At 46.9% G+C, this 52,173-nt stretch carries 53 protein-coding genes, 5 tRNA genes and 1 riboswitch; of the genes, 10 read left to right on the plus strand and 48 right to left on the minus strand.

What is annotated here, in order from left to right; translation table 11 throughout:
* Nucleotides 1–48 precede the first annotated feature (48 nt).
* From D5S11_RS17720 to D5S11_RS17735, 4 genes are all read right to left on the minus strand, one after another.
* A complete protein-coding gene (locus D5S11_RS17720) occupies nt 49–1,587 on the minus strand; it encodes a bifunctional GNAT family N-acetyltransferase/carbon-nitrogen hydrolase family protein (RefSeq protein WP_007408451.1) in 1,539 nt (512 codons plus the stop codon).
* Entirely contained in the window at nt 1,580–2,269 is a 690-nt protein-coding gene (locus D5S11_RS17725) for an HAD family hydrolase (protein ID WP_007408450.1), read from the minus strand. Before D5S11_RS17725 ends, D5S11_RS17720 begins: the two co-directional genes overlap by 8 nt.
* Before the next feature lie 127 nt (nt 2,270–2,396).
* On the minus strand, nt 2,397–2,819 hold the full coding sequence (locus tag D5S11_RS17730) for a CBS domain-containing protein (RefSeq protein WP_007408449.1): 423 nt from the start codon (nt 2,817–2,819) through the stop codon (nt 2,397–2,399).
* A gap of 130 nt (nt 2,820–2,949) precedes the next feature.
* Entirely contained in the window at nt 2,950–3,345 is a 396-nt protein-coding gene (locus D5S11_RS17735; protein ID WP_032868282.1) for a DUF5365 family protein, read from the minus strand.
* 109 nt (nt 3,346–3,454) lie between these two features.
* On the opposite strand from D5S11_RS17735, the gene D5S11_RS17740 reads away from it, so the two are divergent.
* On the plus strand, nt 3,455–4,363 hold the full coding sequence (locus D5S11_RS17740) for an RluA family pseudouridine synthase (protein ID WP_108725079.1): 909 nt from the start codon (nt 3,455–3,457) through the stop codon (nt 4,361–4,363).
* On the opposite strand, the gene D5S11_RS17745 is transcribed toward D5S11_RS17740, so the two are convergent.
* On the minus strand, nt 4,360–4,956 hold the full coding sequence (locus D5S11_RS17745) for a class D sortase (protein ID WP_031378431.1): 597 nt from the start codon (nt 4,954–4,956) through the stop codon (nt 4,360–4,362). The two genes, D5S11_RS17740 and D5S11_RS17745, sit on opposite strands and share 4 nt — an antisense overlap.
* Nucleotides 4,953–6,995, minus strand: a complete 2,043-nt coding sequence (locus D5S11_RS17750; RefSeq protein WP_108725080.1) for a 5'-nucleotidase C-terminal domain-containing protein — start codon at nt 6,993–6,995, stop codon at nt 4,953–4,955. The genes D5S11_RS17745 and D5S11_RS17750 overlap by 4 nt, the downstream gene beginning before the upstream one ends.
* 192 nt (nt 6,996–7,187) lie before the next feature.
* Between D5S11_RS17750 and D5S11_RS17755 the strand changes: the two genes are divergently transcribed.
* Nucleotides 7,188–7,850, plus strand: a complete 663-nt coding sequence (locus D5S11_RS17755; RefSeq protein ID WP_020955559.1) for a spore coat protein — start codon at nt 7,188–7,190, stop codon at nt 7,848–7,850.
* Here the strand turns inward: D5S11_RS17755 and D5S11_RS17760 are convergent, their stop codons facing one another.
* Nucleotides 7,851–8,753, minus strand: a complete 903-nt coding sequence (locus D5S11_RS17760) for a hypothetical protein (protein WP_047936396.1) — start codon at nt 8,751–8,753, stop codon at nt 7,851–7,853.
* 120 nt (nt 8,754–8,873) lie between these two features.
* Nucleotides 8,874–9,413 (minus strand): YhcN/YlaJ family sporulation lipoprotein, encoded by a 540-nt coding sequence (locus tag D5S11_RS17765; RefSeq protein WP_047935520.1) that lies wholly within the window; start codon nt 9,411–9,413, stop codon nt 8,874–8,876.
* Between the two features lie 144 nt (nt 9,414–9,557).
* On the opposite strand from D5S11_RS17765, the gene D5S11_RS17770 reads away from it, so the two are divergent.
* Nucleotides 9,558–10,136: a hypothetical protein gene (locus D5S11_RS17770; protein WP_039062840.1), complete on the plus strand. Its 579-nt coding sequence runs from the start codon at nt 9,558–9,560 to the stop codon at nt 10,134–10,136.
* A 103-nt stretch (nt 10,137–10,239) separates the two neighbouring features.
* Here D5S11_RS17770 and D5S11_RS17775 read toward each other — a convergent pair whose 3' ends face one another.
* The gene (locus tag D5S11_RS17775) at nt 10,240–11,631 is read right to left on the minus strand and encodes an L-cystine transporter (protein ID WP_007408442.1); all 1,392 of its coding nucleotides are present in this window, start codon (nt 11,629–11,631) and stop codon (nt 10,240–10,242) included.
* 151 nt (nt 11,632–11,782) lie between these two features.
* Between D5S11_RS17775 and D5S11_RS17780 the strand changes: the two genes are divergently transcribed.
* Nucleotides 11,783–12,862, plus strand: a complete 1,080-nt coding sequence (locus D5S11_RS17780; protein WP_015239460.1) for a GGDEF domain-containing protein — start codon at nt 11,783–11,785, stop codon at nt 12,860–12,862.
* Between the two features lie 16 nt (nt 12,863–12,878).
* Here the strand turns inward: D5S11_RS17780 and D5S11_RS17785 are convergent, their stop codons facing one another.
* Nucleotides 12,879–13,709, minus strand: a complete 831-nt coding sequence (locus D5S11_RS17785; RefSeq protein WP_020955557.1) for a MetQ/NlpA family ABC transporter substrate-binding protein — start codon at nt 13,707–13,709, stop codon at nt 12,879–12,881.
* Between the two features lie 382 nt (nt 13,710–14,091).
* On the opposite strand from D5S11_RS17785, the gene cspB reads away from it, so the two are divergent.
* Nucleotides 14,092–14,292 carry a cold shock-like protein CspB gene (cspB, locus tag D5S11_RS17795; protein WP_003155376.1) on the plus strand — a complete coding sequence of 67 codons (201 nt, stop codon included), beginning with the start codon at nt 14,092–14,094 and terminating at the stop codon, nt 14,290–14,292.
* A 91-nt stretch (nt 14,293–14,383) separates the two neighbouring features.
* Here cspB and D5S11_RS17800 read toward each other — a convergent pair whose 3' ends face one another.
* The 18 genes from D5S11_RS17800 to queG form a co-directional block, all read right to left on the minus strand.
* Entirely contained in the window at nt 14,384–15,331 is a 948-nt protein-coding gene (locus D5S11_RS17800; protein WP_020955556.1) for an ABC transporter permease, read from the minus strand.
* Nucleotides 15,324–16,241 carry an ABC transporter ATP-binding protein gene (locus tag D5S11_RS17805; RefSeq protein ID WP_020955555.1) on the minus strand — a complete coding sequence of 306 codons (918 nt, stop codon included), beginning with the start codon at nt 16,239–16,241 and terminating at the stop codon, nt 15,324–15,326. Before D5S11_RS17805 ends, D5S11_RS17800 begins: the two co-directional genes overlap by 8 nt.
* Nucleotides 16,242–16,958 carry an ATP-binding cassette domain-containing protein gene (locus D5S11_RS17810; protein ID WP_032868270.1) on the minus strand — a complete coding sequence of 239 codons (717 nt, stop codon included), beginning with the start codon at nt 16,956–16,958 and terminating at the stop codon, nt 16,242–16,244. It lies immediately after the preceding gene.
* Nucleotides 16,948–17,325, minus strand: coding sequence for a GntR family transcriptional regulator (locus D5S11_RS17815; RefSeq protein WP_007408436.1), 378 nt, complete (start codon nt 17,323–17,325; stop codon nt 16,948–16,950). Before D5S11_RS17815 ends, D5S11_RS17810 begins: the two co-directional genes overlap by 11 nt.
* Nucleotides 17,326–17,327: 2 nt before the next feature.
* On the minus strand, nt 17,328–18,095 hold the full coding sequence (locus D5S11_RS17820) for a hypothetical protein (protein ID WP_012117148.1): 768 nt from the start codon (nt 18,093–18,095) through the stop codon (nt 17,328–17,330).
* 119 nt (nt 18,096–18,214) lie between these two features.
* Nucleotides 18,215–18,586, minus strand: a complete 372-nt coding sequence (locus D5S11_RS17825; protein ID WP_003155385.1) for a hypothetical protein — start codon at nt 18,584–18,586, stop codon at nt 18,215–18,217.
* Nucleotides 18,587–18,598: 12 nt separating this feature from the next.
* Nucleotides 18,599–19,132: an NAD(P)H-dependent oxidoreductase gene (locus tag D5S11_RS17830; RefSeq protein WP_003155386.1), complete on the minus strand. Its 534-nt coding sequence runs from the start codon at nt 19,130–19,132 to the stop codon at nt 18,599–18,601.
* A gap of 24 nt (nt 19,133–19,156) precedes the next feature.
* A complete protein-coding gene (locus D5S11_RS17835) occupies nt 19,157–20,752 on the minus strand; it encodes an MFS transporter (RefSeq protein WP_003155387.1) in 1,596 nt (531 codons plus the stop codon).
* 40 nt (nt 20,753–20,792) lie between these two features.
* Nucleotides 20,793–21,458, minus strand: a complete 666-nt coding sequence (locus D5S11_RS17840; RefSeq protein ID WP_007610259.1) for an HlyD family secretion protein — start codon at nt 21,456–21,458, stop codon at nt 20,793–20,795.
* A gap of 36 nt (nt 21,459–21,494) precedes the next feature.
* Entirely contained in the window at nt 21,495–21,959 is a 465-nt protein-coding gene (locus tag D5S11_RS17845; RefSeq protein ID WP_003155389.1) for a MarR family transcriptional regulator, read from the minus strand.
* A 180-nt stretch (nt 21,960–22,139) separates the two neighbouring features.
* Nucleotides 22,140–23,324, minus strand: a complete 1,185-nt coding sequence (yhbH, locus tag D5S11_RS17850; RefSeq protein WP_007408433.1) for a sporulation protein YhbH — start codon at nt 23,322–23,324, stop codon at nt 22,140–22,142.
* A 190-nt stretch (nt 23,325–23,514) separates the two neighbouring features.
* On the minus strand, nt 23,515–25,410 hold the full coding sequence (gene prkA, locus D5S11_RS17860) for a serine/threonine protein kinase PrkA (protein ID WP_003155391.1): 1,896 nt from the start codon (nt 25,408–25,410) through the stop codon (nt 23,515–23,517).
* Between the two features lie 358 nt (nt 25,411–25,768).
* Nucleotides 25,769–26,479: a hypothetical protein gene (locus D5S11_RS17865; protein ID WP_020953952.1), complete on the minus strand. Its 711-nt coding sequence runs from the start codon at nt 26,477–26,479 to the stop codon at nt 25,769–25,771.
* A gap of 11 nt (nt 26,480–26,490) precedes the next feature.
* A complete protein-coding gene (locus D5S11_RS17870; protein WP_047935515.1) occupies nt 26,491–27,204 on the minus strand; it encodes a polymer-forming cytoskeletal protein in 714 nt (237 codons plus the stop codon).
* Nucleotides 27,195–27,827 carry a YhbD family protein gene (locus tag D5S11_RS17875; RefSeq protein WP_007408428.1) on the minus strand — a complete coding sequence of 211 codons (633 nt, stop codon included), beginning with the start codon at nt 27,825–27,827 and terminating at the stop codon, nt 27,195–27,197. Before D5S11_RS17875 ends, D5S11_RS17870 begins: the two co-directional genes overlap by 10 nt.
* 136 nt (nt 27,828–27,963) lie before the next feature.
* A complete protein-coding gene (gene trmL / locus D5S11_RS17880; protein WP_007610253.1) occupies nt 27,964–28,446 on the minus strand; it encodes a tRNA (uridine(34)/cytosine(34)/5-carboxymethylaminomethyluridine(34)-2'-O)-methyltransferase TrmL in 483 nt (160 codons plus the stop codon).
* Nucleotides 28,447–28,482: 36 nt separating this feature from the next.
* Entirely contained in the window at nt 28,483–29,394 is a 912-nt protein-coding gene (locus D5S11_RS17885) for an amidase domain-containing protein (protein WP_032868267.1), read from the minus strand.
* 75 nt (nt 29,395–29,469) lie between these two features.
* Complete coding sequence (queG, locus tag D5S11_RS17890) at nt 29,470–30,630, minus strand: tRNA epoxyqueuosine(34) reductase QueG (RefSeq protein WP_015239452.1); 1,161 nt, start codon at nt 30,628–30,630, stop codon at nt 29,470–29,472.
* A gap of 84 nt (nt 30,631–30,714) precedes the next feature.
* Here queG and D5S11_RS17895 point away from each other — a divergent pair, with 84 nt between their 5' ends.
* Nucleotides 30,715–31,338, plus strand: a complete 624-nt coding sequence (locus tag D5S11_RS17895) for a hypothetical protein (protein WP_032868261.1) — start codon at nt 30,715–30,717, stop codon at nt 31,336–31,338.
* An 89-nt stretch (nt 31,339–31,427) separates the two neighbouring features.
* Here the strand turns inward: D5S11_RS17895 and D5S11_RS17900 are convergent.
* A tRNA-Gly gene (locus tag D5S11_RS17900) sits at nt 31,428–31,501 on the minus strand.
* A 190-nt stretch (nt 31,502–31,691) separates the two neighbouring features.
* On the opposite strand from D5S11_RS17900, the gene D5S11_RS17905 reads away from it, so the two are divergent.
* A complete protein-coding gene (locus tag D5S11_RS17905; RefSeq protein WP_003155407.1) occupies nt 31,692–31,895 on the plus strand; it encodes a helix-turn-helix transcriptional regulator in 204 nt (67 codons plus the stop codon).
* The gene (locus D5S11_RS17910; RefSeq protein WP_007408423.1) at nt 31,892–32,359 is read left to right on the plus strand and encodes a hypothetical protein; all 468 of its coding nucleotides are present in this window, start codon (nt 31,892–31,894) and stop codon (nt 32,357–32,359) included. Before D5S11_RS17905 ends, D5S11_RS17910 begins: the two co-directional genes overlap by 4 nt.
* Nucleotides 32,360–32,379: 20 nt before the next feature.
* Here the strand turns inward: D5S11_RS17910 and rpsN are convergent, their stop codons facing one another.
* The 6 genes from rpsN to D5S11_RS17945 all read right to left on the minus strand — a co-directional run bounded on the left by rpsN (nt 32,380) and on the right by D5S11_RS17945 (nt 37,748).
* Nucleotides 32,380–32,649 (minus strand): 30S ribosomal protein S14, encoded by a 270-nt coding sequence (gene rpsN, locus D5S11_RS17915; protein WP_025284463.1) that lies wholly within the window; start codon nt 32,647–32,649, stop codon nt 32,380–32,382.
* Nucleotides 32,650–32,823: 174 nt separating this feature from the next.
* Nucleotides 32,824–33,960 (minus strand): FMNH2-dependent alkanesulfonate monooxygenase, encoded by a 1,137-nt coding sequence (gene ssuD, locus D5S11_RS17920; protein WP_108725081.1) that lies wholly within the window; start codon nt 33,958–33,960, stop codon nt 32,824–32,826.
* Nucleotides 33,961–33,984: 24 nt separating this feature from the next.
* Complete coding sequence (locus tag D5S11_RS17925) at nt 33,985–34,818, minus strand: ABC transporter permease (RefSeq protein ID WP_108725082.1); 834 nt, start codon at nt 34,816–34,818, stop codon at nt 33,985–33,987.
* Nucleotides 34,818–35,807, minus strand: a complete 990-nt coding sequence (locus D5S11_RS17930) for an aliphatic sulfonate ABC transporter substrate-binding protein (protein ID WP_020955546.1) — start codon at nt 35,805–35,807, stop codon at nt 34,818–34,820. Before D5S11_RS17930 ends, D5S11_RS17925 begins: the two co-directional genes overlap by 1 nt.
* Before the next feature lie 15 nt (nt 35,808–35,822).
* The gene (locus D5S11_RS17935) at nt 35,823–36,590 is read right to left on the minus strand and encodes an ABC transporter ATP-binding protein (protein ID WP_108725083.1); all 768 of its coding nucleotides are present in this window, start codon (nt 36,588–36,590) and stop codon (nt 35,823–35,825) included.
* 222 nt (nt 36,591–36,812) lie between these two features.
* Nucleotides 36,813–37,748 (minus strand): amidohydrolase family protein, encoded by a 936-nt coding sequence (locus D5S11_RS17945; protein ID WP_039062853.1) that lies wholly within the window; start codon nt 37,746–37,748, stop codon nt 36,813–36,815.
* Between the two features lie 256 nt (nt 37,749–38,004).
* Here D5S11_RS17945 and katA point away from each other — a divergent pair, with 256 nt between their 5' ends.
* A complete protein-coding gene (gene katA, locus D5S11_RS17950) occupies nt 38,005–39,450 on the plus strand; it encodes a catalase KatA (RefSeq protein WP_003155420.1) in 1,446 nt (481 codons plus the stop codon).
* A gap of 71 nt (nt 39,451–39,521) precedes the next feature.
* On the opposite strand, the gene D5S11_RS17955 is transcribed toward katA, so the two are convergent.
* The 6 genes from D5S11_RS17955 to D5S11_RS17980 form a co-directional block, all read right to left on the minus strand.
* On the minus strand, nt 39,522–40,487 hold the full coding sequence (locus D5S11_RS17955) for an ABC transporter ATP-binding protein (RefSeq protein WP_020955543.1): 966 nt from the start codon (nt 40,485–40,487) through the stop codon (nt 39,522–39,524).
* A complete protein-coding gene (locus tag D5S11_RS17960) occupies nt 40,480–41,466 on the minus strand; it encodes an ABC transporter ATP-binding protein (RefSeq protein ID WP_108725084.1) in 987 nt (328 codons plus the stop codon). The genes D5S11_RS17955 and D5S11_RS17960 overlap by 8 nt, the downstream gene beginning before the upstream one ends.
* The gene (gene opp4C / locus D5S11_RS17965; protein WP_014417251.1) at nt 41,463–42,368 is read right to left on the minus strand and encodes an oligopeptide ABC transporter permease; all 906 of its coding nucleotides are present in this window, start codon (nt 42,366–42,368) and stop codon (nt 41,463–41,465) included. Before opp4C ends, D5S11_RS17960 begins: the two co-directional genes overlap by 4 nt.
* A gap of 12 nt (nt 42,369–42,380) precedes the next feature.
* Entirely contained in the window at nt 42,381–43,337 is a 957-nt protein-coding gene (locus D5S11_RS17970) for an ABC transporter permease (protein WP_007408412.1), read from the minus strand.
* Nucleotides 43,338–43,405: 68 nt separating this feature from the next.
* A complete protein-coding gene (locus D5S11_RS17975) occupies nt 43,406–45,127 on the minus strand; it encodes an ABC transporter substrate-binding protein (protein WP_032868246.1) in 1,722 nt (573 codons plus the stop codon).
* A gap of 2 nt (nt 45,128–45,129) precedes the next feature.
* Entirely contained in the window at nt 45,130–45,309 is a 180-nt protein-coding gene (locus tag D5S11_RS17980; protein ID WP_003155431.1) for an FbpB family small basic protein, read from the minus strand.
* A gap of 259 nt (nt 45,310–45,568) precedes the next feature.
* Here D5S11_RS17980 and D5S11_RS17985 point away from each other — a divergent pair, with 259 nt between their 5' ends.
* Nucleotides 45,569–46,924 carry an FAD-binding oxidoreductase gene (locus D5S11_RS17985; protein WP_032868286.1) on the plus strand — a complete coding sequence of 452 codons (1,356 nt, stop codon included), beginning with the start codon at nt 45,569–45,571 and terminating at the stop codon, nt 46,922–46,924.
* Between the two features lie 40 nt (nt 46,925–46,964).
* Here the strand turns inward: D5S11_RS17985 and thiC are convergent, their stop codons facing one another.
* From thiC to D5S11_RS18020, 7 genes are all read right to left on the minus strand, one after another.
* Nucleotides 46,965–48,737, minus strand: coding sequence for a phosphomethylpyrimidine synthase ThiC (gene thiC, locus D5S11_RS17990; protein ID WP_032868244.1), 1,773 nt, complete (start codon nt 48,735–48,737; stop codon nt 46,965–46,967).
* A gap of 121 nt (nt 48,738–48,858) precedes the next feature.
* A riboswitch (TPP riboswitch) is annotated at nt 48,859–48,969 on the minus strand.
* A gap of 49 nt (nt 48,970–49,018) precedes the next feature.
* Nucleotides 49,019–49,717 carry a Type 1 glutamine amidotransferase-like domain-containing protein gene (locus D5S11_RS17995; protein WP_032868284.1) on the minus strand — a complete coding sequence of 233 codons (699 nt, stop codon included), beginning with the start codon at nt 49,715–49,717 and terminating at the stop codon, nt 49,019–49,021.
* An 85-nt stretch (nt 49,718–49,802) separates the two neighbouring features.
* A complete protein-coding gene (locus D5S11_RS18000; protein WP_108725085.1) occupies nt 49,803–51,374 on the minus strand; it encodes a Na+/H+ antiporter NhaC family protein in 1,572 nt (523 codons plus the stop codon).
* A 147-nt stretch (nt 51,375–51,521) separates the two neighbouring features.
* Nucleotides 51,522–51,603 (minus strand) — tRNA-Leu (locus D5S11_RS18005).
* 245 nt (nt 51,604–51,848) lie between these two features.
* A tRNA-Leu gene (locus D5S11_RS18010) sits at nt 51,849–51,937 on the minus strand.
* Nucleotides 51,938–51,944: 7 nt separating this feature from the next.
* A tRNA-Cys gene (locus D5S11_RS18015) sits at nt 51,945–52,015 on the minus strand.
* Between the two features lie 6 nt (nt 52,016–52,021).
* Nucleotides 52,022–52,096 (minus strand) — tRNA-Gly (locus tag D5S11_RS18020).
* Nucleotides 52,097–52,173 lie beyond the last annotated feature (77 nt).

Raw genomic sequence — 52,173 nt, forward strand, 5'->3', positions numbered from 1 at the left:
TGTCTCATCTTATGGGGTCAGTCCCCTTAAGCGGAGCGGGCGTTTTTTTTATTTCAGATGCGTAATCCGGTAAATGTCTTTGCGCCGGTCTTTCAGCTGGCGCACGGTTCCGTTTTCACGCTGCCTTCTTAAGATTTCAAGGTCCACGTCCCCGATCACGACCATTTCGATATTCGGATTCGTTTCACCGACGATTCCGTCTCTGGCAAATTCAAAATCAGACGGAGCAAAAATGGCTGACTGCGCGTATTGAATATCCATATTTTCTGTTTGCGGCAGGTTTCCGACCGTACCTGAGATGACGGTGTAAATTTGGTTTTCAACCGCTCGCGCCTGAGAGCAGTACCTTACGCGCAAGTAGCCTTGGCGGTCTTCAGTGCAGAACGGCGTAAAGATAATTTTCGCCCCTTGATCCGCGGCAATTCTCGCAAGCTCCGGAAATTCGATATCGTAACAGATCTGAATGGCGATCTTTCCGCAGTCCGTATCAAATACGCGCACCCTGTCTCCGGCGCTGATGCCCCACCATTTCCGCTCATTCGGCGTAATGTGAAGCTTATATTGTTTTTCAATCGTGCCGTCACGTCTGAATAAGTACGCGATGTTATAAATTTTCCCCTCTTCTTCAACGAAGTGGGAGCCGCCGATGATGTTGACGTTATATTTCACCGCGAGATCTGTAAAGAGGCTGATATAGTCCTCGGTATATTCGGTAATCCTCTGAATGGCCAGACTCGGAGAACGCTCCTCGAGGAAAGACATGAGCTGCGTCGTGAAAATCTCCGGGAACACTGCGAAATCAGATCTCGCATCGGAAGCCACATCGACATAATATTCAACCTGATTGGCAAATTCCTCGAAGGAGTAAATCTTTTTCATTTCATATTGAATGACGCAGATGCGCACCGGAAATGCCGATTTGTAATAGCGCTTCGATTGCGGCAGGTAATCGACATTGTTCCATTGCATTAATGTCGCATATTTAATGGACGCGGTGTCATCCGGGAGATAATTCGGATTGATCCGCATGAGCGTAAATCCGTTCATCAGCTGGAAAGAAAGCACCGGATCATAAATCTGATGGCGCGTCACCTGTTCGACATAAGCTCTCGCCGTCATTTCTTCCGCATACTTATGATAATTCGGAATCCGCCCGCCGATAATGATGCTTTTCAGATTCAATCGTCTCGCCAAGTCTTTTCTCGCCTCATACAGCCGGTGTCCGATTTTCATCCGTCTGTATTCCGGGTGAACCATTACCTCAATCCCGTACAGATTCAATCCGTCCGGGTTGTGGTTCGTGATATAACCGTCGTCTGTAATGTCCTGCCACGTGTGGCGGTCATCATATTCATCGAAATTGATGATCAGGCTTGAGCATGAACCGATAATTTCCCCTTCATACTCGGCGCAAAACTGACCTTCCGGAAAGTGCGCGAGATGGCTGATTAAATGCTCAGGCTCCCACGGCTCCATCCCCGGAAAACAATCCTTTTGCAGCTCAATAATTTTGTTGATATCTTTCTCTTCCATATTCCGGATGACCATTTTCTTTTCAAAACGGGTCAGATCAAGTTTCTCAGACAATGCTGCTTCCCCCTGCCGTTTCGTTTTGATCGTTCAATCGCTGTAAGAGTAATTCAAGTTCCATTTCCGCCATCGATTCCAGTCTGTGATCGTATTCTTCAAATAACAGGGCGCTTGTTACCTTATTCGGGACGATGACACATTTCATGCCGGCCCGTTTGGCTGCGATTGAGCCGTTGACCGAATCCTCAAAGGCCAGACATTCAGATGGTTCAACGCCTAAATGTTCCGCAGCTTTCAGATAGAGCTCCGGATTCGGCTTCACTTCTTCTACGTCGTCAGCCGTCTGAATCACTTCAAATTCATCAAACAGGCCTAATTCCTTCAGATGGCCCGATACCCATTTAAAATCTGAGCTGGACGCGAGCCCCACTTTCAATCCTAATTCTTTTGCCGCGGCTAAATAAGCCTCCACCCCGGGACGCGCCGTTTCCGTCTTCATCCGCTGTTCGAAGCGCCCGCGCCTGATCGCCGTCAGTTCATCATGATCGAGCTTTCTTCCCAGCTGCTCCTCTAAATATGCGAACGGCTTAAACCCCGCGGCCGTTCCGATCACCTTTCCCCAGACGGATAAAGGCAATGTTGAACCGTGTTCTTCAAACATTTCCTGCAGCACTTCATATTCATGGGTTTCTGTATCTAAAATTAACCCGTCAAAATCAAAGATTAATGCTTTTATCAATGGTTACAGCTCCTTTAGCTAAACGTACTGACCTATGTATACACTATACCGTGAATTTCTTTCGCGTTCAAAATGTAACATTCTCACGGAAAGAAGAGCCTGCATGAGTGCAAGCTCTCTTCATCCGTTACTGTGTGTTTTGACTGGAAATATTGGAAAGAGCTGCTCCCGCAGACTCATTTGAACGCTGATCGACCGCTAAGTCTCCAAGCGCAACGATCCCGACCAGATGATTTTGATCGACAATGGGAAGGCGGCGGATTTGGTGTTGGGCCATCAGATGTGACGCCTCTTCAAGACTCATTTCCGGGTTTCCGGATACAACTGCAGAAGACATCACGTGTGAAACAGGTGTTTGGCCGTCGCGGCCTTGAGCCGTTGTTCTCAATGCGATATCACGGTCTGTCAGCATTCCTTTTAATTCCCCTCCGTCAACGACGGGAATTGCTCCGACATTATGCTGGTGCATCAGCGCAGCCGCTTCCTGAATCGTTTGATTGGGAGAAACGGTAGCCACGTGGGTAGTCATTGATTGTTTGATTGAACTCATTGTAAAGCACCCCTTTCGACATTTATTATGCTCGGGGATTTGTCTCATTATAAAGGGAGTTAGAGGAAAGAAATTGTGGTATCATGTCAAGGAAGCAAAAAAGAGCCTGTTAAAAGGCTCTTTATACCCGTCAGATCAGCCTTCTGTGACCGCAGGCATCTGATCCGGCCCCTGTCTCGAAATCATCATAGGTAAAGGGAAAATTCATTCCGCATTCATTCAGCAAAGCGCAATTTTTATCAAACAGCGCCCGCTCTTTGACGTCATATACCGGGTGCGGCTTTGACAGCATGATATGTACCGTTTGCAGACAAGCCATAATTTGAAACGCTTCTTTTAAAGTTCCTTGGTAACGTTGGTTTTGTAATGATAATACGCCCCTTTTTTTAAAGCGCTGAATTTCCAGTTCGGAGAAATAAAGAGGAAAGACATTTTGAAACAATTCAGAGGAAAGCTCTTGTATCGCGCTTTCTTGTCCGTCAGTCGCTGCGTTCACAATTCTCACATCAATCACCTTTCTTGCCATGTGAATATCCTTAATCTTTATCAAGAATAGCATAGAAAAAAACGCGAAAGCTAAGGTAAGTGTTTCCTATTGAAACAGCCGCTTTCCGCTTGAAAAGGAGCTTTATGATATGAAACAAAATGACCGCGGTCTGGAACTCCTGATTACGGAAAAGCACGCCGGACAATGGCTGTTTTCAGTCCTGAAATCTGAATTCCAGGCGTCAAAACCCGTAATTACGGAATGGATGAACCAAGAAAGCATTCAGGTGAATCGAACATCCCCGAAAAACAACATCATACTGAAAAACGGAGATCGCTTATTCATTGATCTTCAGGAAAAAACGGGTTCTTCGGTGACTCCGGAATACGGAGAGCCGGACATTTTATTTGAGGACAATCATATGCTGATTGCAAATAAGCCGGCGGGAATGCCGACTCATCCAAATGAAGAGGGTCAGACCGGCACCCTCAGCAACCTGATCGCTTACCATTTTCAAATCAACGGCGAGCAGGCGAAAGTGCGCCACGTTCACCGTCTTGACCGTGACACGTCAGGCGCGGTCGTTTTCGCGAAACACCGCCTGGCCCATGCACTCCTTGACCGTCAGCTCGAAACCAAAACATTAAAACGCACCTATATCGCCGCGGCGGAAGGAAAAGTCACGCCGAAAAAAGGCACGGTTGACTCGCCGATCGGCCGCGACAGGTCACATTCCGTCAGACGGCGCGTCTCATCCGGCGGACAAGCCGCCGTCACCCATTACAAAGTGAAAGGCTATCATCCCGGTGCGCAGCTTACATTGGCAGAGCTTGAACTGGAAACCGGGAGAACACATCAAATCAGGGTGCATATGGCAAGCATCGGCCATCCGTTGGCGGGCGATGACCTGTACGGCGGAAGCAGGACGCTGTTTCACAGGCAGGCGCTTCACGCAAAAAAAGTCAGTGTCGTCCATCCGATCTCAGGAGAAGAAATCGTTGCCGAGGCGCCGATGCCGGCTGATCTGGCTCATTTTACCGAAACGTATTTTTCTTAAACAGGGTCGGCATATATAATATATCGTTTCGGCGCATTTCCAATGTAAGAAAACGGATAGCAAGTGGTCAGGATCAGTTCCTCCCGCTTGTGCTGAAGGGTGATGACAGATGTATCATCCCGGCTGACGATTTTTGTACGGCTGATTTTATAAGAAAACGTGCCGTAAGACAAAATCACGTTCAGTCTGTCTCCTTTTTTCAGTTCGCCGGTCCGGCGGAACACCGTGTCCCTGTGGCCGGATAACACAATTTGGCCGTGATCGCCCGGATAATAGCTGTCCTTATAATGTCCGACGCCTTTTGCTAAATCATCTGCGTCAGTCCCTTCCACGATCGGGAGCTCAGCGTCGATTTCAGGGATTTCTAAAATGCCGCTTGCCTCACCCGTTTCGGGGTGAAATTCTTTTTTGCGCTGTGTCAGCACAGCGCTTTTTGTTTCGTTCTTTTCCAAGACAGGTTCTGTTGCTTTTTTTGCTTCTTCAAGCGAATGGTTCGTTTTCATATGTGAATCAATGATCTTCCAGCTTCCGTAACATGTGATGATGATACCGGCGATGATGACGAAAAGCGGAATAAGTTTCAGTTTGTTCATCGTGTGCGGGTTCCCCTTTTCTTTCTGAAAAGCCAATATACGCCGGCACCCGTGATCACCAGACCGGCCAATGCCGTCTGATGGCTGCCCGCTGAAGTATCAGGCAATGGGCGGCCTTTTTGTGTGCCGCTTTCAGTCTGTTTTGTGCTTTGTTCCGAATTTGCGGCAGACGCCGGACGGGATTCGGGAATTGACTCCACTGTATCAGATGCTGTTTCTTTTACGACAGGACGTTCAGGTTTTTTGGTTTGATCAGGCTGTTCTGCTGCATCCGGTTTTTCCGCTTGAGGTTTTTCTCCTTTATCAGGCCTGGTACCGCCCGGTGTTTCCCCGCTTCCCGGCTGATTGCCGGTGTCATCAGGTGTTTCGGCGGCTGATGCCGTGCGGATGCGGCCGTCGGTTTGATAAGAAATCGGTGCGGAAAAGCTTTTGACATAGTCTACTGTCGCTTCCAAATCCTCAGGCCCCGTCACCGGATTCTTGCCGAGTTTCCCGATCGGACCGTATTTTGCCCCCGCTGCCGTTGCCATAAATTGATTGACTGTTACTGTATATCCTTTTTCGGGCTGTATGTCTGTCCCGTCCGCCATCTTCATATCAACCGCTTGTCCGGTTTCCGGGTTCCATGTATAGGAAAATCCGCTGATGCTGTAATCCGGACCGTACACCGGAGAAATTTGCGCGTTAATGATCTCCCGCAAATCTTTTCCTTTGATTTCAAGCTTCGTCAGCACATTGCCGAACGGCTGTACATTATAAAGGTCTCCCCATGTAATCGGCCCTTTTTTTATGCCGTCCCGGATGCCTCCCCCATTCATAAGCGCAAAATCGGATTTCATCTTCTCTTTCATACCGTCGGCAATCAGATTTCCGAGCGCCGTGTCGCCGTCATTTGAATACCCGCCCGTTATATCATGAGCCGCTTCCCCGACCGCTTCGCTGATAATCGGTTTCACTTTCTCTTCATATTTGCTTAATATGCCTGCCGCAGCCGGGTCAGGCTTGATTTTACTTTGATCGATATATTGGATTTCCGCTGATTTTTTCACGATATCCTTCGACTCTTTATCAAGTTCAAGATCGGCGATTCCGATTGCTTTTCCGTATTCAAATGCCTGCACGATCAGCTTGCCGTCGATTTCTCCGTTTACGACTTTATGATTGTGCGCGGCGAAAATCACATCAATCTCTGAGTCTGTTCCGCTTGCAAGCTTTGCGGATTCTCCCGTGATGGCTGAGCCATTTTGTTCAGCAGACATATGGGCGAGCACGGCGATTGCTTTAATTCCTTTTTTCTTCAGGTCAGCGGCGGCGTCATTGACGGCCTTTACCTCATCCGTAAACGTAATATTTTTAATTCCGTCCGGGATGACCATGCCTGCCGCCGATCTGGTTACAACCCCGATAAATGCGACCGGAATTCCGGAAACGTATTTAATTTCATACGGCGGCAGAAAGGACTCCCCTGACTTCAGTTTACAGTTGGCGCAGACGAGCGGGAAATTTTGGCCGTCATAACCGCTTGTCCCCTTACCGTCCGGATGATCTCCTCCATTGATGATCCGTTTAAGCTCATTCGTTCCTTCATCGAATTCGTGATTGCCGACAGTTCCGACATCAAAACCGATGTCTTCCATCAATTCTACTGTCGGTTCATCCTGAAAAAGGGCTGACACGGGAGAGCTGCCCCCGATCATATCGCCCGCATGCACGACAAAGGCGTGTTCTTTCTCGGCTTTCGCCTTTTTAATGTACGCTGCGGCGTAGTCCATCCGCCCGAAAGTGCCATCCGGTTTACCGTCTCCGTTAAGGTCAAGCTCATATTGCTGATCAATTTTTCCGTGCAGATCATTCATACTGATGATTCTGAGCGGGACACGGCCGGAGTCTTCTGTCTGCTGTTCTTTATACGCTTTATCCATTCCAGCTTCATTCAGTGATCCTGCTTGTCCGATTGCTTCCGCATCTTTCACGCTGAACATCATAAAACAAACCGTCAGCAAACAGCACGTAAGACGCATACCCCTTTTTTTCTTCATTTATTTCCCCCCTGTCTTCTAAGAAATACGTTAGCTTATTTTCTTAAAAATCACATCACTTTTTTGTAAAGATTGTCTTCACTGGCGCAAAATAGTAAATAATCCCCACGTAACGAAACAGGTCTTGATGTATAACGGATCGGCTTTTTTCACATCTTAATGATGATTTGACATGAAGGAGGAAAACAACCAATGGAACAGCAGCAGAATCAGCAGCAGCCAGTAAATCAGGGGATCCCGGGTTCACCGCAAGTGAATCACGGAGGACATGAGCTTTTCGATATGCATGAAGTGCTGGCCGGAACAGTCGGCGTTTTGGATCAATTTATGATGCTCAGACAGTTTATACAGGATCAGCAGCTGGCCGACATCCTTGACCGCCAGTATCAATTCATTCTCGGACTCTATAATCTGACGGCAGAATGCTTTAAGACCGGCCAAAAGCCTTCTCAGGAAACGTCGACATATATGATGAAGGAACAGAACCAGGCCGTCTACGGTATAAAACCGACTCAGCCGAAAAAACCGAATCAATCATTAAATGATGTCAAAGATCTCGGGATCAGCGGCCATATGCTCGGCCTGATTAAAGCTCAAGCTTCTCTCTTGACGATGAGCTCGCTTGAAATGACCAATCCCGTCACTAGAAGAGTGCTCTCCGCCCAAATTCAGCAATATGTCGAAATGGCGTATGAAATCTTCTTATACCAAAACAAACACGGTTATTATCAGGTTCCTCAGCTCAATGCACAAGATATGCAGACCATGCTGAATTCATTTGCACCGGCCCAGGGACAGCCGCAAATGCCTCCGATTAAAGGACAAATGGGACAGCAGCAGCAAAACCTCCATTGATTAAAAAACGGCGTTGGAAACCTGACTCTCCAACGCCGTTTTCTTTTTTTCATATGCTTTTGTGAAATCATGTTCAAATCGTTTCAGGCTTTCTTTCGTAGCCGCTTCAAAGCCTTTTTCAAAATCCTGTGTTTCGGCGGTTTTATTGATAATGGTTAAGATAATGCCTTCTCCGAATGTGTCGGTTAAGTCCTTTATCATATAGAAGCTTTGCAAATAGACATCCGTTTCATATTCCATACGCGATTTCTGCCATTTTCGGTCGGTCGTTAATTGATCAAACGGCACGACGGAAAATGCAATCGGATCAATGACTACATCATAATGCGCGACCCACTCGCTCAGCCCCTCATGAAACCAAAGCGGAAATACAGACGTATCCGTCCCCAATTGCCGCGTTTTTTGATGAAACGCGTAGTGTGTATATTCATGTATAATCAATTGCTTATACATGAAAACGGCCAGCTCATCTTTTTTCAAAAGCTTTTTTTTCTCTTCAGGCAAAAGCCCCATCATCTGCTCCTGTTCTGAATAAAAACCGACTACATTTTTCAATCCTGAATATTGCTCCATTTCAGCTTCATCCGAAAAGAAAATGAGTTCAAGCGGCGCTGCACCTTTATAGCCGACAATGATTTGATTGATACGCTTTGCGTGGTCCAGCGTAAGCTTGGTCAGATCCAAGAGCGGCTTTTCATCCGCCGTATAGTAAATCGCTGTATGTTTGTAAATTTCTTTATTCATGTGTTCAGTCACTTGTTCCTTCGTCGGAACAGAGCGGCTGTTTTGGCCTGACAGGACGTACATCATACTTACTGAAACGGCTGAACTGACAGCCAATATGACAAGGACTCCGCACAGGATCAGAGTGAATGCCGCCCGTTTCCCCATGCCGTCACGCAAACAAGCTCCCCTCCCCGATCCTTTCATTTTCATCTCATTCTTTACTTTATGCTCAGGAGCGCTGGGTCGTGACGGCAGATAAAATAAAAAAGCCGCAGCAAATGCGGCTTTTCCATTCATTTATTTATTGGGGTTTGGGAATACACGCTGCACCATTTGGCCGAATTCATCAAACAGACCGGATACAGGATGTCCGTTTTGGATTCGTTTTCCGTAGCCTTGCATGCGTTCAACGAAGTCCGGGTTCGCTGATACATATACAGTCCGGACATGTTTATCGGCTGATTTCACCTTATCGGTAATCTTATTTTTTAAATGGTTGGCGATGGCGCCTTTTTGCCCGTTTGTCAAAACAACGGCAACATATGCGCTGTTTCCGGCAACGATCACAGTCGCATTTTTAACCTCTTTTAAATCAGTCACCTTGTCGGCGGCTTTATCAGCCACTCTCAGGTTACGATTGTCATTGTGATCGTTGTTTTGGTTATGACGGTTCACTGTATTCATATTTGTCGCACCGTCGTTAGGCGTGTTGCGGTAATTTACATTCTGGGTGCGGTTGTCATTTCGTTTTCCTTCTCCTTGGTTCCCCATACTGCACCCTGCGGTAATCAGCATCGGCAGAAGAAGGGCAGAGATAACTGCTTGTTTTTTTATCATGTGAATTCCTCCTTTCTCACTTTACGTATAGGTTTTTCTATTCGGCGGGATTTATGCACGCCGTTTGCATTCTGAGCGGTTTGGATAAATATCAGAAGGAAAGGGAAAGGTAAGCGTAATCAATTGAATGAGGAGGGATTTAACTTGTTCAGAAAAAAAAGCGGCATCAGCCCGACAGCGCTGCTGATCGGATCATCGATTCTGATTGCAGCTTTATCACCCGAAATCCGCCGGAAAATCTCCGGAATGGTTTCAGGCAGAATGCAGCATAAAGATGGCACACACTCCATGCAGCCTGTTGACCTGATTCAACAGGCGTTCGGCGGGGAATCCGGCGGACAGCAGCACGCAGACAAAGCCCGGCATTCACAAACCGGCTCATTGCAGCCTGCCGAGCTGATCAAACAAGCTTTCGGCGGGGAATCCGGCGGACAGCAGCACACGGACAAAGCCCGGCATTCACAAACCGGCTCATTGCAGCCTGCCGAGCTGATCAAACAGGCGTTCGGCGGGGAATCCGGCGGACAGCAGCATGAGCAGACTTCCCGCAATCACGCCGGCTCATCCCATACGGACGGACAGGCAGACCGCAGCCGCAGTAAAGAAACTTCGCCGAAGCCTCACTATACCGAGCCGATTCACTTTGAAGAAAGCGCGGTAAATGTTTTAAATGACAGCACCGTGATGAATATGCTGGAAGAAATTGAACCCGGAAATCATTAGAAACGAAAAAATCCTTCATTCGTTCAACGATGAAGGATTTTTCGTTTTAGCGCTTTATCTCATATTTTTCTATAAGAGAATGAACCATCGATCTGCTTTTTTGTTAAGCTTCTTCAGCTTCAATGACGATTGTGGAATCATTGTATACCGCGGTATCGGTTTCCTTCGTCATTTTACTTGTTAACAGCCCTGCGGTCATACTGCCGCTGACATTTAAGGCGGTGCGCCCCATGTCAATTAACGGCTCAATTGAGATGAGCAGCCCGGCAAGCGCCACAGGCATGTTCAAAGCGGATAGGACGAGCAGAGCCGCAAATGTCGCGCCGCCTCCCACGCCTGCTACACCGAATGAACTGATTGCCACGATGGCGATGACGGAAATGATAAATCCCGGTTCAAACGGGTTTTGCCCCACTGTCGGCGCAATCATCATCGCGAGCATCGCCGGATAAATGCCGGCACAGCCGTTTTGACCGATCGATAAGCCGAATGAACCGGCGAAGTTTGCAATGCCTTCCGGTACGCCCATGCTTTTTTGTGTTTTAATATTGAGCGGCAAAGCCCCTGCGCTTGAACGGGACGTAAACGCAAACACCATAACCGGAAATGCTTTTTTCACGTATGTGATCGGATTTAAACCGCTGAACGTGATCAGCAGCAAGTGAATGATAAACATGGCGATAAGCGCGGCGTATGAAGCGATCACAAACATCCCCAGTTTCGCAATGCTGTCGATGTCGCTTGTCGCGATCGTTTTGGTCATAATCGCCAATACCCCGTAAGGCGTCAGTCTTAAAATTAATGTCACGACGCGCATAATAATCGCGTAAACCGCATCGACAATTCCGCTGAATGTCGCTGCGTGCTCCGGCTGCTTCCGTTTCACGCCCAGAAAAGCGATGCCGAGGAAAGCGGCGAAAATAACGACTCCGATGGTGGAAGTCGGTCTGGCTCCCGTGAAATCAAGAAACGGATTCCCCGGCAGAAGCTCAACGATTTGCTGAGGCAGCGTTTTGGCCGTCATATCCTCAGATTTTTGCTGCAGCTCCTGACCCCTTGATAACTCAGTGCTCCCCTGGTCGATATGAACGGCTTTCAGATCAAAGGAAAGCGCCGAAACAATTCCGACTGCCGCGGCAATTGCTGTCGTAGCAATCAAAATTCCGATGATCAGTCCGCTGATTTTCCCGATGTTATGGGTCAGTTTCAGCTTCGTAAATGCGCCGAGAATAGAAATAAAGACTAGCGGCATGACGATCATCTGAAGCAATTTGACATAACCGCCGCCGGCGATATTAAACCAATCGGCCGTTTGTGTCACGACATGTGAGGCCGGCCCGTAAATCAATTGCAGCGCAAAACCGAATACAATGCCTAATCCGAGTGCGGTAAAGACACGTTTAGAAAAGGAAACGTGTTTTTTTTGCATCACAAACAGACCTGCTATAAACAAAAACAAAATAAAAACATGTAAGATTACAAATAAATTCTCCAAAACAGGTAAACACTCCCTTGCTCATTATCCTTAAACACTATATTACATCAATTCCGATCGGTCAAGTAAGAATTGACAATATATGTATTTTTATTGATTTTTCTCTTTTCTTTCCATCCTTTCTTTAGTAACTTATATAAGGGTGATTGTTATGCTGAAGGAACTGTTTCTTAATTTGACGATTTTAATCACATTTAATTATCTCTTCACCGTTCTTTTTAAAGAGTCGCTTTCACATAAAGAAGACCGTCCGATGTTTCAATTACTGAAGGGGACGGTCTGCGGGCTTTTAGGGGTTTTTCTGATTGCTTTCGGCTTTTCTTACTCCGATTCCATCATTGATCTCAGAAATATCCCCATTATCATTGCCGCTCTTTACGGAGGCTGGGTGTCTACAGCAGCTGCCTTTATCATTATCGTGGCAGGCCGTATCCTGATCAATTTCAATGCCAGCGCCATTTATTCTATCGCCGCAGTCGGCATGATTGCGATACTTTCTGTGGCCGTATTCAGAGGAAAAAAGCCGAATCACAAAAATGCGTTCGTTATGCTGCTCTTTTCAAATGTTATTATCACCCTGACGCTGTTGTTACTTATGCCTGAACAGCCTGCCGGGGCCCTCGTTTATTTTTGGCTCATTTCTACCTTGGGCGGAATGCTGTCGCTGTATATCATTAAACACGAAGCCGATGCCCGCCTTTTGTTCAAGCAATACAAGTTTCAAGCGAATTATGATTTTCTGACGGGGATTTTTAATAAGAGAAAATTCGAGGAAGTCTCGCGCGTTCTGTACGATCGGGCGTCTCAATCCCCCTCGTCTCAGCTCGCGCTTATTTATTTGGATATTGATCACTTTAAGCAGATCAATGACCAATACGGCCATTATGAAGGGGACCAAGTGCTGAAGGAACTGGGGGCGCGCCTGAGGTTCTTACTCAGCAGTTCTGATCCGTCAGCCCGCATCGGCGGGGAAGAATTTGCCGTGCTTATGCCCAATTGCACGTATACAAAAGGGCTTCACCTCGCAGAAGAAATCAGGCACACGATTGACGCGAACCCGATTCTGCTGACGAGCGGAGATACAATTCCCGTGACCGTTTCCCTCGGCATCGCGCATTATCCGACAAATACATCGGATCCTCAGACATTGCCCCTGATCGCGGACCGGATGCTGTACAAAGCGAAAACATCAGGGCGCAATCAAGTGTGCAGCACTGAAAAAAAAGAATGATCGCCCGAAGAGGAAATCATTCTTTCTTTTCAGTGAGAAAGCCGCCCCTCAGGAAAACAGGAATCAGGCTGCCCTCATATTCTTTTTCAATAAACGCCGCGGTATCATCTGATTGATACAAAGACAGGAGTTTTTGCATCCGTTCATCATCTTTATCCTCAGCCCTGACGGCGACCAGATGAATATACGCTTCCTTCATTTGCGCCGATCGGATCAGCGCGTCCTTCTCCGCATGAAATCCTGCTCTTTTCGCCTCGCTTTGACTGAGAACTGCTGCGTCAGCATGTTCCGCCGCCTGATATGCGTTCTTTTTTGTTTCCGTTTTTAAGGTCAGATGCTTCGGGTTGTCCTTGATCATATCAGTTGAACCCGTACCGGTGAATCCCTTTTTCAATGTCATCAGTCCGGCCTCCTGCATGAGAAAAAGCGCCCTGCCGAAGGCCGCCGCTTCACCAGGCACGGCAATGACCGCTCCGTCCGGTATATCCTCCAGCCGTTTATGTTGCTTGGAATACACCCCCAGCGATGCCGCATATGTCGTTCCTAAAGGAGCCAGCTTCTTTTTCACATGAGGCGGCAAAGATTGAAAATAAGAAACGGATTGAAACGCATTGGCATCGAGATCCCCGCCCGCAAGTGCCAAATCGGCCTCGGCATAATCCGAAAACATTACCAAAGAAAGCTGCAATCCTTCCTCACCGGCTTTTTTCGCGACAAACTCCCAGATCGATTGATCAGATCCATTGATTCCGATAGTAATTGTCCGGTTCCCGTCAGGATAATGGCATGAAGTAAGTGACATGATCAAAATGAAAAGAAACAGACTGTTTATAAGCCGCAGATTCAAGTTGACCTACTCCCTATCTATTTTTATGTACAGAAGCTGCACCATGGTATTCGGGCTCATGATTACATACAATACCGATTAAAAAAAGGGTTGTCAATTGCTTCCTTAAGAGGCTGCAAAGCGATTTTTCTCAGCTGAAAATGGGCTGTTCTAGTCTCAAATCAGATTTCCGTATCAGAGCGTTCTCCTCTTAAAACATGTTATTTCGAAAAAAGTTACATTTAGCAGTTGTTTTTTCTTCGAATTACTGGTAGAGTAAAGGTAATTATTTTTGTTCGAACTATCTTTAAGAAGAAAGTTTTGTAAGAGTTTTCGTCTTGGAAGTTTGTTTTAGAGCAAGAATAGTGAATTTAAGCGTTATGTCGCTTTAGGAGGAAATTTCATGTTAGAAGGTAAAGTAAAATGGTTCAACTCTGAAAAAGGATTCGGATTCATCGAAGTAGAAGGTCAAGACGATGTATTCGTTCACTTCTCTGCTATTCAAGGCGAAGGCTTCAAAACTTTAGAAGAAGGCCAATCTGTTTCTTTCGAAATCGTTGAAGGAAACCGCGGACCACAAGCTGCTAACGTAACAAAAGCATAAATTGTTTAAAAACCCTGCCGGTGTACGCCGGCAGGGTTTTTTTCATCTAAAACGAAAAGCTGTTTTGCAAAGGCAAAACAGCTTTTTTATATCAGGTGGCAATATCGCGTTTTAAGAAGACGCCGAATGCGAGCGCCAGAAAAATAACGAAGTAAATCACAAGCATCACAACCGAAAATGTCATCGTCATCCCCTCTACTAAAGGAGTCCCGTTCATATATTGCGACAAATCCGTATTGGCGAATAAAATATATTTGGTCCATTCAAATTTCGTAGCAAGAAATACAGTCGCCGTGTTTCCCATAACCAATAGAAAAATAGAAAATCCGACCGCTAATGAGCTGTTCCGGAATACCGCAGACAGCATAAACGCCATCGTCGCAAGCATAAAAGCGGAGACAGATTCATAGATATATGTTTTAGCGAGGAAGGCGATGATATTTTGCTCAAAAACATGGCCGTCTTTGTATACGAGATGAACATCAGCCGCAGTATCTCCCCCTGTACCGAAAAAGACCAATCCCAACAGAGCGGAGCCGGCAAATAAAATCACAAGCATCAGCAGTCCGAACAGCAGCACCGTCATATATTTAGATAGCAAAATCTGAAAACGGCTGAGCGGACGGATAGCAAGCAGCTTGATCGTGCCCCAGTTGAACTCATTCGCCACAATGCCTGCGGCAATGATAATCGTAAACAGCCCGGTCAAAACAGTCATCATCGAAGAATCAGCTACGTATGACCACACTGTATACCCTTTATCCTCAGGGATGTTATGATCCATACGGTATTGATTTATCGCGACATTCTGTTTCAGGTTATCAATGAGAGTCTGATTTCCGGTTTCCTTCATCTGCTGTTTCATTTCTTTGTTTTCGGCCTGGAGCTCCTGTTTCCAATTCGGATTGGCTTCGCTCGAGGTGAAATGGTTTGACAGAAGCGCAAAACCGATCATCGAAACGCCTAAAATTACAATCATAGCCCATGTGCCGACGCGGCTGAAAATTTTTATCCATTCATTATAGATCAGCTTAAACATATTGAACCTCCTCTTTCGTCCCGCCGGTAATCTCCAAGAAACGGTCTTCCAAAGATTTTGTCATGATTTTCACTTCATATAAGCGGATGTTTTCACGGACGAGCAGTGAAATCACATCAGGTACTTCCTGTTTTGACAGCCTGATCTCAATGCCGTTTGTCTTCTTCACACAGTCAAACTGACTCAGAACGGCAAGAGCCTCTTCTCTTTGTTCAAGATGGAAGAAGTATGTATCTTTATCCTCTTTTCCTTCATCCCTTACTTTTTGAATATCGACAAGCTCCCCTTTTTGCAGAATGCCGATTCGGTCGCACATTAACTCCATTTCTGACAGCAGATGGCTTGAGACGATGACAGCCATTCCTTTTTCACGTGTCAGCTTTTTCAGATGGTCCCTGATTTCCCTGATGCCCGCGGGATCAAGGCCGTTTGTCGGTTCATCCAGAATCAGCACCTTAGGATTATGCAGCAGGCTTTGGGCGAGGCCGAGACGCTGTCTCATTCCGAGAGAGTAGGTTTTTACTTTGTCATGTATTCTGTCCTGCAACCCGACGAGCTCGATGACCTCATCTATTTTTTCTTTCGTAACGCCTTTTACCATCCTTGCGTACTGCTGTAAATTTTTATAACCGCTCAGGAATTTGTACAGCTCCGGGTTTTCCACGATGGCTCCGACGTGCCTGACCGCTTTTGCATAGTTTTTCGTAATGGATTCCCCGCAGATTACGATGTCTCCCTGAGACAGTTTCATTAATCCGACCATCATTCTGATCGTAGTGGTTTTCCCCGCTCCGTTCGGCCCTAGAAACCCAAACACTTCGCCCGCCCGGACGGAGAAGCTCAGATCATGAATAATCGTTCGTCCTTTTATCGTTTTCTTTACCTGTTGCAGTTCTAATACCGTTTCCAATTAGAATCCCCCTTCTATTTCGTGCGCCTGCATGGCGCTTCTGTACCATTGCAGCACGGACATTCCTTCCTGTTCCCGAATTTCTTCGACCTCGCGCCGTTCAGCGATTTTCCCTTTTATGAAAACCATCACTTCGTCTAACAGCGTCTCAATCTCGCCGATCTCATGCGTGGCGATGACGACAATCTGGCTGTCAAAATCAATATAAGATACGAGACTGTTGACAATCGATTCTCTGACCGCCGGATCAAGACCTGAAAACGGCTCATCCAGCAGAATGACGGATGCTTTTCTCGACAGGGTCAAAACGATTTTCAGCCTGCCCCGGCTGCCTTTGGACAGCTCTTTTATCTTCTGCTTCGCTGAAAGATTCATTTCCGTTAATAGGTTATGTGCTTTTTCCAGCTGAAAATCCGGGAATTGCGAATGATAAAATGTGAGCATATCACCGACGGTCGTCCGGGCGAAAAACATATCATGTTCGGTTAAATAAGCCGTACGAAACAGCATGTTCCTGCTTACTGCGCAGTCTCCGATCCGGACGGCGCCCGAGGTCGGGAACGCAAGCCCGGCAAGCATTTTAAGCGTTGTTGATTTACCGCTTCCGTTCGGCCCTAAAATTCCGTAGATTTTACCCGGAGACAATGAAAATGATACATCGCTGACCGCGAGCCTGCGGCCGTATTTTTTTGTTACGCCTTCAAAATCAAGATTCATCGTTTCCTTCCTCCGCATATTGTTTGATCCCGTCGATCATTTCCTCAGGAGATAACCCCAGCTCCGCCATTTCCTGAATAAAGCGTTTGAAAACGTCTTTAGTCAGCCTGTCTTTCAGCTCCGCTTTCAGATCGGACCTTTCCGCTATAAAGGTTCCCTGTCCTCTTCTCGTCTCCACGATCCCCAGCCTTTCCATTTCACTGTACGTTCTTTGTATCGTATTCGGATTCACTTTCATCTGTACGGCCATCTCCCTTACGGACGGCAGTTTGTCCCCCGGTGAAAGCTCACTTCGGATCAGCCGGTAATATACACGATCGGCAATCTGCAGATAAATCGGCTTGGATGACTGAAATTCATTCTCCATCATCACACCTCAACCTTTCGATTCAGCAGCATAGAGGCCAGCGCGAGACAGAGCGCCGCAAGCACGATCACTGCCAGGAAGCTGAAAAGCGAGATGTGGACGGCCTTCAGCTCCACCGTCCAGCCGGTCAATTTTGTATAATGAAAATCAAAATCCGCATACACTTTTACCGGCCATAAATCATGTTGAGATGAAGTGAATGGCGTAATGATTTTATCGTCAATATAGGTCCAGACAAACGCAAGCACGATGCAGATCACCCACCGGAGGACGGGAACATGTTTTAATGAGTGAAAAACAGTCCAAAAGACGGCCACGATCACAGATAAATACGCTGAACTGATCAGCAGGTAAGCATTCAGTCCGGTTAATGTGCCGGCCAGGGGAATGGTGTGTTCCAGCGCTCCTTTTGCAGAAAGCATCCGGTACATCCAAATGCCGTAACCGGTCAGCGCCAGCTGCCCGATCAACTGATACAGCAGTGAGGCCGTCAGCTTGGAAGCCAGCAGATAAAATCCTCCATTCGGATTGTAAAGCCACAGCTGATTTTTTCCTTCTTTATGAAGGTGATAGTACATAAAAAGCGGCGCTACAAGAAATTGAAAAAACCCCATTGCCGTAAAAAAGCCGAAAATGACGAGCGGTTCTTTCTGACGGGCAGCGATGACGTGGGCTGCAAACGCCCAGCAAATCATGCCGCAAAGCCACACCGCAAGCCAAATCCATGAAACTTTCGCATCTTTTTTCAGCAAACCTAAAAACGATGTCATTCTTTCTCTCTCCATTCGGATCAAGTGTATGAGTAACATAGTACACTAGATCATCATGTATTACAATATCTTCAATAAAAAAAAGACAAATCCGCTCTTACGCAGATTTGCCTTTTCAATTACTTCTTTTTGTTTTTTAAGGAGAGCAGCGCATCACGATAGCTGCTATCCTGCATTTTGCCGCCGCTATCAGGATCGTTTGGTTCCTGATCCGTCTCAGAAGTCTTAAACTTCTGAAGCGCCTGACGGTACACATCATCGCCCATTGTATTCTTTTTCTCACGGGGAGATTCAGATTTTACAACGACGGGAGCATGCTCGGCTGAGCGCTCCTCGGCCGGATCATGCTTTTCCGGCTGTTCGGCTGTAGTGCCGATCGCTTCTCTCTTTTCTTCTTTGACATCCTGTCCTGCAGAAGTGCTGCGGACATTGAATGTGATAAGAAGTGCAATCACAATGACAGCAGCAATAACCGCTATAATAATGGCCATATAACCCTCTCCTTACTGTCGTCCGGCAGTTAGATTACCTGTGACTTGGCTGACACGTCTGCCAAGCGCACGGCCTAATTGAAGGCCTTCTTCCGTCATCAGCACATCGCTGTCAACCGGGCATGTGACGCCCGCACCGTAGTAAGAGCCGTACAGCGCGTTTTCAGGAACGTTGCCGGGAAGTCCGACAACAATCATGCCTTGGTGAAACATAGGAGTGATCAGATTGTGCATTGTCATTTCTAATCCGCCATGTGTTGTCGCCGTCGTACAGAATACGGCGCCGACTTTATCAATCAGCTCGCCTTCAGCCCACAGATAGCCGAGTCTGTCGATCCACGCTTTTAAGCCTGAACTGATGGTGCCAAAGTGTCCCGGGCATCCCCAGATAATGGCATCCATGTCTTTCAGCTTGCGGATGTCTGCTTGATCGACATGATCGATCAGGACTTCAGCCTCAGCGTTTTCTCGTGCTCCTTCGGCAATGGCTTCAGCAAGGTGTTTTGTATGTTCGCCTTCACTATCGTACACTACGTAAATTTTCATTCAGGAAACCTCCCATTCAGATGATTAAGATTCCTTCACTTCTTTAGGGGCCGGAAGCAATGACAGCTCCTCTTTTTTCTTCGCCCGCTGTTTGTCTTTCCGTACGTCACGCAAGAACAGGCTCAGGACTACGCCGATAACCGCAAAGATCGTCGCCCACATAAACGCGTCATTAATCCCCATAACGTTGGAATTAAGTGAAGCTGTTTTGTAGAGATAAGAATAAACGGTTTGTTTCGCCGCATCAAGCGACATGTTCATGTTGACCATTAAATTCGAAACCGCGCTTTGGAACGATTGCATGAAGCTTGGATCAGCCGTGCTCGTTTTATCCGCAATCTGCGAATAGTGCATTGTCGTACGGTTCGTATAAATCGTTGTGATCAAACTTGTTCCGATTGAACCGCTGATCTGGCGGAGCGTGTTGCTCATCGCCGTGCCGTGGCTGTTCAACCGTGCCGGAAGCTGGTTCATTCCGGCTGTCATAACAGGCATCATTAACAGTGACATACCGAATGCGCGGATGGCATAGACAAGCATAATGTGCGTGTAAGGTGTGTCAATTGTCAATTTTGTGTACTGGAATGTCGTTGCGACCGTGATGACCAGCCCGATAATCGCAAGCGGTCTTGGACCGATTTTGTCAAACAGAATACCGGAAATCGGCGACATGATCAGCATGACAATCGCGCCCGGCAATAGCAAGAGGCCCGATTGCAGCGCCGTAAAGCCGACTAAGTTCTGCAGGTAAATTGGAAGCAGGAACATTCCTGTGTAAAGCGCAACGGTAATAATGATGTTAATCACACTGGAAAGTGAGAAAATATCATATTTAAATACCCGGAAGTCGAGCATCGGTTTTTCAGAGCGCAATTGCTGAATGACAAACGCGGCAATCGCGATGACACCGACAATGACGGTAGACAGCACGATCGGATCTCCCCAGCCGTCGCTGCCCGCTTCACTGACTCCGTAAAGCAATGAGGCAAATCCGACAATGGATAGAATCGCACCCAAGCTGTCGAGTTTGATTTTTTGCGGTTCCACCAAGTTCTTAAAGAGGAAGAACGCTATGATAATAACGATTGCCCCGATCGGAACAAGACCGTAGAACATAATGCGCCATGTGTAATGCTCGATGATCCAGCCGGAAAGAGTCGGTCCGACCGCCGGAGCAAACATCATCGCAAGACCGAAAATCCCCATTCCTTTCCCCCTGCTTTCAGGCGGGAAGATAAGCAGAATGGTTGTCATGACCAGCGGCTGCAGGATACCGCCGCCGACCGCCTGAATTAACCGGCCGATCAGCATGGTTGAGAAGTTAGGCGCGATTCCGCAGACTAACGTTCCCGCTGTAAAACAGAACATGGCTACGAGAAAGAGGCTCCTCTGTCCGAACCGGGTAATTAAGAACGCAGATAACGGAATCAAAACACCATTGACCAGCATGTATCCGGTCGTAAGCCACTGAATCGTCGTCGCACTCACACCGAACTCGGTCATTAAGTGCGGCATCGCCACGTTAAGAAGCGTTTGGTTCAAGATCGCCAGGAATAACCCGGCCATAAGCACAATAAGCAATGTTTTAGGACTTTTTACTTGATTATCTGATTTAGCCACCTAAGACAACCTCCCTTCATGGTTTGATGACTGATCTGTATTATTCAGAGATTTTTACAGATGCGTTCATACCAGGAAGCACCTTGTCAGATGGGTTGCTGAGTGAAATTTTAACAGGAACTTTTTGCGTTACTTTTGTGTAGTTGCCGCTTGAGTTTGAAGAAGGCAGCATATCAAATGTTGAATTTGTCGCATAACCGATTTCTTCTACTGTTCCGTCAAATGTTGTATTAGGGTCGCCGTCAACAATTACGTCTACTTTGTTTCCTACTTCAATGTCTCTAATGTCTGTTTCTTTAATGTTTGCAGTGATGTAAAGGTGTTTCATGTCAATTTCCTGGGCAATTGTCGTACCGGCTTGCACCATTTGGCCGTTTTTCACTTCGTTTTTCACGATTGTTCCATCCATGATGGCTTTTACGTCAGCATTTTGCTGTCCTTTGATTTTTGCAACAACGTCGTTTTTGCTTACTTCTTTCCCCTCATCAAGGTTCCAGTCAGTTACTTTACCCGCAGCAGGAGCTGTGATAGCAGCCATGTCGCCGGCAACTTTTGCTTCATCGGTTTTTACATAGTGTGTGCTTTGATAATAGTAGTAAGCACCTCCGCCTATAATTGCAAGAACAACAATCAAACCGATAATGTTGGTCAGAATTAAACGTCCTCTGTTCATTTTGTTTTCTCCTTTCGTTTCTTCCTCTATCATTTTGTGGAATGATGATAAAAATATGTGGGGATTTTTTTATTTTCCGTTTTTCACTGCACAGCCGTTTGCAAGCTTCGTTAAACTTTCCGCAAGCTTGCGCAGGTACTGCAGTTCAGCGGTATTGAGCTGCCGGTATAAGACCGCCGCTTTTTCGGCATATTGAACAGCAGCTTTCTTTAGAAGTTCTTCCCCCTCTTCGGTTAACTGAATCATAACAACACGCCGGTCGTCGTGATAGTCGCTCCGAACCATTAGGCGGCGCTTATACAGAATATCGGTCATTCTCGTGACAGACGCCGGTTTCAGATCAAGCGACAAAGCCAGCCTTGAAAGCTGCGTGCTTTTGCTCTTATGTATTTTGAACATCAGCAGATACTGCAGCACTGTAATATCAAAAGGTTCAAGAACTGTCTCCAGAATCATTTTCTGCTTTTTGTAAATCGATCTGGAAGTATCAAACAGTTGTTCAAAACTGAGCAAAGCGAGCTCTGATTCAATCACCGTATTTTCACCTCATTCCCTTAATAATAGTTCACAAGATAAAATATTAATAAATGAAAGAAGGTTTGTAAAGAGAAAAGTTTCATTTTTTAAGGATTTTTTTTATGCCGTTTTTTCTCTTTATTTTTAATTTAAAAAAGCCGGGTGAAGAACCGCGGCCGCACGATTCTTCACTCGGCTTTATATTTCATACGATGCTTTGCTTACACCGGCTTCCTCATTTTTAAAAAAGCTTTTCAGCGCTTGAAATACGTCTGATTTCTGTTTCAGGATGTAGTATTTAAATTTATCATCTTTGACATTTTTATAGGCGGACATGAGGGTGGAATGCCTGTTATATTGATTGACCTCACCGTAACAGAACAGATTCGATTTTTTCATGATGTCATTGACGAGCTTTACGCACCGGGCGTTATCCGAAGTCAGGTTATCTCCGTCTGAAAAATGAAAGGGATAGATATTGTAGCGGGCGGGGTCATATTTTTCATCAATTAATTCAAGAGACTTCCGGTAAACGGAGGAACAGATGGTGCCCCCGCTCTCCCCTTTCGAGAAAAAATCTTCTTCCGACACGACCTTCGCTTCCGTATGGTGGGCGATAAATTCGATATCAACCGTTTCATACTTTGTCCGTAAAAATCGTGTCATCCAAAAAAAGAAGCTCCTCGCCATATACTTTTCCCATACGCCCATCGAACCGCTTGTATCCATCATCGCTAAAACGACAGCTTTCGATTCCGGCTTCGTCACATCATTCCATGTTTTGTATTTCAGATCTTCCGGATAAATAGGGTAAAACGACGGCTTGCCTGTCATGGCGTTTCGTTTATAGGCCGACAGCATCGTCCTTTTCTTATCGATATTCCCTGTCAGCCCGGTTTTCCGGATATCATTGAACTCGATATCGGTATGGACGATATTGTCCCTTTCCTTTTGCTGCAGATTCGGCAGTTCTAATTCCTGAAACAGCGCTTCTTCCAGATCCATTAATGAAACTTCCGCTTCATAATAATCCTCGCCTGCCTGATCGCCGGCTCCCTGGCCTTTTCCAGCCCCTTGCTTTTTATCTGCGCCGTCTCTTGCGACGACATCGCCGACTTCGCTGTCGCCGTCGCCTTGGCCGACATGTTTATTTTTATCATAGTTATAACGGATTTTATATTCATCAAGCGAACGAATCGGGATTTTCACGACATCTTTTCCGTTGGACATAATAATGCTTTCCTCAGTGACAAGATCCGGAAGGTTGTTTTTTATCGCTTCCTGTACTTTCTTTTGGTGGCGCTGCTGGTCGTCAAAGCCTTTGCGATGGAGGGACCAGTCTTCCTCTGAAATCAAAAAATTTCCGCTGTCATTACGGGACATGAATTCCCCTCCTTAACCGTTATGGTCGTTTTACATGTGTATTCCGGCTTGGTCCTGTTTATGAAACAAGTCCGGCGAAAAGATTTATTTTTATCTTATGCCGGCCGGACTCTCCAATTGACAAACAATTGCGAAAAACAGACAAAAGAACCCGTCCTTTTACAGACGGGCCTCTCAATGAAATCAAACATCAGCGGTTTAACAAGCTTCCGACATATTTCAGCAGTTCATTAGCGCTTGTCGAATTATAGCCGTGTTCATCTATTAACCTTGCCACTACCTCATTGACCTTTTTAAGCTGCTGTTCATCCGGCGTTTTGGTGGAGGTCGTAATTTTCACTACATCTTTTAAGTCTGCGAACAGCTTTTTCTGAATCGCTTCGCGGAGCCTTTCGTGCGAATTATAGTCAAAGCGTTTTCCTTTTCTTGCATAGGCGGATATGCGGATTAAAATTTCTTCGCGGAACGCTTTTTTCGCGTTTTCTGAAATGCCGATCTGCTCTTCAATGGATCTCATCAGTTTTTCGTCAGGATTCATTTCTTCACCCGTCAGCGGATCGCGGAGCTTATTTTTATTGCAGTACGCTTCCACATTATCTAAATAATTGTCCATGAGAGTTTTCGCGGATTCTTCATATGAATAGACGAACGCCTTCTGCACTTCTTTTTTAGCGATGTCATCGTACTCTTTCCTGGCGGCGGAAATAAAATTCATATACCGCTCTTTGTCCTCGGCGGAGATGGACGGATGCTGGTCAAGTCCTTCTTTTAAGGAACGCAGCACGTCAAGCGAATTGATCGATTCCATATTTTTTCTGATAATTGTTGAGGAAATGCGGTTGATGACATAGCGCGGGTCAATTCCGCTCATTCCTTCATCATGGAATTCCTTCTTCATATCCTCAAGATCAACGGAATTGTAACCTTCAACGCTTTCTCCGTCATAGAGCCTCATTTTTTTGACGAGATCAATATCAGAGCGGTTCGGTTCCTTCAGCCGGGTCAAAATAGAAAACATCGCGGCCACTTTTAATGTATGGGGGGCGATGTGTACGTCAGAAACATCACTTTCAGAAATCATTTTTTCATAAATCCGTTCTTCCTCTGACACCTTTAAATTATAAGGAACAGGCATCACGATGATCCTGGAGTGAAGGGCTTCATTTTTCTTATTGGCAATAAACGAGCGGTACTCCGTTTCGTTCGTATGCGCAACAACCAATTCGTCGGCTGAGATGAGCGCAAACCGTCCGGCTTTGAAATTCCCTTCCTGCGTGAGTGACAGAAGGTGCCACAGAAATTTTTCATCGCATTTCAGCATTTCCTGAAACTCCATCATTCCGCGGTTCGCTTTATTTAATTCACCGTCAAACCGATAAGCGCGCGGATCTGATTCTGATCCGTATTCGGCAATTGTTGAAAAATCAATACTCCCCGTCAAGTCGGCGATATCCTGTGATTTCGGGTCAGACGGGCTGAAGGTTCCGATTCCGGTACGTTTATCCTCCGAGAAGAATATACGTTCAACCTTTACATCCTCAATTCTGCCGCCGTATTCTTCTTCAAGCCGCATGACATTAAGCGGAGAAAGGCTGCCCTCAATTCTGATGCCGTATTCTCTGTAGAAGTCGTCGCGCAGATGATGGGGAATGAGATGGAGAGGATCTTCATGCATCGGGCAGCCTTTAATGGCGTAAACAGCGCCGTTGTCTGTCAATGAGTAGGCTTCAAGCCCTTTTTTCAGCATGGTGACAAGAGTTGACTTTCCGCCGCTGACGGGTCCCATCAATAGTAAAATCCGTTTTCTTACATCGAGCCGCTTGGCAGCCGGGTGAAAGTATTCCTCCACGAGCCGTTCCAGAGATTCCTCAAGGCCGAACAGCTCCCGCGAGAAAAAGCTGTATGTCTTTTTACCGTCATCCTCCTCGATTCCGCTGTCTTTTATCATATTAAAAACGCGAGAATGAGCAGACTGCGCGACCAATGGATTTTCTTTTATGATCTCCAAATAATCAGCGAACGTCCCTTCCCATTTGAGACGCTGCTCTTCCTCTCTGTACTTTTCAATTTTCTTTAATATATCCATAAGAACCTCCTCTATCATGGTTAATGCACTAGAAATAAGGTACTTTGTTACAATCTATGCGGTGACGTGATAATACATGCTTTTCGTTTCTTAAAAATAAAGACGTTACAAGGCCGTCATTGACAAGGGTCCGGTGCACCGTTCATAATGAAAGAAATACAGTTTCATCCAGACTCGGACATCAAATGGAAAAGCAAAGAGGAGGAGAAATGATGAAAACGATCATTTTACTTGGGGTCATTCTCACTTTTTTAGTATCCATTTTTACGGCGGGTTACGACAGCAAACCTGAAAACAAATAACGGCAAAAGGGTGCTCTTTATGAAGAGCACCCTTTCCTATACAACATAACAATGTTTCATATTTGGATATGTTCTTGGACAGTTGATTTTTCATGAGATTTGCAGCTTGTTTGATACTCGATTTTTTCGATTTTGCAACCCGGGCCGATTTCCACATGTTTCCCTCTGACGATGTCCGCTTCCGTGTATTCGAGATAAATTGCGTCTCCTTCGATCAATTCAGCAGAAAGCGTGCCGGCTTTCCGTTTAAGAAAACCGGGTTTCCGTCTGACGGTGATCGATGTGCCGCCGATTTCTTTCACGCGGCTTCGGTCATAACGCAAATGGATGTTTACGTCCCCCGCGTTTAACAATCCCGCCACATTGATACATCCTGTTACATGAAGCAGCTCCGTCTCGCAATCGCCGCCGACGGTGAGACTGCCTTTTATATGACACTGCTCTCCCGCGGCCCCGCCGCCAATTTCAGCAAGTCCTTTCAGCCTCATCGTGGCGAAACGCACGGAGCCGCCGACTTTCAATGTGCCGATCACATTTGCTGAACGTGCTGATAAATCTCCTGCAACTTCATGCTCTCCGAAAATTTTCAGCCTGTTGATCTCGGCATCTCCGAGAAAAAGTCCCGTACCGAATATCCGGCAGCGTTCGCTTTGAAGTCCTTCGCCGACAGTTCCTTCCCCTTTAATGCTTACATTTTGGTAGGAACCGCCGGAGGCGTGTCCGGCTCCGTACATTTTTAAATGACTCAATTTTTTTGTCGTTTCCATCGCAGCTCCTCCTATCGTTTCACGACTTTGTTAACCAAAGCGGAAGGATCACATGTAAAATCGCCGCTGTATTCCACAGTCCCAATGGTGCAGCCTGCGCCGATCTGTACATGATTTCCGCGGACTGTCTTCGCGTTCGTGTCCGCCAATTCAATGATGTCACCTTCAATCAGCTCTGCTGTCAGCACCGGGGCCGGCATCAGCTTAAAACGCGTAAGCACGCTCTTTCTGCTCATCACTTTCAAATGGCGGCATCCAATTTCTTTCACTCGGCTCTCTCCCGCCGTCAGCTTAATACTGACTTCATCGGCATTCAGCAGGCCGCCGATCTTGCATTTGCCTTCCGAACGGAACGTCTCTGTCTCGCAATCGCCTTCAATCCCGGCTTTCCCGGATATGAAAATATCATCAGCTTTCACACCGCCGCCGAAAGATGAAAATCCCGCGACGTTCAGCCGCTCCGTTTTGACATCACCTTTAATGACACCCGTTCCGTTGATACGGATGGATTCAGCTTCGGCACTGCTGGAAATTTTCCCCGAACCGCTGATCGTCAGCGTTTGCGTCTTGACATGTCCGTCTGTTTTTCCGCTGCCGTTAAACAAAAAGCTCGCGCACTCCACATCACCTGACACCGTGCCGCTTCCGTTGATCTCCACTGTATGAAAACGGCCTCCTTTTGAACTTCCTGAACCGTTGATGATTAATTTATCTGTTACTTCCATTGATGGTCCTCCTGCATCCATTTCGTTTTTAATTCTTCCGATGCCGCAGCAAGCGCCACCCGTTCAACCACTTTGACAGTCGGTTCAAATAAAATATGTTCCGCGTCTGCGATGAAGCACGTCGTTACGCCAAGCTTTCGGAGCATGACAAGCTCCGTATTTGCTTTCAGTTCGGAAGCCTCATACGTTTTCAGCACCCCTGCCGCCAATTTTCCTTCCTCAAGGCTGATATTGCCCGATCGCAAAAGTCCTTCAAGCACATATAAAGACAGCAGCGCGCGGGACGTGAATGTCACGCCGTCTTCGCCATAAACTTGCAGCGCGGCTTTTGAAATCAGTCCCTTTTGAAGCAGCTCCGCAGACGTTATATTGACATCAGTCATTTGCGGAGACAGCATTTCTCTCATTTCATCCAAAGACAGATTTTCTTTCATTTTCTGTATTTTTGAGATGCGTTTTAATATTTCCGCTCTCGGAAAAAATGTTTCCTGGCCTGTAAATGTTGATTTTCGGATAAACCATTCTTCAGGAATTAAATTTTTCCGTTTCCAGCGGTACAGCTGCCCATATGAAATTGATGTTTCTTCCAGCAATTCTTTTTTAGAAATCAGTTGTTCCTCCATGAATCCAGCTCCTTCGATGAAAGTATTGTAACATAACACTGTTACGTTGTTAAGCCTGGAAATATAAAAACGCCGTGAACCGCTGCTGTCCGTCTTTTTTATTCAATAAAAAAACGCCCGGATGCGGGCGTTTTTTTCACGTCAAATCTCTGTAATTTTGCTGGCGCAGCGCTTCATATACAAGAATCGCGGCCGTGTTGGACAGGTTTAATGATCTCACATGCTCGGTCATCGGCAGACGCAGGCAGCGGTCCATATTGTTTTCGATCAATTCTTTCGGAAGTCCGCTCGTTTCTCTGCCGAATACGAAGAAAAAGTCTTCCTCCGTATTTGAGTAATCAAATGATGTGTGCGGCTTTTGGCCGAATTTTGTAATGAAGAAAAACTTTCCGTTCTCATATGCCTCAAATAACTCTTCCAATGAATCATGATATACGACGTTGACGAACTCCCAATAATCGAGTCCGGCGCGCTTCAGCATTTTATCATCGGTCGAGAATCCGAGCGGGCGGATCAAATGAAGCGTTGTGTCTGTTGCCGCACAAGTACGTGCGATATTTCCCGTATTGGCCGGGATTTCGGGTTGATATAAAACGACATGTAATGCCACGATGTTCACCTCTGTTTTTTATTCCGCCCACCATTATATCATTAATTACTCTTTTGTCGTATCATCCGTAATATGAAAAAACGCATATCTGATGGAAGGAGTATACGCCGTTGAATCCTCATATGACCAATATCTCATTCTGCTGTCATACGTTTGGGCATTGACAAGCGGCATATTGCTTTTATCTTTCGCGACCACGATCGCCGTATGATTAAAACGGCCGTCCCCTTCAAAATCATAGCAAATAATATCTCCGGGCATCAGTTCTTCAGCTCTTGATACTTGCACCGCGCGAAGCCCTGCCTTGGATTGGGCCAGATACATCTTCATCGAATGCGCGACCGTCCAGCTGTAGCTCCACGAGCTTGCCTTCATCCACCAGCCTGAGCCTCTGTTCGGATGCCCCCGCATCGGTGCTTTTCCGGCATGTAAACATTGGGAAATAAAATTGGTGCAGTTGTCGCTGAAATTTTTATAAGCGGGATTTCGTTTATTCCAAAACTTCTCCGCATACTGCACGGCAGCCAGACGGTCATATTGAAACGCCCGCCCGAAATCTTCCCGTTCACTCCGCTCATATTCAATTACACTGTTTCCGTCAGAAAATCCCGCCGGTTTTTTCTTTACTTCCCGGTCTTTAATCAAAAGCCGATCATAGAGAAATGCAGTCCGTTCCTCAATCTGCTCTTCTAAGTAAAGGTGTCCGTCATGCTCCTTGCACAAATATTCGAAATGAATCGTGTACATGACGCATAACGTGCCGTCGTCCTCAAGGCTGCTTTTGACAATGACGGCTTTTGCCTTCGCTTTCACGATGTCAACTTTCCGTTTTTCAAACAGCTCTTTTTTTCTCGTCAGGACCTCAAGATCGCCGGGCTGCCCATTGTGCCTCATCTCGGTTCCGTTGATTAAATAATGAAGCCGGGCCTCCGCTAAATCTTCAATAATATGCTTCAAGCGCTCCACCCACCATACTGTTTTATAAAGAAAAACACTTGAACTCACGCCAAGTGCTTTTTCTCTATACATATGTCAGGACCGGCCGGTTTTAGTCTTATCAGAAACCGATAACAGCTCCAGTCCCTTTTCAATTTCCCGTATAGCTTCCTCATCCTGCTCCTTTTGAAGCGCTTTTTCTAATTCCCCCGCATAATCAGGATCACCGATTTTCCCGATGGCCCAGGCGGCCGTCCCCCTGATAACGGGGCGTGGATCTTGGTGCATCAAGGCCGTTAATTCCGGAAGAGACGAGGCATCTTTAAAATGAGCCAAAGCTAAAATCGCATTCCGCTGTATCGGCTTCTTGCCGCGCCATGATCCCGATACATGTCCGAATTTTTCTTTGAATTCGCGGTTGCTTATGGTCAAAAGCGGCTTTAACAGCGGCTTTGCGATTTCCGGATCAGGCTCCATCTGCGGATGAAGATGAAAATCTTTCCCCTTATTAATCGGACAGACCGTCTGGCACGTGTCACAGCCATACAGACGGTTTCCGATTTTCGTGCGGAACTCATCCGGCAAAAATCCCTTTGTCTGGGTCAGGAACGAAATACAGCGCTGGGCGTTAAGCTGTCCGGGATTGACGAGCGCGCCGGTCGGACACGCGTCTAAACATTTTGTGCACGTACCGCACATATCTTCAATCGGCACATCCGGTTCAAAGGGCAGATTGGTGATCATTTCAGCCAGATAGACGTAAGAGCCGTATTCAGGCGTGGTGATCATGCAGTTTTTGGCGCTGAAGCCGATTCCCGCCCGTTCAGCCACGGCCCTGTCGGACAATTCCCCTGTATCCACCATTGACTTTGTGCGGATATCCTCATGTTTGCTTTGGAGAAAATTCTCCAGCAGATCAAGCTTTTCCCTCAGCACGTCATGATAATCCTTCCCCCAGGAAGCTCTGCAAAAAATGCCGCGCCGCCCGTCCCTCGTGCTCCTCGGCGCATCTTTCATTTTGGAAGGATACGCAAGGGCGATGGCGACGATTGATTTGGCTTTCGGGAGAAGCAAAGACGGAGTAACCCGTTTTTCAATATCCGGCTCTTCAAAACCGGATAAATAGCCGAGTGATTCCTGAAGAATCAGCCGGTCCCGTAGACTGTCGAACGTATCAGCCGTCGTAAACCCGATTTTGTCGACTCCGATGCTTTTGGCGTATTCGATTAATTCCTCTTTCAGTTTATGAATATTCATTTTTTGCACAGCCTCCTTTCTTTGTGATCAGGCTCCCGCACAGGTATAATAGAGTTTTATCATCCCGAAATGGAGTGAACACACTTGAACATCAGTTTAGATCCACTTATTGCTGAACGGGTGCCGGGGATCAAAGCGGCAGCCGTCTTATATGAACAGATCGAAGTCGGGCCTGCTCCGCAAATGCTGAAAGGCCGCCTCCGTTTATTTCAAGAATCTCTTTACTTTGATTATGCTGACGGGGGTATAGAAGAGCAGCCTTTTGTAAAAGAGTGGGCGCGTATAATGGAACAGCTCAGTCCCGCCTTTTCAGGACAAAAAACGCCGATGGAGCTTATGCTCGGCGATATTTCCCGGGAACGATTCATTGAAAGTGTGAATTCAGCCCATGATACCATACTTTTTTTCTCCTTGAAATATTCATTGCCTATCATGGCGTATGATGCCGCAGAAATAGATCAACCAATTTCAATTACGATCGGAGAAAAAGAAAGCGTACTGTCTTTCTCCGGCCCGGACGGCGTTTTCGGCGACTTCACCGGACATATCAATACACGCCCTGTCACGCCCGGCACAAAGAAAATGCTGCAGCTGATCTTTTTCCCGCCTTCATTTCATGCCGACGCGGCGGATGAGCTGCTATCATCCTTAACAAAAATGTTTGAACAAATTCACGGAGGCACGCATACCGTCTCTTGGCTTTCATAAAAAGACACGCCTTCGTGTCTTTTTTCACATAAAAAAACGCAATACTTCGTTTATCAGAGAAACGAAACACTGCGTTAATAACGTATGTATGGAGCGGGTGATGAGAATCGAACTCACGACATCAGCTTGGAAGGCTGAGGTTTTACCACTAAACTACACCCGCATTAAAATTATTTTTTGTCAGTACCGATTTGATGTTTCTAATATTACATGTTTATTTTTTTTTCGTCAAGGGAATGTTAAAAAATTTGTCGAAAAAAGTTCTTTTTTTGTCCACATGTTAAGTTGGGTTTACATTTTGTTAAGAGTCTCATACAATATAAAAAAGAAGAAAACTTGAGGTACGCCTGATGATGAAAAATAAAGTAAAAGAGCTGAGAGCCAGATTCGGCTATTCTCAGGAAACGCTCGGAAAAGAAGCCGGAGCCACCAGACAGACGATTGCAGCGATTGAAAAAGGAGATTATGTGCCTTCACTTTTATTGGCGCTTAACATCTGCCGGGCTTTCTCCCTGCCGATGGAGGAAGTGTTCTGGCTGGAGGAGGAGAAAAAATGAGTTTGAAAAGAAAAGCGTGTTTTCACCTTGCACTCTACGGATTGGCCTGCTGGACGCTTATTTCCTTTATGGAAGCGGCGCCGCGGATCGCTCAGTTTTTCCAAACGGAGGGGAGCGGTTCATTTGAGCTGAATATCACTCCGTTTCTGCTGTTTACCGTTTGTGCCGCATTGTATATCTATGCCGAAAAGAAAAAACGAAACGGCAAAAAGCACAGGCTTGTACCCGATGAATTTGAGGAACAGGATGAAAGAGAACGAATGATGACGGCTAAAGCTTGCCGTTCCTCGTATATCGCCGTTTACTTCTCATTGCCGGCCGCAGCCGTTCTGCTTTTGTTTTATCCGCTGATTCAGCCGCATCTTCCCTTTTTTCCGATTCTTTTGATTTTCATTCTGATGATGATTCAGCATTTGGCTTATGCTTTCACTTTTCATAAGCACGGCAAAAACTCCGGTTCATGACAGATCCGGAGTTTTTTACATTACCAGCTCGCTTTTTTCACCCCGGGAATCCGGCCTTTATGGGCCAGCTCCCTGAATGCGATTCTGGACAGTTTAAATTTTCTCATATATCCGCGGGGCCGCCCCGTCACCGTACAGCGGTTATGAAGCCTGCCCGGAGCAGAATCACGCGGCAGTTTGCTCAGCGCTTCCCAGTCTCCTTTTGCCTTTAATTCTCTTCGGATGTCCGCATATTGTTCAACAAGCTTCTGCCGCTTGAGCTCTTTGATCACTTTTGATTTTTTTGCCATTTCAGCACTCCTAACAAATCGTAATAATTACGTTTTGTATCATATCATCCATATTAGCATCGTGCAAGCTAAGCGCTTAAAAAGGCGGGTGAATACCCGCCTTCACTGCCGGCATTTCCCCGGAAATGAATCCGCAGAAAGCGCCCGCCGTCAATTATCCGCCTTGCGACGTCATCAGACTTTCGCTTTATTTCCTCTTGCAAAATGGTCGTTGCCCATTGCTTCACCCAGTCTGCGCTCAAGCTTTTTAGTCCGTTCATTCTGAAACGGCAGAAGCGGAAACACGAGTTCAGACAGATAATAAGCTTCTTCCAGATGCGGGTAGCCTGAAAAGATAAACGACTCAATGCCGAGTGCCTGATACTCTAAAATTCGAGCAGCGACAGTCTGCGGATCACCGACAAGTGCCGTGCCCGCTCCGCCTCTGACCAGTCCGATGCCGGCCCAGAGATTCGGGCTGATCTCAAGCTTCGAGCGGTCACCGTTATGGAGATCGGCCATCCGTTTTTGTCCCGATGAATCAGCGCGCCGAAGCGCAGCCTGCGCTTTCGCAATCGTCTCTTCGTCTAAGTGGCTGATTAATCGATCAGCCGCTTCCCATGCCTCTTCCTCAGTCTCCCGGACAATCACGTGAAGTCTGATGCCAAAACGCATCGTCCTTCCTTCCTTGGCAGCCTGTTTTTTAACGGTTTCAATCTTTTCTTTTACCTGCTCCGGCGGCTCTCCCCATGTTAAATAGACATCTGTATGTTTCGCCGCAGCTTCAATTCCCGCCTGTGATGAACCGCCGAAATATAATGGCGGATGCGGAGACTGCTTTGGCGGAAACAGCAGATTGCTGTTTTCCACTTTGATATGGTCCCCTTCATATGTCACCGTTTCGCCCCGCATGAGTCCGCGCCAGACGGTTAAAAATTCTTCAGTCGCCTTATAACGTTCATCGTGGCTGATAAACATGCCGTCTCCCGCCAGTTCATAAGGATCTCCGCCCGCTACGACATTTACGAGCAAACGGCCGTCTGACAGCCGATCCATTGTCGACGCCATTCTCGCGGCGACAGACGGCTGCATCAGTCCCGGACGGACCGCCACTAAAAATTTCAAGTCACTCGTTTCCCCCGCTAAAGCGGCAGCCGTCAGCCACGGGTCTTCACATGATCTCCCCGTCGGCAGCAGAACCCCCGTATACCCGAGTCTGTCCGCCGCCTGTGCCACTTGCTTAAAATAAAGATGATCCGCCGTTCTCCCTCCCGTTTGCGTCCCTAAATACCGGCCGTCACCATGGGTCGGAATAAACCAAAGAATCTCCATATGAATCTCTCCTTTTTTAATAGGTTACCCTTCATAACTGTTCCGCCATTTTAATAGTTTCCGTTCGAGCATTCTGACCAATGCATCTGTCAGCTTGCCGACAGCCGCAAAAATGATAATGCCGGCAAACACCTTATTTGTCTGTGAAAATTGTCTGGCATCCATAATCATATAACCGACGCCCTCGCTCGATCCCATCAGTTCCGCCACCACGAGACCGAGCCACGCAATGCCTAGAGAGAGCCTGATGCCGAGCAGGATATTCGGCAGAGATGCCGGAAGAATTAATTTCGTCATCTGCTGATACCAGTTAAATTCCAGCACCCGTGCGACGTCAAACAGCTTCGCGTCCACACTGCGGATTCCGAGAAACGTATTAATGTACACGGGGAAAAATGCACCTAATGCGATCAGCAGAATTTTTGATGTCTCATCAAACCCGAACCACAAAATAAACAGAGGAGTCACGGCCAAGTGCGGAACCGTTCTGAGCATTTGCAGAGACGGATCTAGATATGCTTCCGTCCGCTTTGAGAAACCGACCAGCAGCCCGAAAACAAGTCCGAGGCCCGCGCCAAGCAGAAATCCGGCAGCAGCCCTGTATAAACTGATCTCTAAATGACCCCAAAGTTCACCTGAAAGAAGAAGTTCCTGAAACGTCTGCAAGATGACGACAGGTGAGGGGAGCACCGTGGCCGAGACGATGCCCAGACTTGCGATAAACTGCCATACTGCGATGACCGCAGCCGGGAGTACAATCCCTTTCATCCATTGGTATGAATACTTCCGGGATCTTGCCAGAGCTTTCTTTTCTGATTGGCTTATTGCGCCGGCAGCCGTTGATGCTTCTGCTTTCATTACTTGCCATCCCCCGTTTCAAGCGCTTTTTTAATAAATGAATTGTCGACAACGTCTTTTACATGAATTTTCTTATGAATCGCTTTTGTTTGATATTGAAAATCAGCGGTTTCCTGCTGGGCTTTGACAATATCATCATTGATCGGTTCATTGAGAGGCTCAGTATTGTTAAGCACGTTTCTGACGACTTTCGGATCAAGATGTTTGATTTTCGCATATAAGGAGACAGCTTCATCTTTGTGTTCCTTTTGCCATGCAACTGCTTTATTGAACACTTTCAGAAAACGGACCACCTCATCCGGGTGTTCTTTGGAAAATCCCGTTCTGACTAACGTGAAACCGGGAGAATATAAATCTGTGCTTTCTCCGTTCGCCAATATTTCCGCCCCGTGCTGCAGCGTTTCAATTGACAAATACGGCTCCCAAATGGACCATGCGTCAACTGATTTGTTTTCAAAAGCGGAAACCGCCTCATCAGGCTGAAGCTGGATGATGGTGACGTCATCGGCGGAAAGCCCCGCTTTATCTAAAGCTTTATAGAGAAAATCAAAGCCGCTGCTGCCTTTGGCTACAGCGATTTTTTTACCTTTCAATTCTTTCAGGCTCTGAATCCCGCTGCCCTTGTTTACGAGAATGCCGTTTGCCTTTAACCCGTCCTGAGACAGCCCGATCTCTTTAAAATCAATCCCTGCCGCCTGACCGGAAATGACCGGTGAATTGCCGACCTGGGAAAAATCAAGCTTATCGGCGGCAAGACCTTCAAACTGCGGAGGACCGCTTTGGAATTCGACCCATTTTACTTTTATTCCGTCTTTTTTGAAGGCCTCTTCAAACCAGCCTTTTTCCTTGGCAATGAGAAGCGGGCTTAAACTCTGCTGGATGCCGATCCGGATTTCTTTCACCGTTTTCCCGCTCCCTCCTGTCCTGTCTGCACTGCATCCGGCTGACATCATGACTGCTGCGGCTAAAAGAATGATGATTTTTTTCACTTCGCTTCGTCCCTTCTATATTCCGGACCCATCCGCAAACCGGAGGTCTTCCGTTTTCTCAAATTCAGAAAGCACCTTCTGCCGGACGGCCTGAAAATCCGCTGACGTCCGATTGCGCGGATTCGGAAGCTGAATCGGCATCAGGCTGTGCAGCCGGCCGGGCTTTGCCCTGAGGATCGCCAGCTTATCGCCTAAATAGACGGATTCATCAATATCATGCGTGACCAGAATCATCGTCGTTTTTTTCTCGCGCCATATATCAAGCAGCACATCCTGCAAATGTTTTCTCGTAAAAGCGTCAAGCGCCCCGAACGGTTCATCTAAAAGCAGCACCTCCGGCTCACGCAAAAGGGCTCTGGCGATGGCAACCCGCTGCGACATGCCGCCGGATAATTCGCGCGGATAAGCGTTCTCCGCTCCCTGCAGCCTGACAACCTCAATCAGATCATCCACTTTTTTCCGAACGGCCGGGTCGTTCATATTGAGATCGGCAGCGATGTTTTGTTTTACCGTCAGCCAGGGAAACAGCCGGTGCTCCTGAAAGATAAATCCCTGCCGGATGCCCGGTCCCGATACATTGCGGCCGTTTATTGTGACAGAGCCTTTATAATCGGTATCAAGACCGGCAATCAATTTTAAAAGCGTGCTTTTGCCGCATCCGCTCGGCCCGATGACAGTCAAAAATTCTCCCGATGCAATTGACAGCTCAATATCATTCAGCACCGGCGTTTTCCGGCCTTCATGCTCAAAAGCTTTTTCTTGTATGCTGATGGTTACAGCCATCTGTCTTCCCCTCTCTTTCTGCCGCGTGCGATCGAAAAACAAAAAGGCCCCCATCTCCGATTGCTTGCAGAGATGGGAGCCTTCGGCGGTCCGATCGGCAACCCGTTTGTTTTTAAATTTGAATATCATGTTAATTCAAATTATTCCGACTTGTCAACTGTTTTTTATAAGGATTAAAATACGCCCTCCGGCATAACCCTGCCAGAGAGCGCATCGGCTGTATCACGTATTTACTTCCTTTTCTTGGCGGGCGATTTTCAATAATGTCCGCGCGTTGTTGCCGAAAATGTTCTCTATATCTTCTTCCCGCATATTGATTTCCCGGCAGGTCCTCACCTGCTCCTGAAGATATCTGTATACATATCCTCTCGGAAATCCGTTCGAATCCGTCCCGAAGATGATCCGTTCAGCACCGATTAATTCAGATGTCTTCCGAAACAGAATTTCCAAATCAAGCGGGTACGGCATCCACCTCATCCACTGATTTGAGCCGGACGTGTCAATATACACATTCGGACAGCTCCAGCACAGCTGCAGCAGTTCCTGATAATATCCGGCGCCGAAATGCGGAATGATGAACGGGATATCAGCATACTCTCTCGCGACGCGATAGATGGAGAGCGGGTTGATGTTGCGATGGCTGACAATGCCCCCCGCTCTTCCTAAAAGCCCGAAGTGAATTAATACAGGCAGCCTTTTGTCAGCCAGATACGTCCACAGCTTTTTCAGCGACGGATCATGAAAATCGATGTCTGTCAGCGGCCCGAACAGTTTATATCCTTTCAGACCGAGCTCTTCTACCGCTCTTTTCAGCTCTTCATACGCATCCTCCCGCTCCAAAGGATGATATGCAAATCCGGTAAATCTCGCGGGATTGGCTTGAATAAACGCCGCCATCCGGTCATTGCTCTCTGCTGTTAAAAAATTCAGCACGTCAATGCCGTACTTATCTAATTCATTCTCCCATCTTGTCATCAAAGCGATTTCGCCGTCATCGCCCTCAACATCATGCGGATCAGGAAAATCCCAAGTCAGATTCATTCTATCTGACCGCTCCCGGTTATAATCGGAAAATGTCTTATCGTTTTTGCCGAAATAAAGGCTGTACGGCAGATGACCGTGAATATCGACAGGTTTAAAATGCTGCCGGAAAAGCATACAATCGCCGCCTCCCTTACCGCCTGACAATAAAAAAAGGCCCTTATCCAGTGAAGAATAAGAGCCTCTTGTGTCCAAGTCAGCGGTTTCTATTTTTTCTCATCTTAAACCCATTATTCCCGTCAGTCAAGTAGGCTTTCAAATCCAAACCCTTTTTTCGATAATAAAAATAATTATTTTATAATCATTATAAAATAATATTGACTTTTTAATGATAGGTGATATTATATTTTTATAAATCTAAAGAGGTGATCACATGAGTTCAAATAAATTGACAACCAGCTGGGGCGCTCCTGTCGGAGATAACCAAAACTCAATGACGGCCGGCGATCGCGGTCCTGCTTTAATACAAGACGTCCATCTGCTTGAGAAATTGGCGCACTTTAACAGAGAACGCGTTCCCGAGCGTGTCGTTCACGCAAAAGGCGCGGGCGCACACGGTTATTTTGAAGTCACAAATGACGTTACAAAATATACGAAAGCCGCATTTCTGTCAGAAGTCGGTAAACGCACGCCGCTCTTCATCCGTTTCTCAACCGTTGCGGGCGAACTGGGCTCTAGTGACACAGTGCGCGACCCGCGCGGATTTGCCGTTAAGTTTTATACAGAAGAAGGAAACTACGACATCGTCGGAAACAATACACCCGTGTTCTTCATCCGCGATGCCATCAAGTTCCCTGACTTTATCCATACACAAAAAAGAGATCCGAGAACACATCTGAAAAACCCGACGGCCGTTTGGGATTTCTGGTCTCTGTCACCGGAATCCCTGCACCAGGTAACCATTCTGATGTCAGACCGGGGCATTCCGGCGACTCTTCGCCATATGCACGGATTCGGAAGCCATACATTTAAATGGACAAATGATAAAGGCGAAGGCGTCTGGATCAAATATCACTTTAAAACAGAGCAAGGCGTGAAAAACCTTGATGTTAATACAGCCGCAAAAATCGCGGGCGAAAATCCCGATTACCATACGGAAGATTTGTTCAATGCGATTGAAAACGGCGATTTCCCCGCATGGAAATTATATGTTCAAATCATGCCGTTAGAAGACGCAAACACATATCGCTTTGATCCGTTTGACGTCACAAAAGTATGGTCTCAAAAAGACTATCCGCTCATTGAAGTCGGCCGCATGGTTCTGAACCGCAATCCGGAAAATTACTTTGCGGAAGTAGAACAGGCGACGTTCTCTCCCGGCACATTAGTCCCCGGCGTCGACGTCTCACCTGACAAAATGCTTCAAGGCCGGTTGTTCGCATACCATGACGCGCATCGCTACCGTGTCGGCGCGAACCATCAGGCGCTGCCGATCAACCGTTCCCGCAATGAAGTGAAAAACTATCAGCGTGACGGACAAATGCGTTTTGATGATAACGGCGGCCGCTCCGTCTATTACGAGCCCAACAGCTTCGGCGGCCCGAAAGAGTCACCTGAAGATAAACAGGCGGCATATCCTGTATCAGGTTTCGCAGACAGTGTAAGCTATAATCATCATGATCATTACACACAAGCCGGCGACCTGTACCGCCTGATGAGCGAAGAAGAGCGCGCGCGCCTTGTCGCCAATATCGTCAGTGCGATGAAACCTGTGGAAAAAGAAGAAATTAAGCTGCGCCAGATCGGCCACTTCTACAAAGCTGATCCTGAATACGGCAGACGCGTTGCCGAAGGACTCGGACTGCCATCACCAAAATAACATCAAAAAACCTGCCGGTCTGCCCGGCAGGTTTTTCCTGTTTATTATCAATAAAACCGTTTTTTTCTCAATTATACGAAGTGGCATGCCGCAAAATGATGAAGCCCTTTTTCTGACAGCGCCGGACTTTTCTCAGCACATATCTTCTTGGCTGCCGGGCATCTCGTTCGGAATTTACAGCCTGAAGGCGGATCAGAGGGGCTCGGTATATCACCCTTTAAAATTATCCGCTCCCTTTTCACTCCGGGATCAGGAACAGGCACGGCTGATAACAGCGCTTTCGTATAAGGATGAAGCGGCCGTGAAAAGAGCTCCTCCTTTGACGCGTATTCCACAATCGTCCCTAAATACATAATGGCGACCTTCGTACATAAGTGCTCCACCACGCTTAAATCATGAGAAATGAACAAATATGACAGCCCGTGCTGTTTTTGAAGGCTGCTGAACAAATTGATCATCTGCGCCTGGATGGAGACATCTAACGCCGCCACGGGTTCATCCATAATGATAAATTGCGGCTTGAGCGCCATTGCTCTTGCAATCACGATCCGCTGCCGCTGCCCTCCGGAAAATTCATGCGGATAACGGTCGATAAAGTTTGCGGAAAGTCCGCAGGCTTCAAGAACTTCCGCCGCTTTATCACGCGCGTTCCGCTTCACCGCCAATTGATGCTCGATCATCGCTTCACCGATGGCTTCTCCGATCCGGCGCCGGGGATTTAAAGAACTGAACGGATCTTGAAAGATGAGCTGCGCTTCTGATCTGAAAGTTTTGAGCTCGCGCCGGCTCATCCGAAACACATCACGCCCCTGAAAAAACACCTCTCCCGCTGTTTTTTCATGAAGCCTCAAAATGGTCTTGCCGATTGATGACTTTCCGCTGCCCGATTCTCCCGCTAAGCCGAACACTTCTCCCTTTTCTATCGTAAAACTGACACCGTCAACTGCTTTTACGGGATTTTTGCGGGTCTTTCTCATCCCCCCATGCTCCTCGTAATATTTTTTCAGCCCCTTGACCTCCAGCAATACATCACTCATCTGCTTTCTCCTCTCTGTAAAGCCAGCACGCCGCCTGATGCCCCTTCCCGAATTCAGTAAAATGCGGGCTCGATTTCCGGCATATTTCCATGCTGTGTTCACATCGCTCCGCAAAATAACAAGACGATCCCGACAGGTCCGCAAGCTCGGGGACCTGCCCCGGAATGGTGTACAGCGTCTCCCTTCTTTGACCGATAACCGGCTTGGCCGCGAGCAGCCCTTTCGTATACGGATGCTTCGGATCAGAAAACAGCTTTGCAACCGGTCCTTCCTCCACAATTTTTCCCGCATACATGACAATCACATAATCAGCCATTTCAGCAACCACGCCAAGGTCATGAGTAATGAATAAAATAGACATGCGAAATTGCTTTTTCATATCCCGCAATAAATCCAATATCTGCGCCTGAATGGTTACGTCAAGCGCTGTCGTCGGCTCGTCGGCAATGATCAGTTTCGGTTCGCAGCTTAGCGCGACAGCCGTCATGATGCGCTGCAGCATGCCGCCGCTCAGTTCATGAGGATATTGGTGCATAACCTGCTCGGCATGCGGGATCTCCACTAACGTGATCAGTTCAACGGCCTTCCGCCATGCTTCTTTCTTACTCAGCAATAAATGTTCGCGAATCGGTTCGGCCAGCTGCTCACCGATTGTAAACACCGGATTCAAAGATGTCATCGGTTCCTGAAATATCATCCCGATTTCGCTGCCGCGGATTTTCTGCATGTCTTTTGGTTTCAATTCCAACAGGTTCCGTCCGGAAAAATGCACCGCTCCCCGTTCGATTCTCCCCGTCTCGGGAATAAGCTGCATAATGGACAATGACGCCATGCTTTTCCCGCAGCCGGACTCCCCTACAATACAAACCGTTTCCTCCTCATGTATCGTAAAGCTGACATCGTCCACGGCCTTTACCGCCCCCTCCTCTGTATAAAAAGCCGTTTCCAAATGCATCACTTCTAAAAGCGGTTTTTTCATTTCATTTTCACCTGCCGTTTTACCTTAGGATCAAAAGCGTCTCTTAAACCGTCTCCAAGCAGATGAATCGCCACAACGGTCAGAAAAATGGCCGTTCCCGGCGGAATCCACAGCCACGGACGGAGTGTAAAATCCATAAAATGATTCGCAGCTTCCATCATGTTTCCCCAAGAAGGTGTCGGCGGAGCAACGCCAAGCCCGAGAAAACTCAGCGCCGATTCACTCAGCATCGCTCCCGCCACATGCAAAGTCGCCGCTACCAGTAATAACGGCAATGTATTGGGAAGCAAATGATAGAGGATTTTCCGTTTATCACTAAGCCCCAAAACTTCCGCGGCCATCATAAACGGCTGCTCCTTCAGCGACAAAATCTGTCCGCGTACAAGCCGCGCCAGACCGGGCCATCCGATCAGGCTTAACATCATCATAATCAGGTACATTCTGTATTCAGAAGGCACTTTCCACTCCGACATCACCGCAGCCAAAATCAAAAGCAGCGGCAGTCCCGGGATGGACATGAGCATATCAGCAATGCGCATAATGATCATATCAGCGGCTCCCCGATAAAATCCGGCCGCAGCCCCGAGTAAAGAACCGATGACAAGCGACAGCACCATTGAAGCAAGCCCCACGGTCAGAGAAATCTGCCCCGCCAGCATCAGCCTCGTCAGCACATCTCTCCCGTACTGGTCAGTTCCCAGCCAATGATGGATTCCCGGCTGCTGATTGGCATTTGAAATATCCGTCCGATCTGTTATGTACGGAGAAAAAGACGGCCCGATAAAGCACAATAAAAACATAAAACATAAGAAAAGAAGACTGATGACCGTCAGCTTATGCTGCAGCAGGCGGCGGTACGTCTGCTTCCAAAGAGAAGGCGGCACCCCTTTTTGTTTTTTCATTCCGAACACCCCCTATTTCAGCCTGACCCGCGGATCAACCGCGGCATAAGCAATATCCGCCAAGAAGTTCCCCACAATCGTTAAACAAGACAAAAACAAGGTAAACGCCATCAAAACCGGATAATCACGATAATGCACAGATTCCAGCTGAATACGTCCGACACCCGGCCACCCGAAAATCTGTTCAATAATGATGGCTCCGGAAAACAGTCCCGGCAGTTCAAAAGCAAGCAGGGTGATGGCCGGAATGAGCGCGTTTTTCAACGCATGTTTCCAGATGACGGTGCGCTCTTTCAATCCCTTCGCTCTCGCCGTTCTGATATAATCCTGTCTGATCACGTCCAGCATGCCGGAGCGGAAATACCTTGTCAGCGAGCCGATGCCGAGCATAGATAAAATCACGACCGGAAGAATCATATGTCTGGCGGCTTCAAGCACGTACGAAAAACCTGTACTCGTGCTTCCGGTATCAATCATCCCGCCGACGGGCAATATTTTCAAATCCACCCCAAACCACTTAATAAACAGAAGGCTGATAAAAAAAGACGGGAACGCCATGGAAGCAAAAACAAGAAACGTCACGATCCCGTCAAACCATGAGTATTTCCTGACAGCGGATATGACACCCGTTATCATCGCGGCTGACCATGTGACAAGCAACGCCAAAAATGCGACAAAAAACGAATTCCAGACATATTTCCGAAGCAGTGACAGGACGTTCTCCTGATATTTCAAAGAAAACCCAAAATCTCCGCTGAGCACATTTCCGAGCCATGTCACATAGCGCTGCCAAATCGGCTGATCCAGCCCGTAAAGCGCTTTTAACTCCTGCGCTCTTTCAGGAGTCAGGTTTACATTGGAATCAATATAGTCGCCCGGCAGCATGGCGAATAAGAAAAAAATAATAAAGGACGTACCAAATAAGATCACAAGCATTTGAATGAATCGTTCTGCGGCATACCGTTTCACAAAAAGCCCCTCCTTTCCGCTGAAAGGGCAAAATCCCCGGGATGCACCGGGTATTTTGCCCAACCGTTCTATTGAATTGAGACATTTGAGAGACTTGAACTGATTCCAGAATAATTGTCAGGCTCAAGCCCTTTTATTTTTCCGCTGACCGCCCTTGCGCTCTGACGGTAATGAATCAGAATGTAAGGCGGGTTTTCCCCGAGCTCCCGGTACAGCTGGTGATAAATCTCTTTTCTTTTGCTGATATCAAGCGTGCCGGCTCCTTTCTCTATCAGCCGGTCCGCTTTCGGATTGGAATATCCCGTTACATTATTGGGATGGCCGGAAGCCAGCTTTTCCACCGTGTCATTCGGATCAAGAATCTGCGAGGTGGAAACGGCGGCAAGGTCATATTGTTTGTCATTTATTTTCGCTACTTCTGTATTAAAATCCATCACTTCCGGTTTTAATGAGATTCCGATGTCCGCGTAATTTTCTTTCGAGATCGGGATGAAATCATCATCCGCTTTAGACGTGTAATAGCTGATTTCAAGCTTTTTGCCGTTTTTTTCACGTACACCGTCTTTGCCCGTTTTCCAGCCTGCTTCATCGAGAAGCTTTTTGGCTTTTTCAGGGTTAAACGCGTACCGATTGACATCTTTGTCATCATAAGCCCACGAAACCGGAGACACCGGCACATTCGCGACTTCTCCGTAGCGTTTAAAGCGGACATCGACGATTTTTTGACGGTCAAGTCCGTAAATAAGCGCCTGGGACACTTTCTTATCTCGAAAAGGCGGACGCTTGTGATTGACGTACACAAGCCCGTAATCATTCACGACAGATACGCTTATATTGGCAAAACCGAGACTTTTTAAATGCTGAACCGTATCATCATCAGGTGAGAAAGAAGCGTAATCAAGGTCACCCGTTTCAAACAGCTGAAGGGAAGTTGACGGATCGATAATTTTATAAATCAGCTTTTCCGTTTTCGGTTTTCCTGCATAATAGTGTTCATTAGCCTGATAGCGTATTTCCTGTCCCGGAAGGTATTCTGTAAATTGATAAGGTCCCGCTCCGAGCGGTTTGGCATAAAGCTCTTTTAAATAGTCCAGTTTGCCGAATTGATATTTCTTCCCGTAGTAGGCTTCTGACAGCACCTGCCCTCCCAAAAGAAGCAGCGACTTCGCACTGACTTTCTCAGTCGTGATTTGAATGGTTCTGTCATCAAGGACGCGAATGCCCTCTATCGTCTTTGCCTTTCCTTCTTTGTAAGCCTTACCGCCTTTAATATAGGCCGTGGTGATATCTTCATAGCCCGCGTATGCAGGATCATGCAGCAGTGTTAAAGTGAATGCGGCATCCTTTGCGGTCAGCGGTGAACCGTCGCTGAAAACGAGATTTTTTCTTAAACGGAACGTGTATGTAAGCTGATCTTTGGAAATTTTCCAGCTTTCCGCAAGAGCCGGGGCAGGCTTCCCCGTTTTATCCAGTTTGACTAACGGTTCAAAAATAGGATCTGTCGCATTTCCGTCCCAGCCGTTTTCGTAAAAGTACGGCAGAAACACACCGCCCGGCGCGGAAATCCCAGCAACAAAAGTGTCAGTTCTGGCTTTCGATTTAGCGGGAATCGCCGCCGGATGAGAAGCTTTAAATTCCTTTGTCTTGACATGGGCAATACGTGTTTCTTCCTTTTTATCCGCCGCAGATGACGGTTCTTCTCCGGCACTCCCGAACGCGCACCCTGATAACATGATGGATACCGACAGCGCGAGTACCGTTGTTTTTATCCTCCATTTTCTCTCCTTCATCTTTATCGAACCCCCGCATGCTTTTCATCTATCTTTATATAAATCTGCTCCATCTGTTCCTCATTTCTCATAATCTCCCGTTTGTTTTTCTCTACAAGCAGTTCGAAATTCAATGTGTGTTTTCTGTACTTTTTTCGTTTTTTGCTCTTTTTGCGCACATGTGATACCTTTTTTAACGCCACTTTTCATCCCTCCGCTTTTCATTTCATTCAATGACTTTCACGCAAAAAAGGCCCTTATCTGTTTAAAAGATAAGAGCCTTCGGTGATCCGATCAGCCATCGTTTGGAAATATGTAATGATTATGTTAATTCACACAATCCCTACCTGTCAACTATAATTTAAAATATCGTTTCCTTCCGGGGGTTTTCCTCATACACTCTCTCATTTTTCCGCATATGCTAGAAAACATAGCAGATTACAAGTGAAAGTGAGTGAGAATGTGGAAAAGACAACATTGACCGGTCGCATCGTCAAAAAAGATGACCCGGACTATAATGCTGCGAGAACCAATATCAATTTAAGCCTGCAAAGATATCCAGACATCATTGTGTTTTGTCAAAACAAACATGACGCCCTCAATGCGGTGAGATGGGCGCGTGAGAACAATGTGCCTTTCCGTATCAGAGGCGGAAGACACAGCTACGAAAACTTTTCTCTGTTAAATGACGGACTAGTCATTGATCTCAGTGAAATGAAGAAAATAAGAGTAAATGAGGATAAGCGGCTGGTCTCGATTGAAGCGGGAGCCGAATTGGGGGAAGTCTACCGGACACTCTGGCGGTACGGCTTGACCCTTCCTGCGGGAACCATTGCGAATGTGGGAATCACGGGGCTGACGCTCGGGGGAGGAATCGGATATTTAACAAGAACTGCCGGACTTACTTGCGATCGTCTCCTCCAGCTCGAGATGATCATAGCGGACGAAAAAGCGGGTGCTGACTTGATCACAGTCAACCGTTCAAAGCACTCTGATCTATTTTGGGCGTCTCAGGGAGGAGGGGGAGGCAACTTCGGCATTGTCACATCCATGATGTTTAAAGCCGTGCCGATCTCGTGCGTGTCTGTTTTTTCTGTCACTTGGGGCTGGGATGATTTCGAGGAAGTATTTAATACGTGGCAGCGCTGGGCTCCATTTACAGACAACCGGCTTACCTCATCAATTCAGTTTTGGCCTAAGGAAGTAAACCGCATAGAAGCGCTCGGTCAATTTACCGGGACAAAGGATGAGCTGAAAGAACTGCTGGCTCCGTTAATGAAAGCGGGAAAACCAGCAAGCGGCATGGTCAAGACAGTGCCATTTATTAAAGCGGCAGCCTTTTTTAACAGCCCGGGAGGCAATCAGCCGCAAAAGATGAAGCGGTCAGGATCCTTTATTGAAAAACCATTATCAACACGCGCAATTTCCACTTTAAAGCGCTATTTAGAGCACGCTCCGAACGAAAACGCCAGTGTCTGGCAGCAGTCTCTCGGCGGGGCGGCCGGACGGATCGCTCCGGACCAAACGGCATTCTACTATCGCAACGCAATCATTGCCCAAGAATATATTACAACTTGGACATCTGCTGAAGAAGAAAGACAAAATGTCCGCTGGATCGAAGGACTGAGAACGTCCCTATCAAGAGAAACGATGGGAGATTACGTGAATTGGCCTGATAGAGAAATCAGAAACTGGCTGCAAACGTATTACGGAGAAAATGTTCACCGCCTCCGTCAAGTCAAAACGAAATACGATCCGGAAAATATATTCCGCTTTGAACAGAGCATTTCGCCGCTTCGCCGTTCACCGTTTTTCTAAAAAAGATGAAGATGGGCAAACTCCATCCTCATCTTTTCTTTTATTGATATAAGCGGCTTCCCTTCTCTGCAAACTCTTTTGCTTTTTCTTTCAGTCCTTCGTTGACGGCCTCGTCTTCAGTAAGTCCGTTTTCCTTCGCATAATCACGAATATCCTGAGAAATTCTCATACTGCAGAACTTCGGACCGCACATCGAACAGAAGTGAGCCGTTTTTGCGCCTTCAGCCGGCAGCGTTTCATCATGATATTCCATTGCTCTTTCAGGATCAAGCGACAAATGAAATTGATCACGCCACCGGAATTCAAACCGCGCCTTAGACAGAGCATCGTCACGGATCTGTGCACCCGGATGCCCTTTAGCAAGGTCTGCGGCATGTGCCGCGATTTTGTACGTGATGACACCTTCTCTTACATCATCACGATTCGGCAGCCCCAAATGCTCCTTCGGCGTGACATAGCAAAGCATCGCCGTCCCGTACCAGCCGATCATCGCCGCGCCGATTGCTGAAGTAATGTGGTCATAACCCGGAGCGATATCCGTCGTTAATGGCCCGAGCGTGTAAAAAGGCGCCTCTTTACAAATTTCCAGCTGCTTGTCCATGTTTTCCTTAATTTTATGCATCGGCACATGACCCGGTCCTTCGATCATCACTTGCACATCGTGCTTCCACGCAATCTCCGTCAATTCTCCGAGAGTCTCCAATTCCGCAAACTGCGCTTCATCATTGGCATCCGCAATCGAACCGGGGCGAAGCCCGTCACCAAGAGAAAAAGCGATATCATAGGTCTTCATGATTTCACAAATTTCTTCAAAATGCGTGTACAGAAAGCTTTCCTGATGATGAGCCAGGCACCATTGCGCCATAATCGCCCCCCCGCGGGATACGATTCCCGTCGTGCGTTTAGCCGTTAACGGGACGTAACGAAGCAGTACGCCGGCATGGATGGTGAAATAATCCACGCCCTGCTCCGCCTGCTCAATCAATGTGTCACGATAAATGTCCCACGTTAAATCCTCGGCAATGCCATTTACTTTTTCAAGCGCCTGATAAATCGGCACCGTCCCCACAGGCACGGGACAGTTGCGGATAATCCATTCACGCGTCGTATGAATGTCTTTTCCCGTGGATAAGTCCATCATCGTATCGGCGCCCCAGCGAATCGCCCACGTCATTTTTTCGACTTCTTCTTCGATAGAAGATGTAACAGCCGAGTTGCCGATATTGGCATTAATTTTCACATGAAAATTCCGGCCGATAATCATCGGCTCGCTTTCCGGGTGGTTGACGTTAGAAGGAATAATCGCCCGGCCGCTCGCCACCTCTTCCCTGACAAATTCGGGAGACACGTGCTCACGTATTGCGATAAACTCCATTTCCGGCGTAATGATGCCTTTTCTCGCATAATGCAATTGTGTTACATTTTTCCCCGGCTTGGCCCGAAGCGGTTTCCGCTGTAGGCCGGGGTATTCAGCGGCACGGCCCTCTTTTTTATAACCGTTGTCTTCAGGTCTCACGGTCCGGCCGTTATATTCTTCTACATCTCCGCGCCCGGTAATCCACTTTGTGCGGAGCGCCCCCAGCCCTTCATGAATATCAATCTGTACATCTGGGTCTGTATACGGCCCGCTCGTATCATAAACACGGACCGGCGCATTCTCCTCTTCCCTGAATGCCCCCGTAGTCGCACTCAGGCTGATTTCCCGCATCGGCACTCGTATATCGGGCGAAGAACCTTCTGCATAAACCTTTTTACTGCCGGAAAAACTCGACATAATGGAAATGTTCGCTTGCTGTACTGATTGATTTTGCATACAAATCTCTCCTTTATCATTTGAATAACAGAACCAAGTTCAGCACCAGCACAAAAAAACCGGGTTCAAAGAAGAACCCGGTTTTGCAGTCAGAAAGAAACTATTATTGTTTTCATCAACAATAATAAAACCTTTACTTCCCCACGCTGGTACGAACCAGATCAGGTCCAAAGGGTTAAGAAGCCGCCGCTTCTCTCTCAGCCCGCTCAGACGGGCACCCCCAGTAACTATTGATTTCGCTCTCATCGTAACATAAGTTGTGTACAAAAAAAAGCATATTATCAAAATTCAGATAACGGTACGGTCATAAGCTCTGTTTCCCGAACGCCTTCTTCGGTATTAAAAACCCGATAACCCTTTGCGGTTTCCCTGGAAGAGACAGCCTGGAACAGCTGACCGTCTTTATAATGAAGCGCAGCGCCGTCATCAGCGGCATAGCCCTCCCTGAGTTTCTTTTCTGAAATCAGACGGTGATACACCGGCCGGCGCTCCGCTTCTCCGTCATAGTGCGGACAAAAGCTGCCCGGCAAAAATCCTAAAGCTCTTAACTCTCTCAAATCTCCAGCTGAATCCGTCAACCCTTCTTCATACCAGCAAATCGCCCCGGCGCTGAGACCAGCCAACATGATGCCGTTTTCCCAAGCCTCACGAAGAATAAGGTCAAGCCCCCACTCTTTCCATAAGACAAGCATATTGCGCGTATTTCCGCCGCCGACATATATAATATCTTTCTTCATGAGAAAGGATCTGAGATCAGAACCCGGCGGTTTAAACAGCGACAAGTGATCCGGCTCACACCGCAGCTTTTGAAAGGCCTGATAAAACCTGCCGATATAATTCTCCGAATCTCCGCTTGCCGTCGGCAAAAAACAAATTTTCGGCTTTGACCGCGCCGACTGCTCTAAAATATACTGATCCAGCACAAGATAATCCGGCTCCATGGAAAAGCCCCCGCCGCCCATTGCAATAATCTGCTTCAATGTCATCACCTCTTTTTTCCTCTAGTATAACAGCTCATAAAAAGGCGTTATCCCCATTTCGGATACCGCCTTTAAAAAGTATTTGTTATCTAAAAAATGAAAACGCACCGTATAACACAACGGAGATCCCCGCGGCGATAAGCGCCGGAACAAGCTTCGAACGGGCATACTTCACAACATCGATCCCCAACACCGTACAGGTTGTCACCGTATTATCACTGAGAGGAGAAGCAAACGCTCCAAATGTTCCGCTCGCAAACACGGCCCCGATCGCTAATAATAAGCTGGTATGTGACTGAACCGCCAGCGTTACGCCGAGCGGCATTAAAAGCCCCCAAGTCCCCCAAGATGACCCGATAAAATAGGATATAACAGCCCCCAGTATAAAAAGAGACGGCGCAATAAACATATGAGGGATCCATGACGTTAAATGAGAAGTAACATATTCCGAGAATCCCAGATCTTCAGATACTGCTGTTACGGCCCAAATCAGCGATAACATAATAATAACGTTGACCAATTCGTTTCCGCCCTTAATAAAATGGGTAACAAGCTCGCCTGCATGAAAACGCTGAAACATAAAAAGAGCAAATGCTGCAATAACCGCTGCCAATAATGCGGTTAACATGACGCCAAGCATATCGCTTTTGATAAAAGCATTCAAAAACCCTTGTGCTTTTGAATGGCCGTCCCACCAGCTGAGAAAGAGTGTTAATAGCAAAAACAGCCCGATCGGAATGATTAAATTCCAAGGCCGAATCGGTGTTTCCTTAATATAAGCACGGTGCGCCGAATCCAGCTCCTCCTGCTGGTCAGCATGCTCATTACTTTCGAACATTCCCGTATGTTCACCGTGAATATCTGAGATCGTCCCTGTTTCCATGTTAAATGAACCTGAGCTTTTTGAAAGCAACACACCGCTGTTCCGCGGAATCGGTTCCGTATTTTTGTTATGTTTGCGAGCAGAAGTTTGTCCGCTCTTTTCTGTTTTTTCTAAGCTTTCGCCCGCTTTTTGTTTCTTAAAAAAGCAGTAATAAATTCCGACTACTATAATCACAATGGAGAAAAAATTGAAGGGAATACTTTTCACATACACCGTGTAAGCCGGCTGATCTATTCCTGACGTTTTAAGGGCCTGTCCGATAATGGAAACCATGTAGCCGACAAATGCCGTTGCTATCGGAATCAAGGCAATGACAGGGTTTGCCGTAAACTCAATGGCATACGCAATTTTCTGTTTCGACAGGTCCAGACGCTTGCTTAAAGCTTTCATGATCGGTGCAATTGTGACGATGCGAAAGTCCGGTTCACTGAACGTGCCAAATGTCGACAGCCATGCAAGCAGCATCGCACCTTTTTTGGTTTTAACTTTTTTACTGATCAAATGGACGAATCCTTTTATCCCGCCGGTCAGCTTTATAATCCCTACAAGGCCGGCAAATGAATATAGAAACACAATGATTCTAATATTATTGGTGACGACAATGTTGCTGATTACATATTGAACCATATGTTCAATCCCGCCAAGCAAGCTGGGATGCAAAAGATAGCTTCCGACCAGCAAACCGACAAACAGACCGGACTGCACTTGCTTTGTAATGATTGAAATGGGAATGACCAGAATAAATGGGATAAGACAAGTCCAAGTCCCTTCCATAAAAAACACCTCTTTCAAAGAACTTCTTGTTAGTATCTTTGAAAAAAGCGTATTTATACAATCTGCACGCGTATCATGTTTTCACAAGCCTTGGAGGATATTTTCACACAACAAAAAAGGCTTCTACATATTGTAGAAGCCTTTGTATACCGGTGGCCGGGGTCGAACCGGCACTCCAGAAGGAACACGATTTTGAGTCGTGCGCGTCTGCCAATTCCGCCACACCGGCATGTAATTCGTCGTGTTCAACCGACGTATATAAATATAACATGTATTTCATAAAACGTCAACGGTTTTAGCAAAGTTTTTTAAATGGTAATGCAGTATATACGATACAAGCAAGAAACTTATATTGATAGTCATTACGTTTTTATTATATAAAAAAAGTGATCTGCAATATGCAAATCACTCTCATATATGTTTTATAATGTGAAAACTGATGACCAATTTAACATAGTTCGTTCAAAGTTAAATTGGTGCCGAGGGCCGGACTTGAACCGGCACGGTAGTCACCTACCGCAGGATTTTAAGTCCTGTGTGTCTGCCAATTCCACCACCCCGGCAATAGAAAGGCGACACCCGGATTCGAACCGGGGATAAAGGTTTTGCAGACCTCTGCCTTACCACTTGGCTATGCCGCCGTAATTTGGAGCGGAAGACGGGATTCGAACCCGCGACCCCCACCTTGGCAAGGTGATGTTCTACCACTGAACTACTTCCGCAACATGTAAAAGAACTTAATACATCTTATGCTGTTGTTTTTAAAAAAATGCAACTGGGCTAGCTGGATTCGAACCAA

Origin of the sequence: Bacillus sp. L75, from assembly GCF_003676355.1 — a bacterium.
Lineage (GTDB): Bacteria > Bacillota > Bacilli > Bacillales > Bacillaceae > Bacillus > Bacillus velezensis.

Coding starts and splice junctions, on each gene's coding strand:
- D5S11_RS17960 (WP_108725084.1), bottom strand. CDS start 41,466: ATGAAAAAACCGCTTTTAGAAGTGATGCATTTGGAAACGGCTTTTTAT.
- yhbH (WP_007408433.1), bottom strand. CDS start 23,324: ATGTCCCGTAATGACAGCGGAAATTTTTTGATTTCAGAGGAAGACTGG.
- D5S11_RS18000 (WP_108725085.1), bottom strand. CDS start 51,374: ATGGAAGGGACTTGGACTTGTCTTATCCCATTTATTCTGGTCATTCCC.
- D5S11_RS17910 (WP_007408423.1), top strand. CDS start 31,892: ATGAGTTTGAAAAGAAAAGCGTGTTTTCACCTTGCACTCTACGGATTG.
- D5S11_RS17745 (WP_031378431.1), bottom strand. CDS start 4,956: ATGAACAAACTGAAACTTATTCCGCTTTTCGTCATCATCGCCGGTATC.
- ssuD (WP_108725081.1), bottom strand. CDS start 33,960: ATGGAGATTCTTTGGTTTATTCCGACCCATGGTGACGGCCGGTATTTA.
- D5S11_RS17800 (WP_020955556.1), bottom strand. CDS start 15,331: ATGTTTAAGCTGATCTATAATGAATGGATAAAAATTTTCAGCCGCGTC.
- D5S11_RS17765 (WP_047935520.1), bottom strand. CDS start 9,413: ATGATAAAAAAACAAGCAGTTATCTCTGCCCTTCTTCTGCCGATGCTG.
- D5S11_RS17730 (WP_007408449.1), bottom strand. CDS start 2,819: ATGAGTTCAATCAAACAATCAATGACTACCCACGTGGCTACCGTTTCT.
- D5S11_RS17825 (WP_003155385.1), bottom strand. CDS start 18,586: ATGGCCATTATTATAGCGGTTATTGCTGCTGTCATTGTGATTGCACTT.
- prkA (WP_003155391.1), bottom strand. CDS start 25,410: ATGGATATATTAAAGAAAATTGAAAAGTACAGAGAGGAAGAGCAGCGT.
- D5S11_RS17870 (WP_047935515.1), bottom strand. CDS start 27,204: ATGGAAGTAACAGATAAATTAATCATCAACGGTTCAGGAAGTTCAAAA.
- D5S11_RS17840 (WP_007610259.1), bottom strand. CDS start 21,458: ATGATAGAGGAAGAAACGAAAGGAGAAAACAAAATGAACAGAGGACGT.
- D5S11_RS17865 (WP_020953952.1), bottom strand. CDS start 26,479: ATGGAAACGACAAAAAAATTGAGTCATTTAAAAATGTACGGAGCCGGA.
- D5S11_RS17820 (WP_012117148.1), bottom strand. CDS start 18,095: ATGACATCGTTTTTAGGTTTGCTGAAAAAAGATGCGAAAGTTTCATGG.
- D5S11_RS17750 (WP_108725080.1), bottom strand. CDS start 6,995: ATGAAGAAAAAAAGGGGTATGCGTCTTACGTGCTGTTTGCTGACGGTT.
- D5S11_RS17945 (WP_039062853.1), bottom strand. CDS start 37,748: ATGCTTTTCCGGCAGCATTTTAAACCTGTCGATATTCACGGTCATCTG.
- queG (WP_015239452.1), bottom strand. CDS start 30,630: ATGAATATTCATAAACTGAAAGAGGAATTAATCGAATACGCCAAAAGC.
- D5S11_RS17975 (WP_032868246.1), bottom strand. CDS start 45,127: ATGAAGGAGAGAAAATGGAGGATAAAAACAACGGTACTCGCGCTGTCG.
- thiC (WP_032868244.1), bottom strand. CDS start 48,737: ATGCAAAATCAATCAGTACAGCAAGCGAACATTTCCATTATGTCGAGT.
- D5S11_RS17830 (WP_003155386.1), bottom strand. CDS start 19,132: ATGAAAATTTACGTAGTGTACGATAGTGAAGGCGAACATACAAAACAC.
- D5S11_RS17815 (WP_007408436.1), bottom strand. CDS start 17,325: ATGGAGAATGAATTTCAGTCATCCAAGCCGATTTATCTGCAGATTGCC.
- opp4C (WP_014417251.1), bottom strand. CDS start 42,368: ATGAAAAAACAAAAAGGGGTGCCGCCTTCTCTTTGGAAGCAGACGTAC.
- D5S11_RS17875 (WP_007408428.1), bottom strand. CDS start 27,827: ATGGAGGAACAACTGATTTCTAAAAAAGAATTGCTGGAAGAAACATCA.
- cspB (WP_003155376.1), top strand. CDS start 14,092: ATGTTAGAAGGTAAAGTAAAATGGTTCAACTCTGAAAAAGGATTCGGA.
- D5S11_RS17905 (WP_003155407.1), top strand. CDS start 31,692: ATGAAAAATAAAGTAAAAGAGCTGAGAGCCAGATTCGGCTATTCTCAG.
- D5S11_RS17740 (WP_108725079.1), top strand. CDS start 3,455: ATGAAACAAAATGACCGCGGTCTGGAACTCCTGATTACGGAAAAGCAC.
- katA (WP_003155420.1), top strand. CDS start 38,005: ATGAGTTCAAATAAATTGACAACCAGCTGGGGCGCTCCTGTCGGAGAT.
- D5S11_RS17925 (WP_108725082.1), bottom strand. CDS start 34,818: ATGAAAGCAGAAGCATCAACGGCTGCCGGCGCAATAAGCCAATCAGAA.
- rpsN (WP_025284463.1), bottom strand. CDS start 32,649: ATGGCAAAAAAATCAAAAGTGATCAAAGAGCTCAAGCGGCAGAAGCTT.
- D5S11_RS17780 (WP_015239460.1), top strand. CDS start 11,783: ATGCTGAAGGAACTGTTTCTTAATTTGACGATTTTAATCACATTTAAT.
- D5S11_RS17810 (WP_032868270.1), bottom strand. CDS start 16,958: ATGAATCTTGATTTTGAAGGCGTAACAAAAAAATACGGCCGCAGGCTC.
- D5S11_RS17935 (WP_108725083.1), bottom strand. CDS start 36,590: ATGGCTGTAACCATCAGCATACAAGAAAAAGCTTTTGAGCATGAAGGC.
- D5S11_RS17755 (WP_020955559.1), top strand. CDS start 7,188: ATGGAACAGCAGCAGAATCAGCAGCAGCCAGTAAATCAGGGGATCCCG.
- D5S11_RS17735 (WP_032868282.1), bottom strand. CDS start 3,345: ATGGCAAGAAAGGTGATTGATGTGAGAATTGTGAACGCAGCGACTGAC.
- D5S11_RS17955 (WP_020955543.1), bottom strand. CDS start 40,487: ATGAGTGATGTATTGCTGGAGGTCAAGGGGCTGAAAAAATATTACGAG.